This is a genomic window from Rhodococcus sp. NPDC127527, from assembly GCF_042672245.1.
Taxonomy (GTDB): domain Bacteria; phylum Actinomycetota; class Actinomycetes; order Mycobacteriales; family Mycobacteriaceae; genus Rhodococcus_G.
In genome coordinates, this window is record NZ_JBHXVP010000007.1 from 130,594 (window position 1) to 187,024 (window position 56,431).

Sequence of the window (56,431 nt, forward strand, 5' to 3'; positions counted from 1 at the left end):
CTCCGGCACAGAGCTGGCCGCGACAGGCACGGCGTAGGACGAGAAACGCCTCGGGGGGGGGGTGCGCAAACCTGAAACAGCCCCCGAGGGGAGATTGCGGGGTGAGGGGGGGGGGCCCCCCCCCGCCCCCGTTGCTACTGAGACTGTTGCTCCGGCCCGGGACTACTTCAGCCGTCCCGGGCCGGTGTCGATCAGGAGCCGAAAATGCTCTCCAGGCTGCCCTTGCCGCCGGGGCCCGGGTCGGTTGCACCCGGGACGGTCAGCGTCTGCGGCGCGGACGCCGAGTCGACGAAACCTGCCGAGGCGATGAACTCCGCGGTGACACTGAAGGTTCCGGATGCGTCGAAGGTGGTGGGCAGCGTCGCGACGCCGTTGACCACGTTCACCGGGGCACCGAGCGGAGTGTCACCGAGCTTGAACTGGACCCTGCCGTTGGCGTTCGCCGGGTCGACCGTCGCCTTCAGCGTGACGGGGCTGCCCTTGGTGATCGTGCCGACCGGGTCGAGCGTGGTGGTGGTGTGCACGGCCGCAGGCGGGGCCACGGTCACGCTGACCGGGAACAGCGGCGCGACCGAGCCGGCGACGCCGGCGGTGCCGGAGTAGCGGGCGAGGACGCGGTGGGTGCCGGTGGTGGTGAACTTGTACGGTGCGACCGCGACGCCGTCGGTGCCGACGGTGCCGGTGACCTTGTCGCCGCCGTCGACGGTGAACTCGACGGTGCCGCCCTGCACGGCCGGGGAGACCTGTGCGTGCAGGTTGACCTCCTGGTCGACGAACGCGGTGTCGGGGCTGGTCATCGCGACGGTGGTGACGGTGTCGGCGGTGCTGACGTTGATGGTCTTGACCGCCGAGGTGGACCCGACGAAGCCGGTCGTTCCCGAGTACACCGCGGTGATGGCGTGGTCGCCGTCGGTGGTGAAGGTGTGCGTGGTCGAGGCGGTGCCGTTCGCGACGGTCACGGGACCACCGAGCGGGGTGTCACCGTCCTTGAACTGGACGGTGCCGCCCGGTGCGGCGGGGTTGACGTTCGCGGTGAGGGTGACCTCGGCTCCGTTCTTGACTGCACCGGGGGCGACGACGGTGGTGGTGGTCTGCGCGTCGGCCGCGATGATGCGGGTCGTCGACAGCGGGCCGGCACCGGCGTTCAGGGGCGCGGTCTCGCCGTCCCGAGGGGTGCACTGTGTGGGCGCCCACGCGGTGATGACCAGCACCGCCTTCGGCAGGAACGTCAGGAAGTTCGCGTCGTTCCCGAACGTTCCGGCGGCACCGGCCGTGCGCAGCTTGAGGCTGACGTCGCCGGCGCCGCGGGCCCGCAGATGCGCCTTGACCTGGGGCAGCTGGAAGGTGGTGTTGGCCCCGGAGGTGGCCTTTGCGACGATGCCGGCCTCCGAGCTCTTGCTGGAGTTGGGACCGTTTCCGATGGTTTGGTTGTTGCCCGACAGGCGCAGGACGGTGCCGTTCGGGTCGGGGTTGCCGTTCTCGTTGACCCGCAACAGGCTCGGCGCGACACCGCTGAGGCCGACGCTCGTGTTCTGCAGGATGTCCGCACCGAGGTAGTCGGCGTTGTCCGGGACCATCACGTCGATCTTGACGCGCGAGACGTTCTGCACGCTCGCACCCGAGGACGAGTTCGGGAAGCTGATCGGCGGCGGAATGATCGTCACGTCGAACTCGTCGCCGGCGTTGACCGTGTCCGGTGCATCGACCGCGAGCGAGGCTGCCTGCGTCTCGGTCGACGGCGAGGCGACGGCCGACGGGGTGATCTTGCAGGTGTTGTTGAACGTGGTGTTGAACGATGTCGCGTTGGCAGGGACGCCGCCGAGCACGGTGATGCCGACGACTGCTCCGACCGTGACCGGTGTAGCTAACCGGCGAATTCTCTTGTTCTGCACAGGTTCTCCTACGAGTGAACGGAAGTCTGGGTTGCGCGGCCAGGTCCGGGGCGTGATCTCTCAGCCCCGGGACCTGACCGAACGCGGGAGGTGGCTAGGAGCCGAACAGGCTGGACAGCGAACCGGTGTCGACGCTGCCGCCGCCCGGGGTGCCCGGGTTGGTGGCGTCGGTGACACCGATGACGGTCGGGCCCGAGACGGAGTCCGCGAAGCCCGCGCCGCCGGTGAAGACGGCGGTGATGCCGTAGGTGCCCGCGGTGTCGAAGGTGTGCGAGAGGGTCGCGACGCCGTCGACGACGGCCACCGGGCCGCCGATCGCGGTGGTGCCGGCCTTGAACTGGACGGTGCCGTTGGCGCCGGCGGGGGCGACGGTCGCCTTGAAGGTCATCGCCTGGCCGACCTTGGCCGGTCCGGAGACGGCGAGTGCGGTGGTCGTGGCCTCGCGGTTCGGCTCGACCGCCTTCACGGTGACCGAGAACCCGGCGGAGGTGGAGGGGGTGAAGCCGGTGGCGCCGAGGAACTTGGCGGTCACGTTCGCGGTGCCGACGGTGTCGAAGGTGTGCGGCAGGGTCGCGACGCCGTCACCGGTGCCGACGTCGGCGGTGCCGACCACGGTGCCGCCGACGGAGAACTCGACCTTGCCGGCGTCCGGGATCGGCATGACGGTGGCGGCAAGGTTCACCGGGACGCCGACGGTGGCGGTGACCGGCTCGAGCACGGTGGTGGTGGTGTGGAAGTCGGCGTCCTTGACGGTCAGCGTGGTCGCGGGCGACACGGAGTTCTGGTACAGGCCGGTGCCGGTGAAGTGCGCGGTGAAGCTGTGCGTGCTTGCCTCATCGAACTTTCGGGTGATCGAGGCCTGGCCGTTGACGACGGTGACCGGGTCGCCGACGTTGACGTTGCCGTCCTTGAACTGGACCTCGCCGGTCGCGGTGGACGGGGTGACGGTGGTGGTGAGGGTGACATCCTCACCGACGACTGCGGTCGCGGGCGCGGTCAGTGCGGTCTGGGTGTTGACGTTGGCCGGGGTGACCGTGACGGTCTGCGGAGTCGAGACCGACTCGTTTGCCGCCCCCGTCCCCAGGAACTTCGCGGTCACCGAGAACTGGCCCTCCGCGGCCGGGGTCCACGCGAACGTCGCCACTCCCGCGGCGAGGTGGCCCTCGCCGAGCTTGTTTGCACCCTCGTAGAACTCGACGGTGTTGCCGTCAGCGCCGCCGGTCACCGTCGCGCTCAGCGACACCGACTGGCCCTGCTGCACGGAGGCCGGAGCCGCCGCGAGCGTCGTCGTCGTGTTGTTCTTGCCCACCGTGATGGCCGGCCCCTTGCCGGGGTAGGAGCCTGCGCCGAGGCTGCCGTTGTAGTTCAGGCCCGTCGCCAGCGCGACACCCTGCGCACAGTCGGTGCCGACCTTGTACGAAATGTGGAACGTGGGCCAGAAAGCGGGGGGGAGGAAGGGGTTTGTGACGGTGGTGAGGGGATCTCCCACAAGCGTGACCGAGTCCGCGACCGCCGTCACGTTGGACAGCGGGCCGCCGTCATCGATGTGCGCCGAGTCCGGGACATAGGTCAGGCACGCCGGATGCTGGTCCCGGACCATCGTGATCTTCTCGGCGCCCGCGAGGTAGTTCCGCTTGAACTGGGTCGAAACGGTGATGATCTCCCCGCCGGAGGGATTCACATTGCTGATCGTGCGGGTGTAGTTGCTGCTGCCATCGGACCAGCTGACCGAACCCGGTGCCGCACTTGCGGTTCCGGCTCCGACGGTGGCCGCGAATCCGGCGGCCACGGCGAACGCGCTCAGGCCTCCGACCGCGCGAAGGGTACTGCTCTTCGTCATGTTTCCCTCTCTTCGAACGTCCAGGTGCCCGAAGGCGACCGCCCTAGACGAGCGTCCTAGACGGATGTCCAGTTGACCCGATCCGGCCCCAAGGTAGCGCAATCGATCAGTAATTACGGCTGAATTGCTGTAAATGGACGGTGCGTCAACGCTGATTAACTGTACGGTCGTACCAGAAATGGAAATATTGCCGCGAACTGGCGTGTTTTGGGATCGAGACTGTTGGACGGGAACGTTATCGCAAGGCAACGATTCTGACTGTCGCGTCCTGCGTGTGCGTCGAGATAGGCTGCCGGCCCGGATTTTTCTGGAGGTGTCGCGGACAATTAGAGGTCATTGTGTACCGAATCGTCCTTGAATGCCTCTTCCAGGTTTAGTGTGCGTTGATTCGATCCTGAAGCTGACCGGAGTTAATCAACGACCGCACCACGTAATGGTCGAGATTCCGGAAACCCGGGGGCGATGGCACGCAGGTGATCAGCCCTCGTCGACGAAGTCGAGCACCAGTCGATTCACGTAGGACGGTGACCACCGCCGCGAGCGAGGATCTCCGACGCGGACCGGCGCCGACGTGGAAGACGTGGTCCGACGGGATGGACGACGGCACGTAGCCGCGGGTGAACGGCGCGATCACCCGCCCGTCCCGCTCGGCGCGACGGGCGCGTTCCTCGGTTCACACCCGGTATTCGTGGACCTCCGCGCGCACGATCGCCTCCTGCTGGTCCGAATCCGGGCCGGACCCACGGAAATGCTGCAACTGTTCCTCCGTGTCCCAGCACTCGAAGACGTTGATCCGGCCCGGGTCGAGGAGGTCCGCGGACAGTGCGAAGTCCCGGCAACCCTCGGTGCGCCGGGCCAGCGCGACGACCTCGGCGCAGCCGTCGAGATAGGCGGCGCGTCCCGCCGGTTCGATGTGCAGTGCTCCCGCAACGAGAATCATGGCTGGCCTCCGGGTGACGTCGAGTACGTCCAGTAGTTGACCTCCCGGACTGCCGAGAATCATCGGCGGCGAACCGGGTGACGTCACCACCATCCTGTCGCGGCGCCGAGTTGGCGGCCGAGCTCGGGGGCCAGGGTCCGCGCGTAGCTGGCGGTGAGGTGGTTCGTGTCGCGGTAGATGAGTACGTTCCCCTCGACGACTCTGCAGAGGTCGGCGCGGCACACGGCGTCGGAGAGGTCGAGAAGGTGCACCGTCGGTAGTTCAGCGATCTGGACCCTCGCCGGGTCGACCGGGTCGAGCGACCAGGCGCGGTCGACGCCGCACGAGTCGGCGTCACCGCCGTGATAGGCGAGGCAGTCGGCGGCGCGGTAGTCGACGCCGTCCCGCGCCAGCCAGGGCGTGTCGCGAATCCCGACGAACGACATGCCCCGGTCCGCCATTTCGTGCCACAGCGCGAGGTAGGAGTCGGGCAGGTAGTCACCGGGCGCGTCGTCCCGAGGACGAGTCGACGTACTGAACACGAAGTCGGGGGGAGTGGCGGACAGGGCGTCGAGCACGTTGAACGTCCAGTCCTCGCACTCGCCGACCTCGCCGTCGGGCCCCACCGGAAGCCTTGCCGGGCAGCCGACCTTGAGGAAGGTCTCGACGCGGAAATGATGCTCCCGGGCGAGGACGTCGAGCGCGGGAAACCAGTGCTCCGCGTGCGATCCGCCGATCAGGGCGATACTCCGCTCCGCGTCGACCTCGCCGTACGTGCAGGTGAGGGCGTCGACCTGGCCGGGCTGCGACATGCAGCCGTCGAGCGTGGGGGCCGGCAGGTCGGCGTGCGCGACGTAGCGCGAGGGCTGTTCGCTGCGCGCCGACACCGCGGCGCCCGAGGTGAGCGCGCCCGCGCCCGGATAGTCCGCCGGGTCGAGCTCGGTCTGCTGCGCCCACTGCGCGGTCAGGCGGTCGATGTACCCCGCCCAGCTCGCGGCCGCCACCAGGAGGGCCGCCGCGAGCAGCGAGACCGCCGTGACGAGCCCGGGTCGTCGTCGGTCGGCCGCGGAGGGTGGTCGGCGGATCGGCGTCTCGATCAGCCTGGTGGTCAGCTCCGCGAGTACGAGCGATGCGGCGATGACGACGGCACCGCCGACGAGTCCGGCGGTCGGTCGGTGATCGACGACGAGAAAGCCGATGAGTATCGGCCAGTGCCACAGGTACAGCGAGTACGCGATCGCGCCGAGGCGGAGCAGCGGCTTCGACGTCAACAGGCGGGTCACCGGATCCTCGGTGTGTGGTGACGACCCCGCGACGATCAGCGTGAGCGCCGCACCGACCGGGACGAGGGCCCAGGGCCCGGGGAACTGGGATCGTCCGTCGATGAGCAGTCCGCACGCGAGGACGATCGCGAGGGCGGCGACGGCGAGAGCCGACCGCAGGGCCCGCGGAACCCGCAGCCGCGACGCGACGCAGGCGAGCAGTCCGCCGGCGAGCAGCTCCCACAGACGGGCACCGGTGTCGTAGTACAGCCACGTCTGAGGCAGCGAGCTCGTCGCCGCGTAGGTCAGCGACACGGCCGCGAGAATGCCGAGCACGGCCGCGACCGGCATGCGGATCGAACGGCCGCGGGACCGCTGGAACCACGCAATCGCGAACACCACCAGGACGGCCGCGAGATAGAACTGCCCCTGCACCGAGATGGACCACAGGTGTTGCAGCGGACTGACGGCGGGGTCCGCCGCCAGATAGTCGCTCGCGGTGTCCGCCAGATGCCAGTTCTGGAAGAACAGCAACGACGCGACGGTCTGTCTGGCCGTGTCGAACCACCTGGTCGCGGGATGGACCAGCACGGTGAACACCACGGTCGCCCCGAGGACGACGACGAGCGGGGGCAACAGCCTGCGGGCGACGCGCCGCGCGACCGGCAACGGGTCCGGGCGCGGCGTCGATTCGGCGGTCCTCAGCAGAGATCCGACGAAGAAGTAGCCGGACAGCGCGAGGAAGATGTCGACGCCGCCCGACACCCGCCCGAACCACACGTGGTAGGCGACGACGAGGCCGATGGCCAGTCCGCGGAGACCGTCGAGATCGGTGCGGTGGGCCGGTGTGGGATGCGGTGTGGGATGCGGGCGACCGACGAGAGATCGGTCGGTGGTACGGGCTGGCACGCTGTCCTCTCGGAACGGTTACGGACTGGTCGGTTCGCATCGGCGAGCGGACGACCCAGCACGCTACCGGGTGAACACCGGACGAACGTCACGACAACGAATGTGTGCGCCCGGCACGCAGGTCGACGCTCGCGGACCGCCGACGCCGGGGCTCGGGCCGTCGGGCGGATCGGGCTCCTGGCGTCGGCGGAATCTCCGGTGGTCGCTATCGTCGGGCCGCGTGAGCATCGAGTCCAACACCGCCGAGCACTACTCGCCGGACCGCATCTCCGCCATCGACGCCGAACACCTGTGGCATCCGTACGGGGCGTTCCCGGCGTCCACCGAGCCGTTGGTCGTCGAGAGTGCCCGAGGCACCCGCCTCACCCTCGCCGACGGCCGCGAACTCGTCGACGGCATGAGTTCGTGGTGGGCGGCGGTGCACGGCTACCGGCACCCGGTGCTCGACGCCGCGGCAGCCGAACAGCTCGGGAAGATGAGCCACGTCATGTTCGGCGGACTGACCCACGAACCGGCCGCCCGGCTCGCCGAACTTCTGGTCCGGATCACCCCGGCCGGGCTGGACAAGGTGTTTCTCGCCGACTCCGGCTCGGTGTCCGTCGAGGTCGCGGTCAAGATGTGCCTGCAGTACCAGCGGGCGATCGGCCACCCCGAGCGCACCAGACTGCTGACCTGGCGCGGCGGCTACCACGGCGACACCTTCGCCCCGATGAGCGTCTGCGACCCGGACGGCGGCATGCACGCGCTGTGGACCGACGTGCTGACCCGGCAGGTGTTCGCCCCGATCCCGCCGCGCGAGTTCGACCCGGCCTACGTCACCGAGTTCGAACGCGTCCTGCTCGCCCACCGCCACGAACTGGCCGCGATCATCGTGGAACCGATCGTGCAGGGCGCCGGTGGCATGCGCTTCCATGACCCGCGCTACCTGCGCGAGCTGCGGCGTCTGGCCGACGAGCACGACCTGCTTCTGGTCTTCGACGAGATCGCCACCGGATTCGGTCGCACCGGCGAACTGTTCGCCGCCGACCACGCCGGCGTCTCGCCCGACGTGATGTGTGTCGGGAAGGCGCTGACCGGCGGATACCTCACCCTCGCCGCCACCCTGTGCTCGTCGGCGGTGGCCGCCGCGATAAGTGCCGGGGAGGCGGGCGGGATCATGCACGGGCCGACATTCATGGGCAATCCGCTGGCCTGTGCGGTCGCGGTCGCGGCGGTGCAGCTGTTGCTCTCGCGGGACTGGCGGTCGGAGGTGGCGGCCGTGCGCGAGGGGCTCGCGGCCGGGCTGGCGCCGGCCCGGGCGCTGCCCGGTGTGGCGGACGTGCGGGTGTTCGGGGCGATCGGGGTGATCGAGATGGCACGGCCGGTGGACATGCGCACGGCCACCGACGCCGCCGTCGCCGCCGGGGTGTGGCTACGCCCGTTCGGCAGGCTGATCTACGCGATGCCGCCGTTCGTCGCCACGCCGTCGGACGTCGCGGCGATCGCGGCCGGGATGGTCGCGGCCGCGCGTAGTCAGGGAGCGTGCTGAGCGCGGTAGCAGAACCGGCCTACTTGAACACCGTTCAAGTAACCGCGTATCGTGCGGGATCGTGGGACACGATCAGGCACTGAGCTGGCTCGACGACATCGCCGACGCGCGCCGCGCGGCCGGCCTGCGGCGCACCCTGCGCGCGCGCACCCCCGGCTCGGCGCTCGTCGACCTCGCCTCCAACGACTATCTCGGGCTGGTTCGGCACCCCGACGTGCTGGACGCAGCGGCGGCCGCGCTGCGCCGCTGGGGCGGCGGCGCCACCGGTTCGCGGCTGGTCACCGGCACCACCTCCGAGCATGAACTGCTCGAGCGCGAACTCGCCGATTTCGTCGGCGCCGAGTCCGGACTCGTGTTCGCCAGCGGCTACGCCGCCAATCTCGGCGCCGTCACCGCGCTCGCCGGTCGCGACGCGCTGATCGTCTCCGATGCCGGCTGCCACGCCTCGCTCGTCGACGCCTGCCGGCTCTCGCGCTCGCGGGTCGTGGTCACGCCGCACGCGGACGTCGACGCGGTCGCCGCAGCCCTCGCGTCCCGCAGCGAACCCCGGGCCCTCGTGCTGACCGACTCGGTGTTCAGTGCCGACGGCGACCTCGCGCCGCTGCGGGCACTGCACCGGGTGTGCCGCGAGCACGGCGCGCTGCTGCTCGTCGACGAGGCGCACGGCGTCGGGGTCCGCGGCGTCGGTGGCCGGGGGCTGGTGCACGAGGTCGGCCTGGCCGGACAGCCCGACGTCGTGGTCACCGCCACTCTGTCGAAATCCCTTGCCGCGCAAGGTGGAATTGTGCTCGGTGACGAGCGGGTCCGGGCGCACCTGATCGACGCCGCCCGCACGTTCATCTTCGACACCGGGCTCGCGCCCGCCGCGGTCGGTGCGGCGCGGGGCGCGCTCGCGGTGCTGCGTCGCGAACCCGAACGGGCCGCCGCGGTGCTGGGTCGCGCCCACGACCTCGCCCGCATCACCGGCGCAGCCGAGCCGCAGTCCGCGGTGGTGTCGGTGATCCTCGGCGACCCACAGGTCGCCTACGACGCCGCGCAGGCCTGCCGCGAGCGCGGCCTGCACGTCGGGTGCTTCCGCCCGCCGTCCGTGCCCGAAGGCACGTCGCGGCTGCGGCTGACCGCACGGGCGAACCTCACCGACTCCGACATGAGGGTGATCGAGTCGGTGCTCACCGACGTGCTCGCGGCGGCGCACGCGTGAGCATCCTCTGCGTCACCGGCACCTCCACCGACGTCGGCAAGACCGTGACCACGGCTGCGATTGCGGCTCGTGCTCTCGCCGAGGGTCTGTCCGTCGCGGTGTGCAAGCCCGCGCAGACCGGCGTCGCGCCCGACGAGGCGGGGGATCTGGCCGAGGTGCAACGGCTTTCGGGTGTCACCACTGTCGTCGAGCTGGCCCGCTATCCGGAGCCGCTCGCGCCCGACACTGCGGCGCGGCGGGCCGGCCTGCCGTTGCTCGAGCGTGCCGACGTCGTCGCGGCGGTCCGCGGGTTGGACGCCGCCCACGACCTGACCCTGGTCGAGGGCGCCGGGGGACTGCTCGTGCGCCTCGGCGCCGGCGGGTTCACGCTCGCCGATCTGGCCGCCGACCTGCAGGCTCCGGTGGTGCTGGTCGCGGCGGCGGGCCTGGGCACCCTCAACCACAGCGCCCTGACCGTGGCCGCGGCGCGGCAGGCCGGGGTGGAGTGCGTGGGAGCGGTGATCGGGTCGTGGCCGGCAGAGCCGGACCTCGCGATGCGGTGCAACCTGGACGATCTCACGGACGTGACCGGGGTACCGCTGCTGGGGCGAATCCCAGAGGGTGCGGGTCGGCTCGACCGGACCGCCTTCACCGCAGAGGCGCTGGACTGGTTCGAGGCCGCGGTCCCGCGCTGGTTCGAAGCGGCGGCGCCGTCCGTCGAGACGGACCGCTGACGGGCCGGTGCCCGCGATCGTCGGTCGAAAAACCGGCCTCCGTCAGGCAAGAATTACATTATCGGGTTCCATCTAATCGATATTCGGGGCCGGCGCCGGTAAAACCGTTGCGGTCCGCTGATATTCGGTGCGGAGAGTCCATTCGTCGCCCCGGCAGGGACGCCCGTATGATTCGGGCCATGCTCGGCCCGCGTGACGAGGCACGGGTCTTGACCCGAGTGTCCATATTGACGCAGTGATCGAATCGAAATGCGATTGCAACCGAATTGAGGAGTTAGGAAGGATGACGGCTTCCGAAAGCGACGCAATATTCAGGACCCTTTTGGAATCTGCCAAGCGGCTGTCCTTCGATTCACGGAGTCCGCTGGTCTACCAGTCGGAACCCGGCGACGACGAACGTCACGGCATGACGCCGCAGTGGTCACCTCTTTTCGGCACCCCGATGTGGGACGAAATGTCCGAGTCGGAGCGCGTCCGCCTCACCCGAAGCGAAGTGGCCCAATTCCTGGGCGTCGGCATCTGGCTGGAGGTGGGTTTGCAGGTGGCATTGCTGAGGGCAAGCCACAGCGCGAATCCGGCACGACCCGACATCAAATTCCTTTTCAACGAGTGCGCGGACGAGAACCTGCACTCGTTGATGTTCGCCAACGCCGTCGAGAGCATCGGATCGAAGTTCTATCCCCGCGACCGCATGCTGGACTTCTTCGGCTGGGTGTTCCGACACATCGTCTGGGACGAAGTCGCGTACGGAGTCGTCCTCGCCGGCGAAGAGGTCTTCGACGTCATGCAACGCGACTGGATGACCAGCGACGACGTCGCCGCGCCCATTCGTCGTGCCGCCTACATCCACGTCGTCGAAGAGTCCCGGCACATGGCGTTCGCGCGTCGGAAGATCCGTGATCGATTGATCGGAGTCTCCCGCTTCAGGCGATTCATGAGCACCCTGAGCATCGCGGTGGGAACGCACCTCATCGCGAAGAGTCTGATCAATCGTCGGGTGTACGGGGACCTCGGCCTCGACTGGGACGTCGTGAGGTCGAACATCGATCAGAACGAACACCATCGGATGATGTTCCGGAGGGCCGCGGAGCCGTTCATCGAATTCCTGAGCAGAGAAGGTCTGCTGAATTTCGGCGCTCGATGGATCTACCGAAAATCAAATCTTCTCTGAGTAGGAGTCGTCGTGACCCACGTCATCCTGGGGCATTGCTGTAAGGATGCCTCGTGTGTGCGGGTGTGCCCGCAGAACTGCATTCACCCCGCCCCCGGCGAGGACGGCTTCGCCGCCGCCGAGACGCTCTACATCGACCCCGACTCGTGCATCGACTGCACCGCGTGCGTCGAGGCGTGCCCGGCCTCGGCCATCAAACCCGAACATGCGCTGACCTCGACCGAGCACCGATATGCCCACCGCAACAGGGAGTTCTTCGCGCAGGCCCCCACGATGCCGCGGACCCGAGCGCGCACCGTCTTCGAGCCGCCACTGGCCGGCCCGAGCGACAGACTCGAGATCGCCATCGTGGGGTCGGGGCCGGCCGCGATGTACACCGTTCGCGAACTCCTGCAGCGATCGACGTCGATCAGTGTCACCGTCTACGAGCAGTACGACACCATCGGGGGGCTGCTGCACCGGGGCGTGTCCCGCGACCACGTCGGCGTGCGCGAGATGATCCGACTGTTCGACGTGCCCTTCCGCGACGACCGCGTCACGGTCGTTCCCGACACGGAAGTCGGCGTGGACGTATCGATGGACGAACTCCGGTCCAGATTTGACGCCGTGATACTCGCCTGCGGAGCCTCACTGCCGCGCCAAGTCGGCCCCACCACCGCCAGTGGGGGCATCTACCAGGCCATCGACATTCTGGTCGCCGAGAACTGCGGGTCCGGTTTCCACCCGCCCGTGCCTGCCGGACCTGCGTGCGTCGTGATCGGCGCGGGAAACGTCGCCTTCGATGTAGTCCGGTGGGTCGCGAAGACCCGCCACCGAGCTTCCGCGAGCGAACGGGTCAGAGAATTGGTGGTCCTCTCGCGGTCGGCGGCGGACTGCGCGTCGTTCACTCCGTCTGCATTCCACGAGCTTCTCGACCTCGAGCAGGTCGAAGTGTTGATCGACGGCGCGGGTGGCGGGGCCCGCGCGGGCGGGGACGGCTCGCTGCTACGTGAGCTGTCGCACCTGCCTTCCACCGATGTCCGCGGTATGCACGCCCTGCCGACCGACGCCACGGGTTCCCTACGGATCGTCTTGTCGTTCGAACAGGAGGTGGCCGACCTCGCGACGGCCGATCTCGGCACCGTCGCGGTCACCACGACCGCCGGTCGGATCTTCCACACGAACTCCGCGATCTGCGCCACCGGATTCACCACCAAACGGATCGACGGCGTCCCACTCGACAACCGCGGGATCGTGCCCAACCGTCGAGGACAGGTCATATCCCCCGAGACCGGGGAGACGCTCGAGGGACTGTACGTCGTCGGCTGGGCGAAACGCGGCGCGGCCGGTGGTGTCGGCGACAACCGCACCTGCGCGGCCGAAACCGTGACACAACTCGCCACGGACCTGCGTTCGCGGGTGTGACCCGGCGGTCGCGACACGTTCAGTGCGGCACCGGGCATCCGCCCGAATATCCGACCGGGAAGTGTTTGATGCCGTTGAGCCACCCCGACCGCAACCGTTGCGGGTCGCCGAGTCGGGCGATGTCCGGGAGGTGGTCGGCGATGGCGCCGAAGATCAGGTCGATCTCGAGCCGCGCCAGGTTCGCACCCAGGCAGTAGTGCGCCCCCGACCCGCCGAATCCCAGGTGCGGATTGGGGTCCCGGGTGATGTCGAAGGTGGTCGGGTTCTCGAACACGTCCTCGTCGAAGTTCGCCGACGCGTAGAACATCGCGACCCGGTCGCCGGCCCGGATCCGCTGCCCGCCGAGGATCGTGTCGGCGGTGGCGGTGCGCTGGAACGCGGTCACCGGGGTCGCCCAGCGGACGATCTCGTCGGCGGCGGTGGCGGGTCGCTCGCGCTTGAACAGCTCCCACTGGTCGGGGTGGTCGAGGAAGGCGATCATGCCGTGGGTGATGGCATTGCGGGTGGTCTCGTTGCCCGCGACGGCGAGCAGCACCACGAAGAATCCGAACTCCTCCGGGGTGAGGTGATCGCCGTCCACGTCCGCCTGGATCAAAGTGGTCACGATGTCGTCGGCCGGGCAGCGGCGACGCTCGTCCGCCATCCCGTACGCGTAGCCGAGGAGCTGCGAGATCGCGTCGAGGGGGTCGAGGTCGTAGTCGGGGTCGTCGTCGCCGATCATGTCGTTCGACCAGTCGAACAGCTTGCCGCGGTCCTCCTGCGGCACGCCGATGAGTTCGGCGATGGCCTGCAGCGGCAGTTCCGCGGCGACCTGGGTGACGAAGTCGCCGCGCCCGTGTGTGGCCGCGGCGGCAACGATCCGCTCGGCGCGCTCGGTGAGCGCGGCGCGCAGGTTCTCGATCGCGCGGGGCGTGAACCCGCGGGCCACCAGTTTGCGCAGGGTGGTGTGTTCGGGTGCGTCCTTGTTCAGCATGATCAGCCGCTGCATCTCGAACGTCTCGTCGTCGATGTCGTCCCGCAGCCGGACCAGGGCGCCGTTGCGCCAACTCGAGAACAGCGCGCTGTCGCGGGAGACTGCCCGGACGTCGGCATGCCGGGTGACCACCCAGTACCCCTCGTCGCGGAAGCCGCCGACACCGGGCGGCTGAGGATTCCACCACACCGGGCAGCTGCGACGCAGCGCGGCCAGTTCGGCGTGCGGGACCCCGTCGGCGTACACGGCGGGATCGGTGAAGTCGAAGCCCGCCGGCAGGTCCGGACCGGTCGCGACGGTTTCTTCCGGCATGGTCTCGTGTCCCTTCGGATCGCACACGCCTGCACAGCATCTGCCGTACTGTGAGAGCCATCACATCATCTGTGGTTGGAGGTTCGAATGTCCACCAGCGAAATGATGGAGCTGCACCGCACGATCGGTCACCTGCGCCAGTGCGTGGGCTCGTTGCGGACCATGTACGGGGACGCGTCGGCGGTCCGCCGGCTCGCCAACGACGTGGAACGGCTCGGAATCGACGCGAGCGACCTCGACGAGTCGCCACCGCGCCTGGCCCATCCGGTGTCCGCGGCGGAGCGGGTCGCGGTGCCGGAGGGGCCGTACGACCAGTCGCTGTGGCAGGGCGCTGACGACGAAGGCGTCGGCGGTCACCCGCACGAGCGGTGAGCGCGCCGGCGAGATCGACGACCGGGGTCCGTTCGCCCGCCCGCGCCGCCATCGCGGCGCGCACCCTGCGAACGGACCTGTGGTGGCGTCCGCCGCTGCTGACCGCGCTGGGACTGGCGGTCTTCGTGGTGTACGCGACCGTTCGGTCCTTCGTGCGGACCGCGTACTGGGTCGACCAGTACCACTATCTGACGCCGTTCTACTCGCCGTGCGTGAGCGCGTCGTGCGTGCCCGGCTCGACCCACTTCGGGGTGTGGGTGGGCGAGTTGCCGATGTGGATTCCGTTGGCGTTCCTGTCGCTGCCGTTCCTGCTCGGGTTCCGGCTCACCTGTTACTACTACCGCAAGGCCTACTACCGGTCGGTCTGGCTGGCGCCGGCCGCGTGCGCGGTCGCCGAGCCGCACTCCCGGTACACCGGCGAGACGCGGCTGCCGCTGATCGTGCAGAACTCGCACCGGTACTTCTTCTACGTCGCGCTGATCGTGTCGGCGATCAACACCTACGACGCGGTCCTCGCATTCCACGGCAGCACAGGTGGATTCGGTTTCGGCCTGGGCAACGTGATCATCGTCGTCAACGTCGTCCTGCTGTGGGCGTACACCGTCTCGTGCCACTCGTGCCGGCACGTCACCGGCGGGCGGCTCAAGCACTTCTCGGCACATCCGGTGCGCTACCGGTTGTGGACGTGGGTCAGTCGGCTCAACACCCGGCACATGCAGCTGGCCTGGACCACGCTCGGCACGCTGATGATCACGGACTTCTACATAATGCTCGTCGCCAGCGGGACCATCTCGGACCTGCGCTTCTTTCATTGAGCCCGTTCGTCAACTGACGGGGTTTGCCAATCGATCGTGACAGAGGGGAGCGCCGGTGGCCGAGGTGGAGCGGCACGACTACGACGTGGTGGTCATCGGGGCGGGCGGCGCCGGGCTGCGGGCGGTGATCGAGGCTCGTCAGCGCGGCCTGCGCGTCGCGGTCGTGTGCAAGTCGCTGTTCGGCAAGGCGCACACCGTGATGGCCGAGGGCGGCTGCGCGGCCGCGATGGGCAACGCCAACTCCAAGGACTCCTGGCAGGTGCACTTCCAGGACACCATGCGCGGCGGCAAGTTCCTCAACAACTGGCGGATGGCCGAACTGCATGCGCGGGAGGCCCCGGACCGGGTGTGGGAGCTCGAGACCTACGGCGCCCTGTTCGACCGCACCGCCGACGGCCGGATCAGCCAGCGCAACTTCGGTGGGCACACCTACCCTCGGCTCGCGCACGTCGGGGACCGCACCGGGCTCGAACTGATCCGCACCATGCAGCAGAAGATCGTCTCGCTGCAGCAGGAGGACTTCGCCGAGACCGGCGACTACGAGGCGCGGATCAAGGTGTTCGCGGAGTGCACGATCACCGAGTTGATGCGGGCGGACGGCGCGATAGCGGGTGCGTTCGGGTACTGGCGGGAGTCGGGGCGGTTCGTGCTGTTCACCGCGCCGGCCGTCGTGCTGGCCACCGGCGGAATCGGCAAGTCCTACAAGGTGACCTCGAACTCGTGGGAGTACACCGGCGACGGCCACGCGCTGGCACTGAGGGCCGGCGCGAACCTGATCAACATGGAGTTCATCCAGTTCCACCCGACCGGCATGGTGTGGCCGCCGAGCGTGAAGGGGATCCTCGTCACCGAGGGGGTGCGCGGCGACGGCGGCGTGCTGAAGAACTCCGACGGCACCCGGTTCATGTTCGACTACATCCCGCCGGTGTTCAAGGGTCAGTACGCCGAGACCGAGGACGAGGCCGATCGGTGGCTCGAGGACAACGACAGTGCCCGGCGCACCCCCGACCTGTTACCCCGCGACGAGGTGGCCCGCGCGATCAACTCGGAGGTCAAGTCCGGTCGTGGCACCGAGCACGGCGGGGTGTTCCTCGACATCGCCTCCCGGATGCCGGCCGACGAGATCGTCCGGCGGTTGCCGTCGATGCACCACCAGTTTCTCGAACTGGCCGACGTCGACATCACCAAGGAGCAGATGGAGGTCGGGCCGACCTGTCACTACGTGATGGGGGGCATCGAGGTGGACCCGGACACCGGATCGTCCAGCGTCCCCGGACTGTTCGCGGCGGGGGAGTGCTCGGGCGGGATGCACGGCTCCAACCGGCTCGGCGGCAACTCGCTGTCGGACCTGCTGGTGTTCGGGCGCCGCGCCGGGCTCGGCGCCGCCACCTACGTCGAATCCCTGGCCGGCAGACCGGAGGTCGGGCAGGACGACGTCGACGCGGCCGCCGCAATGGCACTCGCTCCGTTCGACCCGCCCCCGGACGGTTCGCCGGCGGAGAACCCGTACACCCTGCACCTGGAGCTGCAGCAGTCGATGCACGACCTGGTCGGCATCATCCGCACCGACGCGGAGATCCGCTCCGCGCTCGGCAAGCTCGAACAGATCCGGCACCGCATCGAGTCGGTCACCGTCGAGGGACACCGGCAGTTCAACCCCGGCTGGCACCTGGCGGTCGACCTGCGCAACATGGTCCTGGTCAGCGAGTGCGTCGCCAAGGCCGCGCTGCTGCGGACCGAGAGTCGCGGCGGGCACACCCGCGACGACCACCCCGCGATGGATTCGTCGTGGCGTGACACGTTGCTGGTCTGCAGCCTCGTCGGCGGCGCGGACGCCGGTGGGCGGGTCGTCCCCGACGTCAGTGTCGCACCCGAGCCGCAGATCCCGATGCGGCCGGATCTGTTCGCGCTCTTCGACTTCGCCGAGGTCGCCAAGTACTTCACGGACGCCGAACTCGCCGAACACCCAGGGAAGGCGGACGACTCGGGGAGGCTGGGGGAGCGATGAGCTACCAGGCGGCATTTCGGGTGTGGCGCGGCGACATCGACGGTGGCGACCTGCGCGACTACACCGTCGAGGTGAACGAGGGTGAGGTGGTCCTCGACATCATCCACCGGCTGCAGGCCACGCAGGCGCCGGACCTGGCGGTGCGGTGGAACTGCAAGGCCGGCAAGTGCGGATCGTGCTCGGCGGAGGTCAACGGCCGGCCCCGGCTGATGTGCATGACCCGGATGTCGTCATTCGCACAGGACGAGGTCGTCACCGTGACCCCGATGCGGGCGTTCCCGGTGATCCGCGACCTGGTGACCGACGTGTCCTTCAACTACGCCAAGGCTCGCGAGATCCAGTCCTTCACGCCGCCACCGGAACTGGCGCCGGGGGAGTACCGGATGGCACAGGTGGACGTGGAGCGCTCGCAGGAGTTCCGCAAGTGCATCGAGTGCTTCCTGTGTCAGAACACCTGCCACGTGGTGCGCGATCACGAGGACAACAAGGAGGCCTTCGCGGGGCCGCGGTTCCTGATGCGGATCGCGGAGCTCGAGATGCATCCCCTCGACGTCGCAGACCGTCGCGACGTCGCCCAGACCGAGCACGGCCTCGGACTGTGCAACATCACCAAGTGCTGCACCGAGGTGTGCCCCGAGGGCATCCACATCACGGACAACGCGCTGATCCCGATGAAGGAACGGGTCGTCGATCGGCGCTACGACCCGGTGGTGTGGTTGGGCAACAAGCTGTTTCGGCGGGGCCGCGGCGGCGCCTGAGGCCCCGGCCGCGCCGTACTCGTTCTCGATTCCTTCTCGGCCCGCGTCCTCTCGTGCGCTCGCGAAGCATTGCCGCTGCAGAATGTAGTAGGTATGCTACAAATCATCGAAGACCGATGATTTGGGAGGGCTCATGACTTCGAGCGGCGGGGTAGTTCTCGACGTCGACTCAGTGCACATGCGTTACGGCGAGACGGAGGTGTTGCGGGGCGTCGGTTTTCAGGCGCGTCGCGGCGAGGTGCTCGTCATGCTCGGCCCCAACGGGGCCGGCAAGACCACCACCATCGAGATCCTGGAGGGTTTCCGCGCGCGGTCGGCCGGGCTGGTCGCCGTCCTGGGCGTCGACCCCGAACACGGCGACGAACAGTGGCGCGCCCGGATCGGCGTCGTCCTGCAGTCCTGGCGCGACCATGCGAAGTGGCGGGTGCGCGAGCTGCTCGCCCACCTCGGCGCGTACTACGGCCCGTACTCCACCGCTCGGATCCAACGCCCATGGGACACCGACGAACTCATCGAACTGGTCGGCCTCACCGAGCAGGCGGACGCCAAGATCTCCACGCTGTCCGGTGGTCAACGGCGCAGGCTGGACGTGGCGATCGGTGTCGTCGGCAGGCCCGAGCTGCTGTTCATGGACGAGCCGACAGCGGGCTTCGACCCGGCGGCGCGGCGCGACTTCCACGACCTCGTGCACCGGCTCGCAGACCTCGAGGACACCACCGTGCTGCTGACCACGCACGACCTCGACGAGGCCGAGGTCTTGGCCGACCGGATCCTGATCCTGGCCGGCGGCCGGATCATCGCCGACGGCTCGCCCGACGAGCTGGCCCGGTCGATCGCAGGCGAGGCCCAGGTGAGCTGGACCGCCGACGGCCAACGTTTCGTCCACACCACCACCGAGTCGACCAGGTTCGTGCACGAGCTGTTCAAGCAGCACGGCGAGAGCATCGGCGACCTCGAAGTGCGCCGCGCCTCGCTGGAAGACACCTACATGACCCTGGTCCGGCGCGCCGAGTCCGGCGACGTGACCGAGCCCGTCCACACCCTCGCGGAGGTCACCCGATGAGCGCCACTGCCACCCGAGCCGGTCTCGCCCGCGGCGGGATCGAACTGCGTCAGCTGTACACCAACGGCCCCGACCTGATCGGCCAGTTCCTCACCCCGGCCATCGCGCTCGGCGTGCTGTTGCTGCTGCGTGGCCGGATGTACGGCGACAGCGGGCTGTCCGTCGCGGAGCTCGCCGTGCCCGGTCTGCTCGGCAGCATCATCGCGTTCAACGGCATGTACGCGCTGCTCAACGTGCTGGTGCTCGACCGCGAGGACGGCACGTTGTTGCGCGCCAAGGCGGTGCCGAAGGGCATGGTCGGCTACGTCGTCGGCAAGGTCGTGGCCACCGCCGGATCGGTGATCGTGCAGGTGCTCGTCGTGCTCGGTGTGGGCATGGTGATCATCGGCGGCTCGTCGCTGTCCGGAGCGGGCGCGGTTGCGACCTTCGTGTGGGTGGTGGCGCTGGGTCTGCTGGCCGTGCTGCCGTTCGGCGCGGTCCTGGGCAGCGTCCTCGACACGCGGTCGGCCTTCCTGCTGACGATGCCGCTGATGGGACTGATCGCCGTCTCGGGCATCTTCTACCCGATCACCGCGCTACCGGGCTGGCTGCAAGCGGTCGGCCAGGCATTCCCGATGTACTGGCTCGGTCTCGGCATGCGCTCGGCGTTGCTGCCCGGCGACGCGGTCGTGATCGAGATCGACCAGTCCTGGCGGCACCTCGAGACCGCAGCGGTGCTGGGAGTTTGGGCGGTCGCGGGCCTGCTGATCGCGCCGGTAGTGTTGCGACGCATGGCACGTCACGAATCGGGATCGACCATGGCCGCGCGGCGGGACAAGGCGATGCAGCGTGCCTTCTGAGGTCATCTACAACCGGATCGCGATGCTCCGCGCCGAGCGGGGCATCTCGCGGCGGGAGCTGGCCGAGGCGCTGGGGGTCCACTATCAGACAGTGGGCTACCTCGAACGCGGCGAATACAGTCCCAGCCTGCACCTCGCCTTGCGGATCGCCGCGTACTTCGAGGTGGCGGTGGAGGTCGTGTTCTCCACCGACCCCTTCCCGAGGCTGGGTTCGGCCGCCGAGACCGCGTGAGCTGCTCGGGCCACGGCGGGAACGGCCGACCCCGTCAGTGCTTGCGGACGACCCGCTCGGCCTCGCCCGGACGCCAGATGGTGATGTCCAGGTGCCCGTCGTCGATCTCCACCGCTGACGCGCCGGTGATGTCGGCGGCGTAGAACGGCCGGAACTCCTTGCCTCGCAGGTCGAATCCGGTTCGTTCGAACAGGTCCTCCGCGAAGCGTCGATGCAGGCCGGGGTCCTGGACGTCGTGGACGGTGCCCCAGAGTTTCGCGTCGCCGTCACCGACGGTGGCGTCCACCGTGGCGGTGTGCAGGCAGAACCGGGGGTCGCGGCGCAGGTCGCGGAACTTGGTGGTGCCGGGCATGCCGACGATCCACAGTTCGCCCTCGAACACCGTCGGCTCGACCGGGCTGATCCGCGGAAACCCGTCCGACCGCAGGGTCGCGAGCAGGCACAGTCGCCCGGTGGCGGCGTGCCGGCGGCCGAACACGGCGGCGACGTGCGGTGCGGCCGTGGTGAACTCCTGCCAGGCGGTCATCGCGGACACCCCCGGTCACGGCCGGCAGCCCGGGTCGAGCGGGATCACGGGGTTGAGCCCGTGCAGGTAGGTGTTCAACTCGTGCGCGCACGCGACGCTCCACCGCGCGTAGGTCAGCGAGTTGACCGCGTACGCGGCGTTGACGTGCTGGTAGTTCCCGTCGGGGTCGATCGGGATGAGCGGCGCCGGGTCGGGCACGTTGTAGATCCGCCACGACACCGTGCTCACGCTGGCGTACCGGGCCGCGAACGCGGCGTCACCGACCTTCGGGGACGCGAACGTCCACGCCTGCGGTTTCAGTGGCGTGTTCGCGGTCAGGTCGAGCACCAGCATGCTCGTCAGGGCCCCGCCGAGGCTGTGGCCGGTCACCACGAGCGGCAGCGCTGGATCGACGGCGGCGGCGATTCCAGCGATCCCGGATGAGGTCCCCGACTGCCCGGGCGTCATCGTCGTCATCGTGTCGTAGATGTCGAAGAAGCCCTCGGCGACCTTGCCGGCATTCGCGACCGGCGCGAAGGGCACCGGATCCCAGTGCAGGTCGTCGAACCATTCGGTCGCGGTGACTGTGCCGCGCAACGCGAGAACCTGCATCGGCGGGGTGCCGCCGACGGCGAGGAAGCCGTAGAACCTGGGCGCCGGCGGTCCAACCAGGAAGTCGCTCATCTGGACCGTCCGTAGCAGCGTGTAGCCGGGTGGCAGCGAGATCGTCGCCGGGTTCAGGTCGTTCGGGTGGGCGCGGAACTGGTCGTATGCGGCGGCGATGAACGGTCCGAGGACCACCGCCGTCGTCGGGTCGAGCGGATTGAGCGCCATGTTCGACTCCTCCTCGTACGGGTGGATCGACGTGCGGAATCAGATCACGTGGGAGCGAACAGATTCCGCACGAACGCGTTGGCCTCGGGTTCCGATGCGAGCATCGTCTCGAGGTGTCCCTTCGGATACACCCGGAAGGTGAACCGCTGCCCGGCCGCGGCCAGGTCCGCGGCCAGCTTCATCGTCAGCGGCGCGGGCACGATCGTGTCGAACAGGCCCTGGCCGAGAAACATCGGGCGGTCGTAGCCGCGGAGCGGGATCGCGAGCATCTCGCGGGCCGCGCCCAGGGCGGGTTCGTCGAGCTGCCGGGAGAACAGCGCGCCTAACGGGGTGTCGCCGAACGCGGCGGCCGCGTCCTCGTAGCAGAGCTGTTCGGCCTGCGCGAGCACCTGCCTGCCCCGAGGGCTCAGGTAGGAGTCGACGTCCACATCCGGTCGCGTCGCGCGCAGGCCGGCGAGCAGGTACGAGATGAACACGGTGGTGCCGGTCAGCGGCAGCGGTGGGAACAGGGGGCCGCCGAGGGGCGCGAGGTTCTCGATGTTCGACGGGACCCCGAGTCCGACAGTGCCCCGGTAGTCGAGTTCCGGGGCGTACGACGTGGCGATCGTCGCGGTGACCATCGCCGCCTGCCCGCCCTGCGACTGACCGAGGCTCACCCACCGGGGTGACAGGGTCGGCTCGACGCTGCGTGCGGCCCGGACCATGTCGACGACAGCGTGCGCCTCCGACCGTCCGTCCAGGTAGGGGTGCACTCCCGGCGTGCCGAGGCCGACGTAGTCCGTCGCGACGATCGCGTAGCCCTGGGCCAGCCAGCGACCCAGGTAGGGGCCGCCGATCTTGCCGGTGACCGTGGGAGCGCAGGCATCTGCGATGCCGACCGTTCCGTGCGCCCAGGAGATCACCGGCCAGCCGCCGGGCGGGGGAGTGCCGGGCGGAGTGAACACCGCTCCGGTGCTGAGCGCGGGCCGATCCTGCGGGCCGAGGGTGCGGTAGGTGAGCGCGGAACCGGTCTCGGCGCCGGGGATCCAGGACGTGCGGGGCAGCGGGCGCGCCGAGATCACGGTGCCCGGGACCGCCGCGTCGGCCGGTGTCGCGACGGCCGGTACGGCCAGCGTCAGGGTCGCCGCGGCCAGCACCGCGGCGACGCCGGCACGCAGCGACGCGACCATCACCCCATTGTGTCCGCCCCCGTACGGCCGCGGGCGGATTTCGGTCAGTCGGCGAACTGCGTCCGCAACTCGTTCTTGCGGGTCTTGCCCGTCGCGGTCTTGGGCAGCGCGTCCACGACGACGACGCGCTTGGGCACCTGGAAGCCGGCGAGGTGGGCCTTGGCGTGGGCGATGATCCTCGCCTCGAACTCGTCGTCGACGGCCTCGGCGTCGACGGGGACGACCACAGCGCACACCGCCTCGCCCCAGCGCTCGTCCGGCATGCCCACGATCGAGCACTCGGCCACGCCCGGAGCGCCGGTGACGACCCGTTCGACGTCGACGGAGGAGACGTTCTCACCGCCGGACTTGATGATGTCCTTGAGCCGGTCGGTGAACCAGACCACCCGCTCGTCGTCCAGGTGCCCGATGTCGCCGCTGTGGAACCAGCCGTGCGCGAACGACACCCGGTTTGCCTCCGGGTTGTTCCAGTATCCGCTGGCCACGTGCGGGCCCCGGTAGACGATCTCACCGGATGCGCCTTCCTGGACGAGCTTTCCGGCGGGGTCCATGATTCCGGTTTCGACCGTGGCCGTCGCGGGGCCCCAGGAGTCGGGCTTGGTGTGCCGGTGCTCGCTCCACTGCAGCACGGTCGCCGGCACCACCTCCGTCTGCCCGGACCCGAGGATGACCGCGGCGTTGGGGAACAGGTCGTCGACGCGGTCGAGCAGTTCGCCCGGCATCGGTGCCATCGCGTACACGGCGCGGCGCACCGTCGGCAGGCCGCCCGCCTCGCCGCGTGCGGCGACCAGGGCCCGGTACATGATCGGCAGCATCATCAGATGGGTGGCCGAGTGCTTCTCGATGTCGGCGATGATCGCGACCGGATCGAACTGGGCGTGCAGCACCACGGTTCCGCCGGTGAACAGCACCGGCAGGACGAGGGTGTTCAGTGCGGTGGTGTGGAACAGGGGTAGCACGTTCACCAGTGTCGACGGATCGGCGCCCCAGCTGTGGCCGATCTGCAGGGCGTTGGTCATGCCGGCGATCAGCACCGAGACGTGGCTGACCAGAACGCCTTTCGGCCGCGAGGTGGTGCCGGATGTGTACAGGCACTGGACCGTGTCGCGATCTTCGACGATCACCTCGGGGCGGTCGACGGAGCCGCGCGAGACGAACTCGTCCCAGCTGCAGCTCCCGGCCGGAGCGTCCGTGGCGTCTCCGACGACGACGATCGTGAGATCGGGGTGCTCGCCCGCGAGGAACGGGGTCAACAGCGGCAACGCCACTCGGTCGGCGACGATCGTCGAGACACCGGCATCACGCAGGATCCAGGCGATGTCGTCGGGGGACAGGGCGATGTTGACGGGCAGGGCCACCAGTGCGGACTTTGCGCAGGCGAAGTAGGTCGCCACGAACTCGGACGAGTTGCGCATCAGCATGGCCACCGGTTGCTGGCGGTCGAGCCCGGTGCCGAGCAGGGCATTCGCGAGTGCCGACGAGGTGGCGTCGAGGTCGCGGTAGGAGATCGCCCGGTCGCCGTCGGTGATCGCCGTGCGTGCGCCGAACATCTGGGCGGAACGGGTGAGGGCATCGCCGACCGCCGCGCGGGTGGCGAGGTTGACGTCCAGTGGAGCAATGCCGGTGAGATCGGGCTGCATGGGACTCCTGAAAGTGGTGACCGTCACATATGTCGGGCGACGGTAGCAGCGCCGAGAAAAACAAGCAAGCATGCTTGCTTGTTCGGTTGAGGTTCGCATACAGTGGCGCCATCTTCCTGGCGACCGATCGGAAATGCCTGATGGACAAAGGAATTGGCAATGTGCCGACGATCGGCCACGTCGAGATGGATGCGCGCTCGGACCGCGTCGCCACGGGGTAGCGGCGTCCGGGTGGCTAGTCCTGGATGGCCGCGTGCAGCCGGCTGCGCACGCCGTCCACGAACAGGCTCAGTCCGTAGTCGAAACGTGCTGTGCCGCTGGTGATGTCGTAGAGCGGTGACGCGTCCTCGGTCAGTGCGCCGTGCGAGTCCATCTGCATGCGGGACTGTTCGTCCATCGTCTGGCCGAGGATGTAGTACAGCAGGGTGTCGGCCGCGAGTTCGGATTCGCCGCCGGGCAGGCCGGCGGCGACGCAGGCGCCGGCGAGGGTGTCCCGGGCGTCGTTGGTGGCCAGGCGAGCCGAATAGGACGCGGCGGCCAGCTCGGCGCCGTCGCGGTGCGCGAGCAGGGCGTCGCGGATCCGGTGCGCGAACGCCGCCAGCCGGGCGTCCCAGTCGTGGGCGTCGAGCGGCGCGGAGACCCGGTCGAGCATCTGGTCGGTGATGGCGGCGAGCAGGGTCTGCTTGTTCGGGAAGTGCCAGTACAGCGCGCCGGGCTGCACGCCGAGCGAGGTGGCCAGGCGCCGCATGGTCAGGTCGCCGAGGCCGTACTCGTCGAGGATGGCGATCGCTCCGCCCAGGACGTCACCGCGTCGCAGTTGCACTGACTTGCTCTCCTCGGGTTCGGATCGGATCGCTGGTTGACACCATTTCACCACGACCCTAACCTGAACGCCGTTCAACTTGTACGGTGTTCAAGTCTGTGCTGTTCATGTCCGCGATGTTCATGTCGTGGCACCCGCCCCCGAGGAGTTCGCAGTGACCCAGGCCCCCGTCCGCCCCGACATTCTCGCGCTCGCGCGGGAGCAGGTCCTCGAGCGCGGTGAGGGTCTGACGCAGGAGCAGACCTTGCAGGTGCTGCAGCTGCCCGACGAGAGCCTCGAGGAGCTGCTCGGCCTGGCCCACGACGTGCGCATGAAGTGGTGCGGACCGGAGGTCGAGGTCGAGGGCATCATCTCCCTCAAGACCGGTGGCTGCCCCGAGGACTGCCACTTCTGCTCGCAGTCCGGTCTGTTCGCCTCCCCGGTGCGCGCCGCCTGGCTCGACATCCCGAGCCTGGTCGAGGCCGCCAAGCAGACCGCGAAGTCCGGCGCCACCGAGTTCTGCATCGTGGCCGCCGTCCGCGGACCGGACGAGAAGCTGATGGCGCAGGTCGCGGCAGGTGTCGAGGCCATCCGCAACGAGGTCGACATCCAGGTCGCGTGCTCGCTGGGCATGCTCAACCAGGAGCAGGTCGACCAGCTCGCCGCGATGGGCGTGCACCGCTACAACCACAACCTCGAGACCTCCAAGTCGCACTTCCCGAACGTGGTCACCACGCACACCTGGGAGGAGCGCTGGGACACCCTGCGGATGGTCCGCGAGGCCGGCATGGAGGTCTGCTGCGGCGGCATCCTCGGCATGGGCGAGAGCCTCGAGCAGCGTGCCGAGTTCGCCGCCAACCTCGCGGAGCTCGAGCCCGACGAGGTGCCGCTGAACTTCCTCAACCCCCGCCCGGGCACGCCGTTCGGCGACCTCGAGGTACTGCCGGCCGCCGACGCGCTGCGCGCGGTGGCCGCGTTCCGGCTCGCGCTGCCGCGCACCATCCTGCGGTTCGCCGGCGGCCGCGAGATCACCCTCGGCGATCTCGGTGCCAAGCAGGGCATCCTCGGCGGCATCAATGCCGTCATCGTCGGCAACTACCTCACCACCCTCGGCCGTCCCGCCGAGGCGGACCTCGACCTGCTCGGTGAGCTGCAGATGCCGATCAAGGCACTCAACGACACCATCTAGGGTTGAGCAGGTGACGATGCCGCAAGAGCTGAGCACTCCCGAGGTCGTCGACTTCCCGGAGCGCTACAACCCCTTCACCGGCCGCCGCGTGGTTCCGGGCGTCGACGACGCCGTTCCGGCCGCCGCGCAGCTCGGGCTGGAACCGCCGCGCTTCTGCGAGGAGTGCGGTCGACGGATGATCGTGCAGGTCAGCCCCGACGGCTGGTGGGCGAAGTGTTCCCGGCACGGTGTGATCGACTCCGCCGTCCTCGGCCAGCGTTGACCGTGCGGGCGCGGTTCGCCGGGCGGAGGGTCGACCGGTGCGAGATCAGGGCATCCGCACGGATCGTCGTCGCGGTGGTCGTGGCCAGCGCGATCGGCGGCATCGGCTGGGGCGTACTCGTGCCCGCACAGCACTTCCTGGTGCTCTCCGGCGGTCGCGCGGCGTCGCTGACCTCCGAGAGCAACCACCAGTTCGACGCGGTCGCACTGTTCCTGTGCCTCGGGCTGATCCTCGGCGTGCTCTCGGCCGTCGCCGCCTGGCTGTGGCGTTCGGTGCGCGGTGCCGTGGTCCTGACCGGGCTGCTGATCGGGTCGGCGGTCGGGGCGGCGGCCGCGGCCGTGGTCGGCCTCGGTGTGGCCCGGCTCCGGTTCCCCGAGGTCACCGACGTGGCGGTCGGGCAGATCGTGCCGGCGACGCCGACTATCGGCACCCCGATGGCGCTGATCCTGCAGCCATTCGCAGCGGCCGTGGTGTACCTGCTGATGGCGTCGCTGAATCCGCGCGACGACCTCGGCGTCACGGCCCCGCCAGCCGCCGAAGGTGCACCGGCCGACGCACCTGGTCCGACGCCGCGATAGACCGCACACTCGCCCGAAGGTGTCGCCCGATCGTCGGCGCGTCCTTCGACCGAATGACTTCGGCGTGTCGCAACACGCGGAGGTGTCGCACCGATAGGCATGCTGTCGGACGCCGGATCACCGATCCGGGCAAATGCGACATGCCTGAGGGGGGTCCTCGGCGGTGAGGAGTGCAGTGATGTCGGAACGAGACTCGGGCCGAGACGTCGTGGTGGTGCGAACTGCCACGACGACGCAGATCGAGCGATGGGACGCGTTCGTCGTGGCGGCCTCCGACGGCGGCGACGTGTGGCGGGGGCTGGACAACGCGAAGGCGAAGGAGTCCATCGGATACTCGATCCGGTACCTGATGGTCGGTGACGACGCGGTCACCGTCCACGTCAAGGACGTCCCGGTCCTCGGGGAGATGTGGATCCTGCCCGGCGGCCCGTCCGGGAAGACGCTCGACGAGGTGCTTCCCAAGGTGCGGGCGTTGGCGGCGTACGCCGCGGAGCACGGCGCGTTCGTGTTGCGCATCGATCCACGGGTGCAGGCAGGCGCGGGCGTCGAGGAGCGCCTGTGCGCCGAGGGATATCGCCCGGCGGGCATGTTCACGCCCAACAAGCACACCGTGGTCCTGGACCTGACCGGTACGGAGGACGAGATCCTCGCCGGGTTCAGCAAGAACGCGCGCCGCGCCATCAAGCGGGCCGCCCGAGACGGGGTGGAGATCGAGCGGGTGCCGGCCACCGACGCGAACTGCGACACGATGTACGACCTGCTGTCCGCGACCGGGAACGGCAGGTTCGGCGTCCGCAGCCGCGAGTACTGCCGGTCCGCCTACCAGGGGTACGCCGACCGCGGGAACGGGCAGATGTTCTTCGCGCGTCTCGGCGGAGAGATCGTGGCGGGGTCCTTCGAGATCCGGTTGGGCACGAAGTCGCTCGGTTTGCACGGCGGCTCGATCCGGAAGAAGCCGGGCGACGCGACGACGAACGGGCTGGGCTCGCACGGCACCGGCCATGCGTTGCAGTGGGACGTCCTTCGGTGGGCCATGGAGTCCGGTGCGGTGGAGTACGACATGTGCGGTACCCCGCCGTCCGCCGAGGCGGACGATCCGGACAACTACTTCTACGGCATCGGCAAGTTCAAGCGCAGTTTCCGCGACGAGATCATCGACTACGTGGGCGCGTACGACGTTCCGCTGAACTCGTGGAAGAGCACGGTGTGGGCCGGCGGCCTCGAACGCGAGTGCAAGCGCTTCTCGATGCTGGTGCGCGGCAAGCACTTCCTGTAGCGGTGCCGGTCAGGTCGGCGGGCGCAGCGCGGCGAACTCGTCAGTGACCCGCAGTCGCGACTCGGCGAACCGGTACAGCGCGGGCGGACGGCCGCCCGTCTTGCCGGACGGCGCCGTCGTGCCGGTCGCGGTGAGCACGCCTCGGCGGCCGAGGACGCGCTGCAGGTTGGTCGCATCGACCTGGTATCCCAGTGCCGCGCAATAGATTTCGCGCAGCGTGGACATGGCGAACTCGTCGGGGGCGAGGGCGAACGCGATGTTGGTGTACGAGAGCTTCGCCGCCAGTCGGGCGCGGGCGTGTTCGACGACGACCCCGTGGTCGAAGGCCGTCGGCGGCAGCGCGGAGACCGGGTGCCAGGCGGTGTCCGTCGGCAGGACCGGGTCGGCGTCGAGGGGGACCAGTCCGAGGAAGGTCGAGGCGATCAGCCGCACCCCGGGCACGCGGTGGGGTTCGCTGAACACCGACAACTGTTCGAGGTGTGCGACCTCGCGCACGTCCACCTTCTCGGCCAGCTGGCGTCGCGCCGAGGTGGTGAGGTCCTCGTCCTCGCGCAGGATTCCGCCGGGCAGGGCCCACGTGCCGCGCTGCGGATCGAGCGCGCGTTGCCACAGCAGTACGCAGAGCTCCTCGCCGCCGTCACCTGCGGGTACGGCGCGAACCTGGAACACCGCGGTGAGCACTTCGTGGAGAGTGTTACGATGGGGCACGTTTTCGATCCTAAGTCGAAAACCCCTCGAACGGAAATCCGGGCCAGCCCGCCCGGCATTTACAGCGAACCTGGGTTCGCGGTGAAGGAGAACGGCCATGACATCAACGTTGTGGGCAGGTGCAGGTCAGATCACCGACGGTCCCGGTGGCTACACCGGCATCGAGGCCGGCCCGGAATGGGCTGCCGAGGTGCGACGGCTGGCGAAGGAGCGCGGCGCGACGCTGCTGGCGCACAACTACCAGCTGCCTGCCATCCAGGACGTCGCCGACCACGTCGGCGACTCGCTGGCGCTGTCCCGGATCGCCGCCGAGGCCCCCGAGGACACCATCGTCTTCTGCGGTGTGCACTTCATGGCCGAGACCGCCAAGATCCTCAGCCCGACCAAGACCGTGCTGATCCCGGACGAGCGGGCCGGCTGCTCGCTCGCGGACTCGATCACCGCCGACGACCTGCGTGCCTGGAAGGCTGAGTATCCGGATGCGGTGGTGGTCTCGTACGTGAACACCACGGCCGAGGTGAAGGGCCTGACCGACATCTGCTGCACCTCGTCGAACGCGGTCGACGTGGTCAACTCGATCGACCCCGACCGCGAGGTGCTGTTCCTGCCCGACCAGTTCCTCGGCGCGCACGTCAAGCGGGTCACCGGTCGGCAGAACATGCACATCTGGGCGGGCGAGTGCCACGTGCACGCCGGCATCAACGGTGACGAGCTGGCGGCCCAGGCGAAGTCGCACCCCGACGCCGAGCTGTACGTGCACCCGGAGTGCGGCTGCGCCACCTCGGCGCTCTACCTGGCCGGTGAGGGCATCGTCGACGACGAGAAGGTGAAGATCCTGTCGACGGGCGGCATGCTCGACGCCGCCCGCGCGAGCCGGTCGAAGCAGGTGCTCGTCGCGACCGAGGTCGGGATGCTGCACCAGCTGCGCAAGGCGGCCCCGGAGATCGACTTCCAGGCCGTCAACGACCGGGCGTCGTGCCCGTACATGAAGATGATCACCCCGGCGGCGCTGCTGCGCTGCCTCGTGGAGGGCAAGGACGAGGTGCACGTCGACGAGGCGGTCGCCGAGCGCGCCCGCAAGTCCGTGCAGCGAATGATCGAGATCGGCAACCCGGGCGGCGGCGAGTAATGACCCCCGCCGGCCGGGCGAGCTGGGAGGCGCACGCCGACCTCGTGGTCGTCGGCGGCGGGGTCGCGGGCCTCACCGCGGCCCGCGCCGCCTCCCTGCGCGGCCTGAAGGTGCTCACCGTCAGCAAGGGCGGTCCGACCGACACCGCGACGCAGTACGCGCAGGGCGGCATCGCGGTCGTCGGCGACCTACGCACGGACTCGGTCGAGTCGCACGTGGCGGACACGTGCGCGGCAGGTGCCGGACTGTGCGACGAGGACGCGGTGCGCTCGATCGTGGCGGGTGGCGCCGACGCGGTCGCCGCCCTCACCGACCTCGGGGCGGTCTTCGACCGCGGACGCGACGGCGCGGTCTCCCGCACCCGCGAGGGCGGGCACAGCACCCGCCGGATCATCCATGCGGGCGGCGACGCGACCGGGGCCGAGGTGCAGCGGGCGCTCAACGCCGCGGGTCTACCCGTGCTGTTCGGGGCGGCGGCCACGCGGGTCGTGGCGGACGCGCGCGGGGTGGTCGGACTGCTCGTGCTCTCGGACCAGGGCCTCGGCGTCATCCACACCCCGTCGGTGCTGCTGGCCACCGGTGGGCTCGGCCAGCTGTACTCGTGCAGCACCAACCCGCCCGGTGCAACCGCCGACGGCATCGCGCTGGCGCTGGGTGCGGGCGCGGCCGTCGCGGACATCGAGTTCGTACAGTTCCATCCGACGGTGCTGTTCACCCCCGGCGGTCTCGGCCGTCGACCGTTGATCAGCGAGGCGGTCCGTGGGGAGGGCGCGATCCTGGTGGACGGCAACGGCGACTCGGTCACCGCGGGGGTCCACCCCATGGGCGACCTCGCTCCACGCGACGTGGTCTCGCGGGCCATCGCGTCGCGGTTGCGCGAACTCGGCACCGATCACGTCTACCTGGACGCACGCGGCCTGGCCGGGTTCGCGGCGCGATTCCCCACCATCACAGCGTCCTGTCTGGCCGCCGGGATCGACCCGGCACACCAGCTGATTCCCGTTGCGCCCGCGGCACATTACGCGTGCGGTGGCGTCGTGACCGACGTCCACGGCCGCACCGCGGTGCCGGGACTGCTCGCGGCGGGCGAGGTCGCGCGCACCGGGCTGCACGGCGCCAACCGGCTGGCCTCGAACAGCCTGCTCGAGGGCCTGGTCGTGGGGGAGCGGGCCGGGGCCGCGGCCGCGGATCGTGCCGGACTGCGCGTCGAGGTCACCGAGGTGGCCGCCGCGACGTCGGTGCGCGCCGAGCGCGACCGGGTGCAGGCGCTGATGACCGAGCACGCGTCCGTGGTGCGGGACGGCGACGGATTGTCCACGGCGGCAACCGAACTCGACGAGGCCCCGGTCGCGGGCGCGGCCTCGGTCGCCGAGCTCGAGGACGCCGCGCTGACCGTGACCGCGTCGGCTCTGGTGCTGGCTGCGCGGGCACGGACCGAGAGCCGCGGCTGCCACACCCGCACCGACTTCCCGCAGGCTTCCGAGGCGCAGCGCCGCAGTCTCGCGGTGCGGATGAACGCCGACGGTGCACTCGAACTACCCGAACTCGTAAGAGGAGCATGATGAGCACGCTGGCCGACGGCCTGGACCGCGACGAGATCACCGCGCTGGTGCGGGTGGCGTTGGACGAGGACCTCCGGTACGGACCCGACATCACCTCGGTGGCCACTGTCCCCGACGGCGCCGTGGCAAAGGCCTCGGTGGTCTCCCGCAGCGTGGGCGTGGTCGCCGGCGTCGACGTGGGTCTGCTGGTGCTCGACGAGGTCGTCGGCACCGGCAACTACGAGGTGCTGGGTCGGGTGCTGGACGGCGCGTCCGTGCGGCCCGGTGAGTCCGTCCTGACCGTGACGGCGCCGACCCGCGATCTGCTCACCGCCGAGCGGACCATGCTGAACCTGATGTGCCACCTCTCGGGCATCGCCACGGCCACGGCGCAGTGGGTCGCGGCCGTCGACGGCACCGACTGCAAGATCCGGGACAGCCGCAAGACCCTGCCGGGTCTGCGGTCCCTGCAGAAGTACGCGGTCCGGATGGGCGGCGGCGTCAACCACCGCATGGGCCTCGGCGATGCGGCCCTGATCAAGGACAACCACGTGGCCGCGGCCGGGTCGGTGGTCGCGGCGCTGAACGCGGTGCGGGCGGTCGCCCCGGACATCGAGTGCGAGGTCGAGGTGGACAGCCTCGCGCAGCTCGACGAGGTGCTGGCCGAGAACGTCGAACTGGTGCTGCTCGACAACTTCGCACTCTGGGAGACCCAGTCCGCGGTGCAGCGTCGCAACACGAGGTCGCCGCAGACCAGGCTCGAGTCCTCCGGCGGGCTCACGATCGACGTGGCCGCGGACTACGCGCGGACCGGCGTCGACTATCTGGCGGTGGGCGCGCTGACCCACTCGGTGACGGTGTTGGACCTCGGCCTGGACATGTAGTCGGCTTCGCCGGCCTGCGGGTGAATCTGGTCCCGACAGGGGTGAGAATCACTCACAGGCGCGGAACGCGCCGCACTCAGAGGAGGACTGATGAGCTCACGTCTCAACCCGTACATCAGCTTCACCGACAACGCCCGCGAGGCGATGGAGTTCTACCGCGGTGTCTTCGGCGGCACCCTCACGCTGAGCACCTTCGGCGAGTTCGGCGACGCGGAGGCCCCCGGCGCCGACAACATCATGCACGGCATGCTCGAGACGCCCGCCGGATTCACCCTGATGGGCGCCGACACCCCGCCCGGGATGGAACACAATCCCGGCACCAACATCGCGGTGAGCCTCAGTGGTGACGACGCCGACGAACTGCGTGGCTACTGGGCGAAACTGGTCGACGGCGGCGCCATCGCGGTACCGCTGGAGAAGCAGATGTGGGGCGACGAGTTCGGCATGTGCACGGACAAGTTCGGCATCGGCTGGATGGTCGACATCGGCGCGCGGCAGGGCTGAGCTAGACGGTCGTCGCGGCCCTGTGCACCAGCGACAGGAACGCGGCCGCGGTGAAGAACAGGCCGGAGAACACCCGGCCGGTGACCCGCTGCTGGCGCGGGGAACGCATCACCGTGAGCACCCGCGCGGCCAGGCCCGTGTAGCCGGACATCACGATGACGTCCACGGCGATCATGGTGGCCGCGATGATCGCGTACTGCGGGACCAGCGCCGCACCTGGGTCGAGGAACTGCGGCAGGACGGCGAGCATGAACACCACGGCCTTCGGATTGCTCGCGTTGACCAGGAATCCCCGGGCGACCAGCGCGACCGCGGATCCGCCGGGCTGATCCGTGTCAGCGGTGACCTCGGTGGGGGTGGCCCGCCACTGCCGGACGCCGAGGTAGAGCAGGTACGCGACCCCGAACCACTTGATCACGGTGAACGCGAGCGCCGAGCTCGCGAGCAACGCGCCCACGCCCGCCGCGACGATCACGATCTGCAACAGCAGGCCCAGCTGCAGGCCGACGATGTTCCAGTACCCGCGGCGCAGGCCGTGGTTCAACCCCGCCGACATCGACGCGATGGCACCCGCTCCCGGCGACAGGCTGATCACCCACGCCGCGCCGAGAAACGCCAACCAGACCTGCCATGCCATGGGCCAGAGCCTATTGGTACCGCCGGAACGGGCCCCGGGCGTACCGTGGCTGCATGGCGAATCCCGTCGAATCCGTCGATCTCGGACGCCGCAAGGTGGCCCGGCGCGCCGTGGTCGCCGCCGCCCCGGCTGACCTGTTCGACCAGGTAGCGGACCCGCGGAAGCACGCAGACCTGGACGGATCCGGAACCGTGAAGTCGACCGTGTCCGGCCCGCAGCGGCTAGCTCTCGGCGACAAGTTCTCGGTCGACATGCGGATGTTCGGCCTGCCCTACCGGATCACCAGCGTCGTCACCGCGTTCGAACCGGAGCGGTTGATCGAGTGGCGGCACCCGTTCGGTCACCGGTGGCGGTGGGAGTTCGTCGACGTCACGGGCGCGGCGGACGAGGGGCCACGGACCGAGGTCACCGAGGTGTTCGACTACTCGACCTCGCCGATCGCCAGGGGCCTCGAGCTGGGCCGGTTCCCCGGCAAGAACGCCGACGGGATCACGGCCACCCTGCTCGGTCTGCAGCGTCGGTACCGCTGAGCGCTCAGCTGCCGGCGGACCCGGTCGGTGCTCCCGGGCGCGGCGGGTTCAGACAGCTCTGTGGCGGGTTCACCAGCGAGCACACCGACTGCCGCATCACCGGCTGGTAGTCGGCGGCGACGCCACCCGCGGCGATCACGTCGCGGTAGGTGGCGACGGCGTCGGTGGGCCTGCGGGTGAGTGTCGGGTCGGTGAGCACGTCGACGGTGTAGAGGCCGAACCGGTTCCGGTAGCTGCCCCACTCGTAGTTGTCGGTGATCGACCAGTAGTTGTATCCGATCACGTCGGCGCCGTCGGCCCGTGCCCGCGTCAGCCAGTAGACGTGGTCGCGCAGGTGGTCGGACCGGGTGTAGCCGTCCGCCCGCGGCCTCGCGTTGTCGGTCGGCATGCCGTTCTCGACGATGTAGATCGGCAGTTCGGGGTAGCGCTGGGCGTAGTGCATCACCGCGTGGTAGATGCCGTCCGGTTGCGGTGTGATGTCGTAGAAGGCGTCGCCGACCGCGTTCGCGGCGGTCAGGTTGTCGAGCGAGACGCCGTAGTAGTAGTCCACCCCGATGAAGTCGAGCTTGTCGCGGACCCGGTCGGCGAAGGTGGCGTCCAGCACGCCCTCGACGGCGGGAATGTAGGAGACGTTGCTCGACACCCGGGCGCCGGGATCGAGCCGGTGGACGATGTCGTAGGCGCCGCGGTGCGCGCGCACGAGTCGGTCCATCATCAGCGGGACCCCGACAGCGCCGATACCGCCGAAGGTCAGTTCCTTGAGCGCGAACGCGGTCGGCTCGTTGATGGTGATCCAGTCGGCGCCGACACCGGCGTAGCGGGCGATGACGTGCTGCGCGTTGGCCAGCCAGAGCCCGACGGTCTCGTCGTTGCCCCAGCCCCCGCGGTCGGCGATCCAGCCGGGATAGACGAAGTGGTCGAGGGTGATCATCGGTTTCATGCCGTGGGCGCGGATCTGGCGGACCACGTCGTCGTAGTAGGCGAACTCGGTCTCGTCCCACACGCCGGGGGCGGGCTGCACGCGCGCCCATTCGACGGAGAAGCGGAACACGCCGACGCCCATGGCCGCGGCGTCGGCGATGTCCTCGGCGTAGCGGTGCCGGAAGTCCGGGCCCGAGCCGTAGGGGTCGTGTGTCCTGCCCGCCGCGATGTAGCGCGACCAATTGCTGTCCGGGGGTGGACCTTCGGCCTGGAACCCCGACGTCGCCACACCCCACTCGAAGTCCGGACCGAGCGGGGACGGCGCCCGTGTCGCTTGTGCGGGGGAGGGCGTCACGAGCGCGGCCGCCGCCGTGATCGTGCACAGCGCGGTCACGAGCCGGGCGAGGAGACGAACGGATCGGGCCACGATCGGCAGGGTAGTCGGCCGCCGCGCACGGTATGGCGAAACTCACACGGCGCGCCGCCGAATCAGTTAACTCTTTCGTCGTGGGCCGGTGATCATGGACCTGACACCGTACGAAAGGGCCTCGCCGTGACCGACCCGCTCGCGTTCTTCACCTCCACACCTGACGGGCACCTCGCCCAGGGTTTCGCGATCAGCCGGTGGTCGCCGGACATGGTCAGCGGTGTGGCACTGTGCGGACTCGTCGCCCGTGCCCTCGAAAAGGGGCACGGCGGAGGCGGATTCGTGCCCGCACGGCTCACCGTCGACCTGTTCGCGCCGGCCCGGACCCGGCCGTTGACCACCCGCACCACCGCGGTCCGGGACGGTAACCGCATCCGGGTCGCCGACGCCGAACTCCTGCAGGACGGGGACACGGTCGCACGCGCGACCGCGGTGTTCCTGCGCCCCTCGGAGCAGCCGCCGGGGCGGGTGTGGACTCGCGAGCACCGGCCGTCGCCGCCGCCGGCGCACATCGCCACGGGTGAACCGGCGCCGCCGTTCTTCGGCAGCGACGACCACCCCGACGGCTGGTCCCACTCGATGTTGGAACACCAGGGCGCGAGCCGCAAACGCATGTGGGCGCAGCATCCTTCGGTGGTCGACGGCGAGGCCCCGTCCCCGTTCGTGCGGGCCGCGATGGCGGGCGAACCGACCAGCCTGATGACCAACTGGGGCACCGACGGCATCGGGTTCATCAACGTCGACATGACGCTGGTGCTGGCCCGGCTGCCCGAGGGCGCCGAGATCGGGCTCGAGGCGGACGACCACATCAGCGCCGACGGCGTCGCGGTCGGCACCACCACGATGTACGACCGCCGGGGACCGATCGGCACCTGCGTCGTCAGTGCCCTCGCCAATGCTCGGCGGCAGGTCGACTTCGGCGATCAGGGCGAGTTCGTGCTTCCCGACGGGTCCTGACCTGCCGCACGCTCCGGTGCCGGTCGCCCGGTGACGGGTACCGGAGGGTCGAGGAACGGCCGGATCAGGTCGATCGGCAGCGGGAAGATCACCGTGGAGTTGTGCTCGCCGCCGACCTCCCGGAGCGTCTGCAGGTAGCGCAGTTGGAGGGTGGTCGGGTTCCGGCTGATCACGTCGGCGGCCTCGGCAAGCTTCGCGGATGCCTGGAACTCGCCCTCGGCGTTGATGATCTTCGCGCGTCGCTCGCGTTCGGCCTCGGCCTGGCGGGCGATCGCGCGCTGCATGTTCTCGGGGATCTCGACGTCCTTGATCTCCACGGTGGTGACCTTGACGCCCCACGGTTCGGTCTGCTGGTCGATCACCTTCTGCAGGTCGTCGTTGAGGCGGTCGCGGTCCGCGAGCAGGGTGTCGAGCTCGGCCTTGCCCAGCACCGAGCGCAGGGTGGTCTGGGCGATCTGGGTGGTCGCCGCGAGGAAGTCCTCCACCTCGACCACCGCGCGGTTGGCGTCCAGCACCCGGAAGTAGGCGACCGCGGTCACCCGGGCGGGCACGTTGTCGCGCGTGATGATCTCCTGCACCGGGACGTTCAGCGTCACCGTACGCAGGCCGACGCGGACCATCCGATCGACGGCGGGGATCAACAGCACCAGGCCGGGCCCCTTGACCTCGAGCACCCGACCGAGCCGGAAGACGACCGCACGCTCGTACTCGCGCAGCACTCGCACTGCGGTCCCCGGAACCACCAGCGCGAGGATGACGAGGACGACGACCAGCGCGATCAGAATGGTCACGGCGGCACCTCCCAGGGTTCCGATCGACGGACGGTCAGCGTCAGCCCGTGCACGCCCTCCACGACCACCGACTCGCCGGCGGTGGGTGCGGGGTCGTCGGGGTAGCCGAACTCGATGCGGGCCGACCACAGCCCGCCGTCGGCGCGTACCTGGCCGACGGGACCGGACCAGCTGCTGACGGTCGCGTGGGTGCCCACCAGCGACTGCGGTCCGCCGCGTACCGGCGCCCGGCGCGCGGCGACGACCTTCCGGCTCGCGACCGCGGCGACGCCGAGTCCGATCCCGGCGACCCCGAGCGTCACCGGCACCGCGACCACCTGGCCCGCGCCGCCGGAGAGGAACAGCATCCACACGCCCGCGCCGATCGAGAGCACCGCGATACCGCCGAGCACGCCCGAGGTGGGGGTGTGCGCCTCCACCAGGATGAGCAGCAGGCCCAGCAGCACCGCCACCACGCCGAACGCGGCCATCTCGACTCCCACGATCACGTCGACCCTCAGTTCAACGGTAGGCCCGTCCGTACGCGGCTGCCACCAGCGTCCGGAAAGGCTGTCCAGCGGACGACCGGGCGCGATTCGTTTGTTACAGGCTCGTAAATGTGTTCTGCGTCACGTACCATGATTCGACTGCCCCTGAACTTTCGGCAGTGATGTCTGCAACACCCGCCGGGAGCTCGAGATGGCAACCAATCCATCGCCGTCGAAGCGGACCGTCCGCCGCGTGGCTGCGCCGCGGCCCAAGACAGGGTCCTCGACCAGGAAGGGGTCAGTCGGCGCTCGCGCGCCGCAATTGTCGGTCGCCGTCGAGCCCCAGTTCATCCCCGGTGCCAGTCTGCGGTCCCAGCTCCTCGCCGGCGCGCTGCGCCACACCGTCAAGCCGGTGCTCGGGGCGTGGGGACACTGCCCCAGTCCACTCTGGCCGGCGGGCCTGCTGGACTACGCCGCCCGATTCCTGCCGCCGACCAGGGGCGCGCGCAGTCAGCGGGTGCGTCTGGACGAATGCGACGCCGAGTGGACGCCCGCGGCAGGCGGGGGCGAACGCGCCGTGCTCTACCTGCACGGGGGCGGGTTCCTGACCTGCGGGCTCAACACCCACCGCAGGCTCGCGTCGCGGGTCGCTGCTGCGGTCGGGGCAGGCGTGCTCAGCGTGGACTACCGCATGCTGCCGCGGCATCCCATCGCCGCCGCGGTCGCCGACGGGGTGGCCGGCTACCGGTGGCTGCTCGACCGCGGATACGACCCGAACCGCATCGTGATCGCGGGCGACTCGGCGGGCGGGTACCTCACCTTCATGACGGCGCTCGCCGCCGCCGAGCTGGGGCTCCCGAGGCCGGCGGCCCTGGTCGCGCTCTCGCCGCTGACCGATCTGGACCCGGCAGGCAAGCTCGCCAGTCCCGGCGCCGACCACTGCCCGCTGATTCCCCGGTCGGTGATCGTCGCGCTGGCCGAGATCGCGGATCGGGTGGATCGTCGGGCAGTGGGCGACCTGATCGGGCGGCCGCGTAGTCCGGTCGACAGCGTCCTGACCGGGCTGCCGCCGGTGCTGATCCAGGTCGGGTCCACCGAGATGCTCTACCCGGACGCGGAACTGATGGCCCAACGGCTCGGCGCCGCGGGCGTGCCGGTGACGCTCGAGGTGTGGGACCGGCAGGTGCACGTGTTCCACGCCGCCGCCGACCTGGTGCCCGAGGCCGGTCGCGCGATCGCCCGGATCGGTGAGTTCGTCCGCGCCGCCACCGGCGACCCGGTGGTGTCCGAGCCCGGGCCGAAGGCGGCCCTCGAGCCCGCGGAGGCCTGACAGGTCTCGTCGTGGTCGGCTCGGATGGCAGCGAACCGGTTGCCGCACTGGGAAAGTCGCGATGGACCCGCCGGGCGGGCGCGCTGCTCGCCGGCGCCGCGCCTGCGCTCGCCTTCCCCCCGCCGAACCTCGGGTGGCTCGCCTGGGTGCTGCTCGTCCCGGTCCTGCTGCTGTTGGCGAGTGCGGAGACGGCCGGGCAGGCGGCGCTGCTCGGTTGGCTCGCAGGCGTCGGGTTCCTCGCCGCCACCCAGTACTGGCTGGTGCCGAATCTGCTCTACTTCTTCCCGCTCGCGGTCGGACTGCTCGCCCTGCTGTGGGCCGGGTGGGGAGCCCTTGCGTGGATCCTGTTGCGGGGCAACGTCACCGCTGGCAGGGCCGCCGTCGCGGTGCTCGGCGTGCCCGCCGGTTGGGTCGTGGTCGAGGCGGTCCGCTCCTGGCAGTGGCTCGGTGGTCCCTGGTCGCTGCTCGCGGCGACCCAGTGGCGGCATCCGAGCATGCTCGGCCTCGCCGCGGTGGGCGGTGCGTGGCTCGTTGGTGTCGCGATCGTCGCGGCGAACACCGGCGTCGCAGTGCTGGTGCTGGCGCGGGGGAGGGCGCGGGGGATCGGGGCGACCGCGGTGGTGGTCGCGCTCGTCTCGGGACCCCTCTGGTACTCGAGCTCTCCGCCGCCGCCGCCGTCGGCCGTGGCCGGGGTGCGGGTGGCGCTGATCCAACCGGGAATCGGGCACGGCGACGTGCTCTCCCGGGAAGAGGAGTTGACCCGGGCGGTCGCGGGTCGGGTCGGGCTCGTGGCGTGGGGCGAGAGCAGTGTCGACGAGGATCTGGGCGAGCACCCCGAGGTCCTCGCCCGGCTCGCCGCGCTGTCGGGATCCGTCGGCGCCGATGTGCTGGTGAGCGTCGACGCGCGCAGCGGCGACACCGGCGCGATCTCGAAGACCGCGACCCTGATCGACCCGCACGGGATCGTCGCGACCTACCGCAAGACCCGGCTCGTCCCGTTCGGCGAGTACGTCCCGTTCCGGGACCGACTCGGCTGGCTGAGCCGGATCACCGCCGCGGCGGGGGAGAACCGGGTTCCCGGCCACCACCTCGTGCTCATGTCGGCGGCGGGAATCCGTTTCGGACCGTTGATCTCGTTCGAACTGACGTTCCCGGACCTGGCGTGCCGGCTCGCCGACGACGGTGCGGCGCTGCTGGTCTACCAGACCTCGACCGCCACCTTCCAGGACAGCGCGGGTCCGGCGCAGCTGACGAGCATGGGCGCGGTCCGGGCCGCCGAGACCGGCAGGCCCGTCGCGGTCGCCGCGCTGAGCGGGGTCTCGGCCGCCTACGATGCCCGCGGCCGCCTGCTCGGATGGCTGCCGGCCTCGCAGTCGGGGTCGTTGGTCGTCGACGTGACGCCGACGTCGGGCCGGACGCCCTACGCCCGGTTCGGCGACTGGGTGCCGGTCGCGTGCGTGACAACGCTCGTCTTGTGGGCGGCGGGCGCGGCCGTCAGAAGCAGAGCGACCCGAAGAGGCAGTCCTGGCCGCGCTGGGTCGGTGGGTTGACCTGGTGCTGGGTCTGGAAGGTGTCCGATCCGGTCGAGGGGCTGTCGTCCTCGCTGCCGCTGTACGCGGCCCAGACCCTGTGGTAGCCGTCGGGCAACGTGACCACCCATACGGCCTCTCCGCCGGAGACTCGCATCGGTGCCGAGGTGGCCTCGGTAGCGCCGGTGTCGACGTTGACGGCCGTGAACTGCACCGTGCCGCGCAGTGGTGCGGGTGTCACCATCGCGGTCGCCTGGATCGTCGCGCCGTTCGCGTCGGGTGCCCCGCCGACGCTCCTGGTGTACACCTGCGTCGTAGTGGTCGTCTTGGCCATCCCCGACGCCTGGGTCACCAGCGCTGGCCCGGATTCGATGCGGGGAGCCGCCGTCGCGGTGATCGGTGTCAGGAACACCGCTGCTGCCGCGACCGCGGCGATGGCGGTCCAGACGGCCCGCGTCTGTCGGCTCATCGCGGTGCCTACCTCAGCAGGGTCGAGAGGATCTGTCCGAGAGCGCCGATCGGGTCATCGAGGGTGATCCCGGTCTGGTTCTGGCCGGACAGCCCGGACATGCCGCCGTTTCCGCCGTTGCCCATGCCGCCCCCCTGGTTGCAGCTGTTCGCGTTGCGCAGCGGCGCGCTCATCGGCTCGCATTGCCCGCCGGTCACGGTGATCACCTGCGCATTCTTCGGGAGGTACTGTCCGTTCGTGCCGATGTCGCACGCGACCTTGGCGACATATTTGCCGTCGGCCAGGCCGGTGACGTCCACGGTCAAGGTGTAGAACGTCTCACCGTTGTTCTCCGGGCCGGACGCGGATGCGGACTTGTACACCGTCGAGCCCTGGGTCAGCTGCAGGTGACAGACGTCGTTTGCGGCGACACCCTGCACCTTGGCGGTGACGACGGACCCCGTCGTGGTGTACGTGACCGTCACTTCTGCGGATGCGGTTCCCGCTGCCCACAAGACGACCATCACCACGGCGATCAAGCTGATGACGGCATGAATGAGTGTGCGCATGATACCTTCGCCAGATTCCCTATGGGTGAGATCGGTACGGTGAAAATTCTCCTCCGCGCCGCGGAGGCTGTACAGCGATCGCCGATCAGCCAGGGATCGCCAGCGGCGCGGCCAGCGTCGGCCAGGAGTCCTTGAGGTCGTCGCGCCAGTAGCCCCAGGAATGGGTCCCGGTGTCGCGGAAGTTGACCCGCGCGGGGATCCCGAGCCGGGACAGTCGGTCCGCCAGGATGTGAGTGCAGTAGTTCGTGGCCGCTTCGATCACGCCGCCGACCACGAGCTGATTCTCCAGGCCGGACACGCCCGGCAGTGCGTACGGGCCGTCGAGCTGATCGTGCGAACCGGGCAGGCCGGTTCCGGTGGAGATGTACAGCGCGACCCCGCGCAGTTGGTCGGCGTGTAGGTAGGGGTCGTTCGCCGCCCACATGGGGTCGTCCGGCGGACCGTACATGTTGTCGGTGTTGCCGCCGCCCCAGGTTTCGACGGACAGCCGGACCGCGCGCATGCCGATCGGGTCGCTCGTCTGGGCGCACCCGCTGAAGGACGCCGCGCTTCGGTAGAGGCCGGGCGCGGCTATGGGCAGCGCGAGGGCGGCGGTCGCCGAGGTCGAGAGTCCGGCGATCGCGTTCCTACCGCTGGTTCCGAGTCCTGCGTCGACAAGGGGTGGGAGCTCCTGAGTAAGGAAGGTCTTCCACTTGTTCACCCCGAGCACCGGATCGGGTCGCTGCCAGTCCGTGTAGTAGCTCCACGCGCCGCCGATCGGCGTGACCACGTTGACGTTCTTGTCGGCCAGGAACGTGAGTACGTCGGTCCTGGCCGCCCAGGTGTCCCCGTCCTGGCCGCCACCGCCGCCGTTGAGCAGGTACAGCACCGGACGCGGGCGGCTGGTGTCGGCCGGTCGTTGCACCTGAACCGGGACCGTCCGGTTCATCGAACCCGAATGCACGAAGAGCACCAGGGACCGGGTGTCATCGACAGTCACCCGCTCGACGTACGAGCCGTTCGCGGATGTCGCATCGGCCAGCAATCGTCCGCTGGCGATGACCGGGTCGGCGTGGACGGGATGCGTGCACGCGAACGGCAGCACGACTGCCGCGGCAACTGCCAGGGCGAATCGTGCGGCGCGGGGGCCGCGCCGGGTGATATCGCGTACCACCCCGTCAGCGTAGGCACACGAGAGCCTGCGACAGAAGGCCTGCGGTGTCCCTCGGCAAGGCAGGGCGGTCCGCTGTCCGATATCGGACCCGACATCCGCAGTCGGTGAATAGAGTCGACGCAATTGGGCCGATGCACACCGCAAGGGTCCGCTACGGAGTTCGCCATGACGAATCCGATCCCCATCGGGCGCCGTCCGGGTCGCCGCACCGGCTGGTTCGTCGGCCTGACGTGCCTGGCACTGGTGGCCGCGTGCTCGTCGTCCGTCGATTCCGCCGGACCGCCGCCTCCGTCCACGCCGGCCGACGACGGCCGGGGCGGCATCCCGCCCGGGTACCCGCTCGACGTCGACGTGGTGGCTCCGCTGGTCGTCACGACCGTCGGGCCGGATCCGATCCCCGTCACCGGGACCGACGGCAAGGTTCACGTGGCCTACGAGATCGCGGTCCTCAACTCCTCGCCACGCCCGGCCACCGTCACGCGGGTCGACACCCTGGTCGGCGGACCGGACGGGGCCGTGGTGGCGAGTCTGGCGAAGGAGGAGGTGCTGGCGCGGTCGATCCTGTTCCAGAACTACGCCTCGGCGCCGTTCACCGAGATCCCGGTGGGGCGTACGGCGCTGCTGGTGCTCGACGACGTGTACGAGACCCGCGCCGACGTCCCGGCCGCGGTGACCCATCGCCTGACCGCCGTGTTCGGCGCTGCCTCCGCTCCGGACGCGGCCATCGCCGCCAAGTATCCGGACACCGTCACCCAGATCGGTGGGGCCGTCACCACGAGCACCAGAGCGCCGGTGGTCATCGGGCCGCCGCTCGCCGGTGACGACTGGGTGGCGGGCAACGGGTGCTGCGTGGTCACCTCGCACCGCGGGGCGATGATGGCGGTCGGCGGCAGGATCAACGGCAGCGAGCGCTATGCCGTCGACTGGCTGCGCATGGACCCGGACGCCACCCCGCTGACGACGGTCCGTGGTGATCGATCGAACAACGCGGACTACCTGGCCTACGACGCGCCGCTGCTCGCGGTGGCCGACGGGACGGTCGTGGCGGTGGTGTCCGACCGGCAGGAAGAGCCCCCGGGGCACGTGCCGGCCGACATCGCCCTCGATCAACTGGGCGGCAACTACGTCATCATCGACATCGGCGACGGCAACTACGCGTTCTACGCCCACATGATCCCGAAGTCGGCGTCGGTGGGGGTCGGCGACCGGGTCGCCCGCGGACAGGTGATCGGTCGACTCGGCAACTCGGGCAACACCTCCGAGGCCCACCTGCATTTTCACGTGACCCGCGCACCGGTGCCGTTGTCCGGTGACAACGTGCCCTACGAAATCGATCGCTTCACGTTCGTCGGCTCGACCGCCACCGACAGCCTGGTGCGGGGGCCGAACGCCGGCGAACGAACGGACCAGCTTCCGCTCGACGGCGACCTCGTCAACTTCCCGCCGTTGCCCTGAGCGCGCGTCGGGACGAGGGCGCGGCGCCACCTGTGACCGGCCGCGGACGCGCCGCACGGGCGGTTGGCGAAAATGGCTAGCAACTATCCTGGATAATCGATGCAAACCCATCCTTTCGAAGGGACCCTCATGCCTGCCCGCACCGAGCTCGCCCGCGTGGATCTGCGCGGTCGAACACCCACCCTCGCCGAACTCCGGTCGGCTCTGCCCCGAGGTGGAGTGGACGTGGACGCGGTGCTGCATCAGGTGCGCCCGATGGTCGAGGCGGTCCGGGACCGTGGCGCCGAGGCGGCGCTCGAGTACGGCGAGAAATTCGACGGCGTCCGGCCCGACACGGTGCGGGTGCCCGCCGCCGAGCTGGCGCGCGCCCTCGACGAGCTCGACCCGGCGGTCCGCACGGCGCTCGAGGTCGCGATCGAACGCACCCGCAAGGTGCACGCCGACCAGCGGCGCACCGACACCGTCACCGAGGTCGTGCCCGGCGGCACCGTCACCGAGCGCTGGGTGCCGGTCGAGCGGGTCGGGCTGTACGTGCCCGGCGGCAACGCCGTCTACCCCTCGTCCGTCGTGATGAACGTGGTGCCCGCGCAGACCGCGGGCGTCGGCTCGCTGGTCGTCGCGTCCCCGCCGCAGGCCGCGTTCGGTGGTCTGCCGCACCCGACCATCCTCGCGGCCGCGCAGCTGCTCGGTGTCGACGAGGTGTGGGCGGTCGGCGGCGGCCAGGGCGTGGCCCTGCTCGCCTACGGCGGCACCGACACCGACGGCGCGGAACTGGCGCCCGTGGACCTGATCACCGGCCCGGGCAACATCTACGTCACCGCGGCCAAGCGGCTGTGCCGTGGGCTGGTCGGCATCGACGCCGAGGCCGGCCCCACCGAGATCGCGATCCTCGCCGACCACACCGCAGACCCCGTGCACGTCGCCGCCGATCTGATCAGTCAGGCCGAGCACGACGTGATGGCGGCCTCCGTGCTGGTCACCACCAGCGTGGAGCTCGCGGACGCGGTGGACGAGGCCCTCACCGCTCAGCTCGAGCTGACCAAGCACCGCGAGCGGGTCGCGACGGCGCTGGCGGGCAGCCAGTCCGGGACGGTGCTCGTCTCGTCCGTGGAGGACGGCCTGCGTGTGGTCAACGCGTACGCCGCCGAGCACCTCGAGATCCAGACCGAGGACGCGGCCGAGGTCGCCTCACGGGTCCGCAGCGCGGGCGCGATCTTCGTCGGGGCCTGGTCGCCGGTCAGCCTCGGCGACTACTGCGCCGGCTCGAACCACGTCCTGCCCACCGCGGGATGTGCCCGGCACTCGTCCGGACTGAGCGTGCAGACCTTCCTGCGCGGCATCCACGTCGTCGACTACTCGGAGGCGGCGCTGAAGGACGTCTCGGGACACGTCATCACCCTGGCGAACGCCGAGGACCTGCCCGCGCACGGGGAGGCCGTGCGGCTGCGCTTCGAGGCCTTGCGGTGAGCGCCGTGCCCGGCGCGGCGGTGACGGTCGACGACCTGCCGCTGCGGGAGAACCTGCGCGGCAAGTCGGCCTACGGCGCCCCGCAGTTGACCGTTCCGGTGCAGCTCAACACCAACGAGAACCCGCACCCGCCGACCCAGGCGCTGGTCGACGACGTCGCCGAGTCGGTTCGTGAGGCGGCGCGCGAGCTGCACCGTTACCCGGACCGCGACGCCGTCGCGCTGCGCACCGACCTCGCGGCGTACCTGACCCGCCAGACCGGGGTGCCGGTCACCGTCGACAACGTGTGGGCGGCCAACGGCTCCAACGAGATCCTGCAGCAGCTGCTGCAGGCCTTCGCCGGACCCGGCCGCACCGCAATGGGTTTCGTCCCGTCGTACTCGATGCACCCGATCATCTCCGACGGCACCGACACCACCTGGCTGCCGGTGCTGCGCGGCGCCGACTTCGCCCTCGACGTGGACACGGCCGTCGCCGCGATCGCCGACCGGCGGCCCGACGTCGTGTTCATCACCAGCCCCAACAATCCGACCGGGCACAGCATCCCGGTCGCGTCGCTGCGCCGGATCCTCGACGCGGCACCGGGCGTGGTGATCGTCGACGAGGCATACGCCGAGTTCTCCGACGCACCGAGCGCGCTGACCCTGATCGACGAGTACCCGACCAAGCTGGTGGTCTCGCGGACCATGAGCAAGGCGTTCGCGTTCGCCGGTGGCCGGCTCGGCTACCTCGCCGCCGCACCGGCGTTCGTCGAGGCGCTGCTGCTGGTGCGGTTGCCGTACCACCTCTCGGTGGTCACCCAGGCCGCCGCGCGGGCCGCGCTGCGGCACGCCGACGAGACGCTCGGCAGCGTGCACGCCCTCGCGGCGGAGCGGGTGCGGGTGTCGAAGGCGCTGGCGGACACCGGGTTCCACGTCATCCCGTCGGACGCGAACTTCATCCTGTTCGGTGAGTTCGCCGACAGCGCCCGCGCCTGGCAGGCCTACCTGGATCGCGGGGTGCTGATCCGCGACGTGGGCATTCCCGGATTCCTGCGCGCCACCGTCGGACTCGCCTCCGAGAACGACGCCTTCATCGCGGCCAGCGACGCCATCGCGGCCGCCGAACTGACCACGGCGACGCGGAACGCTGAGCCATCGAACTCGGAAGGGAACCGATGACCGACCGCATTGCGAAGGTCGAGCGCACCACCAAGGAATCGTCGATCTCCGTCGAGCTCAACCTCGACGGCACCGGCATCGTCGACGTCTCCACCGGCATCCCGTTCTTCGACCACATGCTCACCGCGCTCGGCGCGCACGCCAGCTTCGACCTGACGGTCAAGGCCGAGGGCGACATCGAGATCGAGGCACACCACACCGTCGAGGACACCTCGATCGTGCTGGGTCAGGCCCTCGGTCAGGCGCTCGGGGACAAGAAGGGCATCCGCCGCTTCGGCGACGCCTACATCCCGATGGACGAGTCGCTCGTGCACGCCGCCGTCGACGTCTCCGGCCGGCCCTACTGCGTGCACACCGGCGAGCCGGAACACATGCTGCACACCGTGATCGGCGGGTACCCCGGTGTCCCGTACGCGACGGTGATCAACCGGCACGTGTTCGAGTCCATCGCCTCGAATGCGCGCATCGCCTTGCACGTGCGGGTGCTGTACGGACGCGATCAGCACCACATCACCGAGGGCGAGTTCAAGGCCGTCGCCCGGGCGTTGCGCGAGGCCGTCGAGCCGGACCCGAGGGTGAGCGGTGTGCCGTCGACCAAGGGTGCGCTGTGAGCGGAGCCTGCGGAGCGAATCCGGGTGCTGTGAGCGGAGCCTGCGGAGCGAATCCGGGTGCTGTGAGCGGAGCCCGCGGAGCGAATCCAGGAGCACGTGAGCGGAGCCGGCGGAGCGAATCCAGGAGCACTGTGATCGATGTCTGACTTCCTGATCTACGGGCTGTTCCTGCTGGCCGGATTCGCGATCGGCGGCGCCTACTCGCTGTGGAAGGTCAACAAGTTCGCCGCCGGCGTGCTGGTCGCATTGGCGATCATCGCGGCTGCCGCGGGCGTGCTCCGGCTCGTGTGATGCCCAGCCTGCTGCGCACGCGCGGCATGCCGGTGGCGATGACGATGGGCTTCACCGCCTTCGGTGGCTGGTCGCTGCTGCTGCCGGTGGTGCCGCTGGCGATCTCCGAGGCCGGTGGGTCCGCCGCGTTGGCCGGCGCCGCGACGGCGGTGTTCATGGCGACCACGGTCGCCACCCAGTTCGTCACGCCGCGACTGCTTCGCTCGTGGGGGTACCGCACCGTTCTCGCCGTCGGCTGCCTGCTGCTCGGTGCGCCGGCGTTCGCGTTCCTGGTGTCCACCGCGGCCGGACCCGCGCTCGCCGTGTCGGCCGTCCGGGGTGTCGGCTTCGGGCTGCTGACGGTGGCGGGCAGTGCGCTGGTCGCGGAACTCGCGCCGAAGGAGTTGCTCGGTCGGGCCACCGGTGCCCAGGGCATCGCGATCGCCACCGGTCAGATGATCGCGCTGCCTGTGGGTTTGGCGCTCTTCGGCCGCGGGCACGAGGATCTGGTCTTCGTGCTCGGTGCGTTGGTGCCGTTGCTCGCGATCGTCGCCGTCGTGGCGTTGCCGTCGATCCGGCACGCGGCCGGTCCGGACGGTCCGCGAGGTCGGCTTCCGGTGCGGCTGTTGCTCGTTCCGTGCCTGGCGATGCTGATGGCAGCGTCCGTGTACGGCGGGGCGTCGAGCCTGCTGCCCATCGCGGTCGAGGACCGCGCGGCGGTGGCCGGCGTCGCCCTCGCGTTCGTCAGCGGTGCGATCCTCGTCGGCCGCTACGGTGCGGGTCTGCTGGTCGACCGGATCGGGGTCGGCCGAATCATGGCCCCCGCGTTGGCTTGCTGCGCGGCCGGCGCGGCCATGTATGCGGCCGCCGTCGCGGGCGACGGAAGCGTGGCGCTGTTGCTGGCCGGATCGATCCTCTTCGGTGCCGGCTTCGGCGCGGTCCAGAACGAGGCGCTGGTGACGCTGTTCACCTCGGCGGGCCCGGCGCGCCTCGGTGCCGCCAGCGCGGCGTGGAACATCAGCTACGACGCGGGCACCGGAATCGGGGCGCTCGCACTGGGAGTGGTCGCAGGCGTCGCCGGGTACCCGGCGGTGTTCGTGGTCGGTGCGGTCGGGGTCGCGGCGGTGGTTCCCCTCGCGCTGGGCTGGAGGATTCCGGCCGCGTCGCGGCGGGCCGATAGAGTTCAGTCATGACCTCCGTTGCTCTGCTCGATTACGGCTCAGGGAACCTGCACTCGGCGATGCGGGCGCTCGCACGCGTCGGAGCCGACGTCGAGGTGACCGCCGATCCCAAGGCGGCGCTGGCCGCGGACGGTCTGGTCGTGCCCGGTGTCGGCGCGTTCGCCGCCTGCATGCAGGGCCTGCGGTCGGTGCGCGGGGAGCGGATCATCGGCCAGCGACTCGCAGGCGGCCGCCCGGTGCTCGGCATCTGTGTCGGCATGCAGATCATGTTCGAGCGGGGCGTCGAGCACGGGGTGGAGGCCGACGGCTGCGGCGAATGGCCCGGCACCGTAGAGAAGCTGCAGGCGGAGGTCCTGCCGCACATGGGCTGGAACACGCTGCAGGCGCCCGAGGACAGCGTGCTGTTCGCGGGACTCGACCGGGACACCCGGTACTACTTCGTGCACTCCTACGGCGTGCAGAAGTGGGAACTGGCGGAGTCGGAGCTGATCGCGCCGCCGAAGCTGACCTGGGCGGACCACGGTGGTCCCTTCCTCGCCGCGATCGAGAACGGCCCCCTGTCGGCGACCCAGTTCCACCCCGAGAAGTCGGGCGACGCGGGTGCCGCGCTGCTCGAGAACTGGGTTCGCAGCCTGTGACCGCGCCGCGGCGCGGATTCTCCTACGGCCGCCTGGCCCTGTACTCGCTCGGCGCGGCGGCCGCGGTGCTGGTCGTCGCGGCGGCCGCGGTGGCCGCACTGCGTCCGTCGCCGGTGGTCGGGCTGGTCATCGTGCTCGTCGGGGTGGCCGGGGCGATCGCCGCGATGGGAGCGGTCTCCACCCGGATGACCCGGCGGGCGTTCGACGATGCGGACGCGGGTCCCGAGCCCGCCCGCGAGCCCGACCCGGACACCGGCCCGGAGCACTGACCCACTAGGGTTGGCGCAGTGAGCCTGGTCCTTTTGCCTGCTGTAGATGTCGCCAACGGTGAAGCTGTTCGCCTCGTTCAGGGGGAGGCAGGGAGCGAGACCAACTACGGATCGCCCCGCGACGCGGCCCTCGCGTGGCAGAACGCCGGCGCCGAGTGGGTGCACCTGGTCGACCTCGACGCCGCGTTCGGGCGTGGATCCAACCACGAGATGCTGGCCGGCGTCATCGGCGAGCTCGACGTCAAGGTCGAGCTGTCCGGCGGCATCCGCGACGACGCCTCGCTCGAGGCCGCGCTCGCGACCGGCTGCGCCCGAGTCAACCTCGGCACCGCCGCCATCGAGAACCCCGAGTGGTGCGCCAGCGCCATTGCCCGTTTCGGCGACAAGATCGCCGTCGGACTGGACGTGCGCAACGTCGACGGCCGTTACCAGCTGCGCGGTCGCGGCTGGGTCACCGAGGGCGGCGACCTCTTCGAGACCCTCGCACGCCTCGACCGCGACGGGTGCGCGCGTTACGTCGTCACCGACGTCAGCAAGGACGGCACCCTCACCGGGCCCAATCTCGAACTGCTGAGCCAGGTCTGCGCCGCCACGGACGCGCCGGTCGTCGCGTCCGGCGGCATCTCCAGCCTCGACGACCTGGTGGCGATCGCCGGCCTGGTCGACCAGGGCGTCGAGGGGTCGATCATCGGCAAGGCGCTGTACGCGGGTCGCTTCACCCTGCCCGAGGCCCTCACCGCGGTCGCGGGCTAGGTCCCGCGATGAGCCCGCCCCGCGACCCGCGTGAATTGCTCTCGATCGCGGGCGGCGTCCTCGACGGGGCGGTGGAACGCTTCCTCGCCGGGGTCGGCGCGCCGAGTGCGGTGGTCAAGGGGCCCAGGGACTTCGCCACCGAGGTGGACCTCGAGCTCGAACGTCGGATCACCGGCGAACTCGAACAGCTCACCGGGATCCCGGTGCACGGCGAGGAGTTCGGCGGTCCCGACCTGGCCGACGGCACCGTGTGGGTGCTCGACCCGGTGGACGGCACCCTGAACTACTCGTCGGGTCTGCCGACCGCGGGCATCCTGTTGGCACTGCTGGACGAGGGCAGGCCGGTCCTCGGACTGACCTGGCTGCCGATGATGGACCGCCGCTACGCGGCGAGCGTCGACGGGCCGTTGCTCTGCAACGGGGAGGAACTGCCCCGGCTCCGCCGCCAGCAGCTGTCGGACGCGATGGTCGGGTTCGGGGCCTTCAACGTGGACGGCCGCGGCCCCATCCCCGGCACCTACCGGGTGCGGGCGCTGGCCGAGGTGAGCCGGGTCTGCCGGCGGTTGCGGATGCACGGCTCGACGGGCGCGGACCTCGCGTTCACCGCTGCGGGCGCGCTGGGGGCGTCGGTGGTCTTCGGTTATCACCCCTGGGACAACGCGCCGGGGGTGGCGCTGGTCCGGGCGGCGGGCGGCGTGGTCACCGACCTGGCCGGGCGGGACTGGCACATCGGCTCGAAGTCGGTGCTGGCGGCGGCGCCGGGCGTGCACGGCGAGGTGTTGAATATTCTGGAGGCTCTTGGTGATCCGGGTGACTACCTGGATCCGGCGGTAGGAAGGTAAGACGACATGACGTTGGCAGTTCGGGTCATCCCGTGCCTGGACGTGGACGCGGGGCGCGTCGTGAAGGGCGTCAACTTCGAGAATCTTCGTGACGCAGGCGATCCCGTGGAACTGGCGGCGGTCTACGACGCGCAGGGCGCCGACGAACTGACCTTCCTCGACGTCACGGCGTCCACCTCCGAACGCGGCACCATGCTCGACGTGGTCACCCGCACCGCCGAGCAGGTGTTCATCCCGCTGACGGTCGGGGGCGGGGTCCGCACCGAGCAGGACGTGGACCGGCTGCTGCGCGCCGGCGCCGACAAGGTCAGCGTCAACACCGCGGCGATCGCCCGCCCCGAGTTGTTGCGGGAGCTCAGCGAGCGGTTCGGCTCGCAGTGCATCGTCCTGTCGGTGGACGCGCGCACGGTGCCCGAGGGCGAGGCGCCGACCCCGTCCGGCTGGGAGGTCACCACCCACGGTGGTCGCCGTGGCACCGGCATCGACGCGATCGAGTGGGCGCAGCGCGGCGCCGAGCTCGGGGTGGGGGAGATCCTGCTCAACTCGATGGACGCCGACGGCACCAAGGCCGGGTTCGACCTGCCGATGATCCGGGCCGTGCGCGCGACCGTGCACGTGCCGGTGATCGCCAGCGGCGGCGCCGGCGCGGTCGGGGACTTCGCTCCCGCCGTCCAGGCCGGTGCGGACGCGGTGCTCGCGGCGAGCGTCTTCCACTTCGGCGACCTGACGATCCCCCAGGTCAAGGACGCAATGCGCGCGGAAGGGATCACCGTCCGCTGACGTAGGCCCGCGGGTCGCGCCAGAGCGCTGTCACGGACGCGACCACGGACTCCGGATCGACGAGCAGCGGGGCGATGTGTCCGCCGCCGCGCACCGGCAGGCTGCGCGCGGAGGGCATGACGGCGGCGGCCGCCTCGGCTTGGGCAGGCGACCACATGGAGTCGCCGGTGGCGGCGAGCATCACCGTCGGAACCCCGATCCCGGGCAGGGTGTCGGTCAGGTCGGGGCGATCGAGCATGACCGAGTGCATCGCCTGCAGCATTGCGGTGCGGTCCGCTCGGCGGAACGCGTCCATCACGCTCGCCGACGAGTCGGGATGCTCGGCGGGGCACTCGGCGCCGAGCAGGGCCTTGGCCAACGCACGGGTGACCGGTGGCACGGGTCCGGCCAGCCGGTAGAGGGTGACCAGCGGTACGACGCGCGCCCACCTCTCCGTCGGGGTCAGCGCGTGGACCGGCGTGCCGATGGCTGCCAGTGAACGGCAGCGGGCCGGATGGAGCGCGGCGAATCTCAGGCCGACGTGGCCGCCCCAGGCGTTTCCGACCCAGTCGACCGGGTCGGCGATTCCGAGGTCGTCGAGGACACCGGCCGCCGCGTCGGCACACGCGTCGAGGTCGAACCGGGCGGGTGCGGCGCCGCTGCCGCCGTGGCACGGCCCGTCGACGAGGATCAGCGTGCGCTGTGCCGCCAGCGAGTCGACGACCGCGTGCCACGACTGCGAGTCGACGAACAGGCTGTGCCACAGGACCGCGGGCGGGCCGGTTCCCACGCGGCCGACGGACAGTCGTCCGAGCGTGGTGGGGATGTTCACGGAGCTGATCGTCATGGCCCCTCCCGGAGACGGAGATGCGTGATGGAGATGCTTCGGAACCGGGAACTTCGGTATCCGAGTATTCTCCGGTGAGCGTGCACGTCAACAGGTAACGGACTGCCTGCCACGTGCTCCCTGAGCGTCGACCCCGAACGCGCCACGGTATAACGGTCACATGAGTCTTGATCCCGCAATCTCGGCCCGGCTCAAGCGCAACGAGGCCGGCCTGTTCAGCGCAGTCGCCCAGGAACGGTCCACCGGCGACGTGCTGATGGTCGCGTGGATGGATGACGAAGCACTCGCCCGCACGCTGGAAACCCGTAAGGGGACGTACTTTTCGCGTTCGCGTCAGCAGTACTGGGTCAAGGGGGAGACCTCCGGGCACACCCAGTACGTGCACGAGGTCCGCCTCGACTGCGACGGCGACTCGGTGCTGCTCATCGTCGACCAGGAGGGCGCTGCCTGCCACACCGGCACACACACCTGCTTCGACTCCGACATCCTGCTCGCTCGCCCCTGACCCGACTCCCGCCACCCACCTTTCTTCGGATCACAGACCGCGATCGATCAGGTCCAGGATCTCCTCGCTGGTCGCGGCGTGGATCTTGTCGACCGCGTCGGCATGCGCACCGCCGGCGGCACCGACGTCGGCCAACAGGCTCTCCAACCGCCGCGCGATCGCCGACCGCGCCTCGAGATCGTCGCCGAGCTCGGCGACGGTCGCGCGTAGCCGGTCGACGTCGGCACAGGCAACCGACATCGGGTCGGGCACGAGTTCCGCGCGCAGGAACTCGGCGACGGCACGCGGGCTCGGGTGATCGAACACCATCGTCGGCGGCAACCGCAGCCCGGTGGCGGCACCGAGATGGTTACGGAGCGCAACGGCTGCCAGCGAGTCGAAGCCGAGTTCCTTGAACGCCTGGTCGGGGTCGACCGAGTCCGAAGCGTCGTAGCCGAGTACTGCGGCGGCTCCGCCCCGCACCAGATCGAGCATCAGGTGCCGCTGTTCCGGAATCGACCGGTCGGCAAGGCGCTGCGCCCATTCCGACGGCCCGGACCCGTCCGATCCGGTCCCGACCGAGTCGGGCCTCGCGGCGCGCGGGCGCGATTCCCGGACCAGGCCCCGCAACGAGGCGGGAACGTACGGCGCGGACACGCCGGAGTGGGCGAAGCGAGCGGCCGCCACGGTCGGTACACCGGCAGTCAACGCGCTGTCCAAGAGGGCCAGGCCGTCGGCTGCGGGCATCGGGACCATTCCGCTGCGGCGCGCCCGTGCGCGATCGATCGCACCGAGGTTGTCGGTCATGGCGCTCGGCGGCGCCCACATGCCCCACGCGATGGAGAGCGCGGGCCGTCCCAGGGCGTGGCGGTGATGGGCGAGGGCGTCGAGATACATGTTCGCGGCCGCGTAGTTCGCCTGCCCGGGTGCGCCGAGGATGCCGGCGAGCGACGAGAACAGGACGAAGGCCCGTCCGTCGCATGACGCGGTCAGCCGGTGCAGGTGCCAGGCCGCGTCGACCTTCGGCCGCAGCACCGCGTCGAGTCGGTCGGGGGTGAGCGACGCCAGCGTGCCGTCGTCGATCACGCCGGCCGCGTGGATCACCGCGGTCAGCGGGTGCTCCTGCGGTATCCCGGCCAACAGTGCGGCGAGGGCCGGCTCGTCCGAGGTGTCGCAGGCGACGACGCTCACCTCGGCTCCCATGCCGCTCAGTTCGCGGCGCAGTCGGTCGCATCCCTCGGCGTCGGGTCCGCGCCTGCTGGTCAGCAACATGTGCCGTGCCCCGTGCTTCGACACCAGATGACGAGCCACCAACGACCCGACGGTGCCGGTGCCGCCGGTGACGAGAACCGTGCCGCCGGGATCGAAGGGCGAACCCTCGGGCCCGGCGGCACGGATCCGCCGCAGCCGAGGGGCCAGCAGGGTGCCGTTCCTGGCCGCCAATTGCGGCTCCCCGCTCGCCACCGCCGACGTGAGCACCGCGTCGGCGTCCGACGCGTCGTCGAGGTCGACCAGCACGAACCGGTCCGGGTTCTCGTTCTGCGCGGAACCGACGAGGCCCCACACGGCCGCTGCCGCGAGGTCGGCGGCCGCGTGCCGGTCCTGGCCGTCGTCGGTGACCATCGCGTTGCGGGTCACGATCACCAGCCGGCTGTCGGCGACGATGTCGTCGTCCAACCAGTCCTGCAGCAGTCGCAGTACCCGAGCGCACAGTTCGTGGGTCGCGTCCGGACCGTGCTCGTCGCCGGTGCCGCATCCGGCGAGCACCGTCCACGGGACCCGGTCGCCGTCGTCGGGCACGGACTCCATCGCGGCTCGCAGCGCCGCCAGGTCGGGATGACCGGGGAAGGTCGAACAATCGGCCGGCCACTCGGAGCCGAGGACGACCGTCGCTTCCGGTGTCGGCCCCGTCGAGGGGCCCTCGACCGGAATCCAGGCCAGCCGGTGCAGCGGCGGGGCCGCCCTGCCGCCTGCCCCGTCGACCGCCCTGGGCACCACCCGCAGCGCATCGACGGTCAGTACCGGCTCACCCGCGGGGTCGACGAGGGCAACGCGGTACCGGCCGTCCTCGCCGGGAACGAACCGGGCCGTCACCGCCTCCGCGCCGACGGCGTGCAGACGGATCCCGGACCAGGTCAGGGGCCAGCCGTCCCACTCGAGGACGGGCTCGAGCGCCGCCCGCAACAGCTCCGGATGGATGCCGAAGCCGCTGGTGTCCGTGCCGTCGTCGAGGCGCACCGCGTCCTCGGCATCGCCCGGGACCTGGTGCAGCACAACGGCGGCGGAGCCGACCACGTCGTCGATCGTCGCCGAAGCGTTCCGGACCCAGGCATCGGAGCCGTCGGACCCGCCCGGGCTCGACGAGATGACGACGGTGCGACCGTCGTCGGTGTCGGCGGGCGTGACGAGCACCCGAATCGATGTCGGTTCCGACGACGAGAGGACCAGTGGGTGGTGCAGGGTGAGTTCGGCGATGTGGTCGAGACCGGCGTGGTGGGCGGCGTGCAGGGCGAGCTCGACGAGCACGGCTGGCGACAGCGTCTTCGCGTCGCCGGTCGACGGCTCGTCGTCGGCAGGCGGCCCGACGAGCCAGGGATCGCGGCGCAGTGACAGCTGCCCGGTGAACAGGGTCGCGCCGTCGTCGAGCGTCACCGCGGCACCCAGCAGCGGATGATCGGCCGGCGTCAGACCCAGCTCGGTCGGA

56 protein-coding genes (1 of these 56 cut by a window edge) are annotated in these 56,431 nt (G+C 70.2%); 36 read left to right on the forward strand and 20 right to left on the reverse strand.

Going from position 1 to position 56,431, the window contains the following annotated elements:
- Positions 1-191: 191 nt before the first annotated feature.
- The 4 genes from ACFVH2_RS14110 to ACFVH2_RS14125 all read right to left on the reverse strand — a co-directional run bounded on the left by ACFVH2_RS14110 (position 192) and on the right by ACFVH2_RS14125 (position 6,822).
- The gene (locus ACFVH2_RS14110) at positions 192-1,892 is read right to left on the reverse strand and encodes an Ig-like domain-containing protein (protein WP_378424986.1); all 1,701 of its coding nucleotides are present in this window, start codon (positions 1,890-1,892) and stop codon (positions 192-194) included.
- A 94-nt stretch (positions 1,893-1,986) separates the two neighbouring features.
- Positions 1,987-3,732 (reverse strand): Ig-like domain-containing protein, encoded by a 1,746-nt coding sequence (locus ACFVH2_RS14115; RefSeq protein WP_378424984.1) that lies wholly within the window; start codon positions 3,730-3,732, stop codon positions 1,987-1,989.
- 673 nt (positions 3,733-4,405) lie between these two features.
- Positions 4,406-4,672 (reverse strand): putative quinol monooxygenase, encoded by a 267-nt coding sequence (locus ACFVH2_RS14120; RefSeq protein ID WP_378424982.1) that lies wholly within the window; start codon positions 4,670-4,672, stop codon positions 4,406-4,408.
- Between the two features lie 83 nt (positions 4,673-4,755).
- Positions 4,756-6,822: an acyltransferase family protein gene (locus tag ACFVH2_RS14125; RefSeq protein ID WP_378424980.1), complete on the reverse strand. Its 2,067-nt coding sequence runs from the start codon at positions 6,820-6,822 to the stop codon at positions 4,756-4,758.
- A gap of 220 nt (positions 6,823-7,042) precedes the next feature.
- On the opposite strand from ACFVH2_RS14125, the gene ACFVH2_RS14130 reads away from it, so the two are divergent.
- The 5 genes from ACFVH2_RS14130 (at position 7,043) to ACFVH2_RS14150 (ending at position 12,839) form a co-directional block, all read left to right on the forward strand.
- On the forward strand, positions 7,043-8,350 hold the full coding sequence (locus ACFVH2_RS14130) for an adenosylmethionine--8-amino-7-oxononanoate transaminase (protein WP_378424978.1): 1,308 nt from the start codon (positions 7,043-7,045) through the stop codon (positions 8,348-8,350).
- A 61-nt stretch (positions 8,351-8,411) separates the two neighbouring features.
- Entirely contained in the window at positions 8,412-9,551 is a 1,140-nt protein-coding gene (locus ACFVH2_RS14135; protein WP_378424976.1) for an 8-amino-7-oxononanoate synthase, read from the forward strand.
- Positions 9,548-10,264, forward strand: a complete 717-nt coding sequence (gene bioD, locus ACFVH2_RS14140) for a dethiobiotin synthase (RefSeq protein ID WP_378424974.1) — start codon at positions 9,548-9,550, stop codon at positions 10,262-10,264. Before ACFVH2_RS14135 ends, bioD begins: the two co-directional genes overlap by 4 nt.
- Before the next feature lie 283 nt (positions 10,265-10,547).
- Positions 10,548-11,435 (forward strand): diiron oxygenase, encoded by an 888-nt coding sequence (locus ACFVH2_RS14145; RefSeq protein ID WP_378424972.1) that lies wholly within the window; start codon positions 10,548-10,550, stop codon positions 11,433-11,435.
- A 12-nt stretch (positions 11,436-11,447) separates the two neighbouring features.
- Positions 11,448-12,839 (forward strand): FAD-dependent oxidoreductase, encoded by a 1,392-nt coding sequence (locus ACFVH2_RS14150; RefSeq protein WP_378424970.1) that lies wholly within the window; start codon positions 11,448-11,450, stop codon positions 12,837-12,839.
- Positions 12,840-12,858: 19 nt separating this feature from the next.
- On the opposite strand, the gene ACFVH2_RS14155 is transcribed toward ACFVH2_RS14150, so the two are convergent.
- Positions 12,859-14,124: a cytochrome P450 gene (locus ACFVH2_RS14155; protein WP_378424968.1), complete on the reverse strand. Its 1,266-nt coding sequence runs from the start codon at positions 14,122-14,124 to the stop codon at positions 12,859-12,861.
- Positions 14,125-14,211: 87 nt separating this feature from the next.
- On the opposite strand from ACFVH2_RS14155, the gene ACFVH2_RS14160 reads away from it, so the two are divergent.
- The 7 genes from ACFVH2_RS14160 (at position 14,212) to ACFVH2_RS14190 (ending at position 20,211) form a co-directional block, all read left to right on the forward strand.
- Entirely contained in the window at positions 14,212-14,496 is a 285-nt protein-coding gene (locus ACFVH2_RS14160; RefSeq protein WP_378424966.1) for a hypothetical protein, read from the forward strand.
- A complete protein-coding gene (locus ACFVH2_RS14165) occupies positions 14,493-15,311 on the forward strand; it encodes a hypothetical protein (RefSeq protein WP_378424965.1) in 819 nt (272 codons plus the stop codon). The genes ACFVH2_RS14160 and ACFVH2_RS14165 overlap by 4 nt, the downstream gene beginning before the upstream one ends.
- Positions 15,312-15,366: 55 nt before the next feature.
- Positions 15,367-17,319 carry a fumarate reductase/succinate dehydrogenase flavoprotein subunit gene (locus tag ACFVH2_RS14170; RefSeq protein ID WP_378424963.1) on the forward strand — a complete coding sequence of 651 codons (1,953 nt, stop codon included), beginning with the start codon at positions 15,367-15,369 and terminating at the stop codon, positions 17,317-17,319.
- A complete protein-coding gene (locus tag ACFVH2_RS14175; protein ID WP_378424961.1) occupies positions 17,316-18,077 on the forward strand; it encodes a succinate dehydrogenase/fumarate reductase iron-sulfur subunit in 762 nt (253 codons plus the stop codon). The genes ACFVH2_RS14170 and ACFVH2_RS14175 overlap by 4 nt, the downstream gene beginning before the upstream one ends.
- Positions 18,078-18,210: 133 nt before the next feature.
- Positions 18,211-19,140: an ABC transporter ATP-binding protein gene (locus tag ACFVH2_RS14180; RefSeq protein WP_378424959.1), complete on the forward strand. Its 930-nt coding sequence runs from the start codon at positions 18,211-18,213 to the stop codon at positions 19,138-19,140.
- On the forward strand, positions 19,137-19,979 hold the full coding sequence (locus ACFVH2_RS14185; RefSeq protein ID WP_378424958.1) for an ABC transporter permease: 843 nt from the start codon (positions 19,137-19,139) through the stop codon (positions 19,977-19,979). Before ACFVH2_RS14180 ends, ACFVH2_RS14185 begins: the two co-directional genes overlap by 4 nt.
- A complete protein-coding gene (locus ACFVH2_RS14190) occupies positions 19,969-20,211 on the forward strand; it encodes a helix-turn-helix transcriptional regulator (RefSeq protein ID WP_378424956.1) in 243 nt (80 codons plus the stop codon). Before ACFVH2_RS14185 ends, ACFVH2_RS14190 begins: the two co-directional genes overlap by 11 nt.
- A gap of 34 nt (positions 20,212-20,245) precedes the next feature.
- Here ACFVH2_RS14190 and ACFVH2_RS14195 read toward each other — a convergent pair whose 3' ends face one another.
- The 5 genes from ACFVH2_RS14195 to ACFVH2_RS14215 all read right to left on the reverse strand — a co-directional run bounded on the left by ACFVH2_RS14195 (position 20,246) and on the right by ACFVH2_RS14215 (position 25,182).
- Complete coding sequence (locus ACFVH2_RS14195; RefSeq protein ID WP_378424954.1) at positions 20,246-20,737, reverse strand: pyridoxamine 5'-phosphate oxidase family protein; 492 nt, start codon at positions 20,735-20,737, stop codon at positions 20,246-20,248.
- Between the two features lie 15 nt (positions 20,738-20,752).
- Entirely contained in the window at positions 20,753-21,550 is a 798-nt protein-coding gene (locus ACFVH2_RS14200; protein ID WP_378424952.1) for a lipase family protein, read from the reverse strand.
- Positions 21,551-21,594: 44 nt separating this feature from the next.
- On the reverse strand, positions 21,595-22,719 hold the full coding sequence (locus ACFVH2_RS14205) for a lipase family protein (protein WP_378424950.1): 1,125 nt from the start codon (positions 22,717-22,719) through the stop codon (positions 21,595-21,597).
- A 44-nt stretch (positions 22,720-22,763) separates the two neighbouring features.
- On the reverse strand, positions 22,764-24,359 hold the full coding sequence (locus tag ACFVH2_RS14210) for a class I adenylate-forming enzyme family protein (protein ID WP_378424948.1): 1,596 nt from the start codon (positions 24,357-24,359) through the stop codon (positions 22,764-22,766).
- Between the two features lie 235 nt (positions 24,360-24,594).
- Positions 24,595-25,182, reverse strand: coding sequence for a TetR/AcrR family transcriptional regulator C-terminal domain-containing protein (locus tag ACFVH2_RS14215; protein ID WP_378424946.1), 588 nt, complete (start codon positions 25,180-25,182; stop codon positions 24,595-24,597).
- 154 nt (positions 25,183-25,336) lie between these two features.
- Here ACFVH2_RS14215 and bioB point away from each other — a divergent pair, with 154 nt between their 5' ends.
- The 4 genes from bioB (at position 25,337) to ACFVH2_RS14235 (ending at position 28,466) form a co-directional block, all read left to right on the forward strand.
- Positions 25,337-26,350: a biotin synthase BioB gene (gene bioB, locus ACFVH2_RS14220; RefSeq protein ID WP_378424944.1), complete on the forward strand. Its 1,014-nt coding sequence runs from the start codon at positions 25,337-25,339 to the stop codon at positions 26,348-26,350.
- A 16-nt stretch (positions 26,351-26,366) separates the two neighbouring features.
- The gene (locus tag ACFVH2_RS14225; RefSeq protein ID WP_378425008.1) at positions 26,367-26,612 is read left to right on the forward strand and encodes a hypothetical protein; all 246 of its coding nucleotides are present in this window, start codon (positions 26,367-26,369) and stop codon (positions 26,610-26,612) included.
- Between the two features lie 74 nt (positions 26,613-26,686).
- A complete protein-coding gene (locus tag ACFVH2_RS14230; RefSeq protein WP_378424942.1) occupies positions 26,687-27,190 on the forward strand; it encodes a DUF2567 domain-containing protein in 504 nt (167 codons plus the stop codon).
- A 178-nt stretch (positions 27,191-27,368) separates the two neighbouring features.
- Positions 27,369-28,466 (forward strand): lipid II:glycine glycyltransferase FemX, encoded by a 1,098-nt coding sequence (locus tag ACFVH2_RS14235; protein ID WP_378424940.1) that lies wholly within the window; start codon positions 27,369-27,371, stop codon positions 28,464-28,466.
- A 9-nt stretch (positions 28,467-28,475) separates the two neighbouring features.
- Here the strand turns inward: ACFVH2_RS14235 and ACFVH2_RS14240 are convergent, their stop codons facing one another.
- A complete protein-coding gene (locus ACFVH2_RS14240) occupies positions 28,476-29,174 on the reverse strand; it encodes an NUDIX domain-containing protein (protein WP_378424938.1) in 699 nt (232 codons plus the stop codon).
- A 97-nt stretch (positions 29,175-29,271) separates the two neighbouring features.
- Between ACFVH2_RS14240 and nadA the strand changes: the two genes are divergently transcribed.
- From nadA to ACFVH2_RS14260, 4 genes are all read left to right on the forward strand, one after another.
- Positions 29,272-30,303: a quinolinate synthase NadA gene (gene nadA, locus ACFVH2_RS14245; RefSeq protein WP_378424936.1), complete on the forward strand. Its 1,032-nt coding sequence runs from the start codon at positions 29,272-29,274 to the stop codon at positions 30,301-30,303.
- A complete protein-coding gene (locus tag ACFVH2_RS14250; RefSeq protein WP_378424934.1) occupies positions 30,303-31,865 on the forward strand; it encodes an L-aspartate oxidase in 1,563 nt (520 codons plus the stop codon). The genes nadA and ACFVH2_RS14250 overlap by 1 nt, the downstream gene beginning before the upstream one ends.
- The gene (gene nadC, locus ACFVH2_RS14255; RefSeq protein ID WP_378424932.1) at positions 31,862-32,728 is read left to right on the forward strand and encodes a carboxylating nicotinate-nucleotide diphosphorylase; all 867 of its coding nucleotides are present in this window, start codon (positions 31,862-31,864) and stop codon (positions 32,726-32,728) included. Before ACFVH2_RS14250 ends, nadC begins: the two co-directional genes overlap by 4 nt.
- A 90-nt stretch (positions 32,729-32,818) precedes the next feature.
- Positions 32,819-33,232: a VOC family protein gene (locus ACFVH2_RS14260; protein WP_378424930.1), complete on the forward strand. Its 414-nt coding sequence runs from the start codon at positions 32,819-32,821 to the stop codon at positions 33,230-33,232.
- Position 33,233: 1 nt separating this feature from the next.
- On the opposite strand, the gene ACFVH2_RS14265 is transcribed toward ACFVH2_RS14260, so the two are convergent.
- On the reverse strand, positions 33,234-33,869 hold the full coding sequence (locus ACFVH2_RS14265; protein ID WP_378424928.1) for a LysE family transporter: 636 nt from the start codon (positions 33,867-33,869) through the stop codon (positions 33,234-33,236).
- A 53-nt stretch (positions 33,870-33,922) separates the two neighbouring features.
- Between ACFVH2_RS14265 and ACFVH2_RS14270 the strand changes: the two genes are divergently transcribed.
- Entirely contained in the window at positions 33,923-34,399 is a 477-nt protein-coding gene (locus ACFVH2_RS14270) for an SRPBCC family protein (protein ID WP_378424926.1), read from the forward strand.
- A 4-nt stretch (positions 34,400-34,403) separates the two neighbouring features.
- Here ACFVH2_RS14270 and ACFVH2_RS14275 read toward each other — a convergent pair whose 3' ends face one another.
- Complete coding sequence (locus tag ACFVH2_RS14275) at positions 34,404-35,696, reverse strand: family 1 glycosylhydrolase (protein WP_378425006.1); 1,293 nt, start codon at positions 35,694-35,696, stop codon at positions 34,404-34,406.
- Between the two features lie 177 nt (positions 35,697-35,873).
- Here ACFVH2_RS14275 and ACFVH2_RS14280 point away from each other — a divergent pair, with 177 nt between their 5' ends.
- Entirely contained in the window at positions 35,874-36,704 is an 831-nt protein-coding gene (locus ACFVH2_RS14280) for an acyl-CoA thioesterase domain-containing protein (protein WP_378424924.1), read from the forward strand.
- Here the strand turns inward: ACFVH2_RS14280 and ACFVH2_RS14285 are convergent.
- On the reverse strand, positions 36,671-37,495 hold the full coding sequence (locus tag ACFVH2_RS14285; protein WP_378424922.1) for a slipin family protein: 825 nt from the start codon (positions 37,493-37,495) through the stop codon (positions 36,671-36,673). The two genes, ACFVH2_RS14280 and ACFVH2_RS14285, sit on opposite strands and share 34 nt — an antisense overlap.
- A complete protein-coding gene (locus ACFVH2_RS14290) occupies positions 37,492-37,965 on the reverse strand; it encodes an NfeD family protein (RefSeq protein ID WP_378425004.1) in 474 nt (157 codons plus the stop codon). The genes ACFVH2_RS14285 and ACFVH2_RS14290 overlap by 4 nt, the downstream gene beginning before the upstream one ends.
- Positions 37,966-38,173: 208 nt before the next feature.
- Here ACFVH2_RS14290 and ACFVH2_RS14295 point away from each other — a divergent pair, with 208 nt between their 5' ends.
- Positions 38,174-39,292: an alpha/beta hydrolase gene (locus ACFVH2_RS14295; protein ID WP_378424921.1), complete on the forward strand. Its 1,119-nt coding sequence runs from the start codon at positions 38,174-38,176 to the stop codon at positions 39,290-39,292.
- An 11-nt stretch (positions 39,293-39,303) separates the two neighbouring features.
- A complete protein-coding gene (lnt, locus tag ACFVH2_RS14300; protein WP_378424920.1) occupies positions 39,304-40,842 on the forward strand; it encodes an apolipoprotein N-acyltransferase in 1,539 nt (512 codons plus the stop codon).
- Here lnt and ACFVH2_RS14305 read toward each other — a convergent pair.
- The 3 genes from ACFVH2_RS14305 to ACFVH2_RS14315 form a co-directional block, all read right to left on the reverse strand.
- Positions 40,787-41,290 (reverse strand): Ig-like domain-containing protein, encoded by a 504-nt coding sequence (locus ACFVH2_RS14305; RefSeq protein WP_378424918.1) that lies wholly within the window; start codon positions 41,288-41,290, stop codon positions 40,787-40,789. The genes lnt and ACFVH2_RS14305 overlap by 56 nt on opposite strands.
- An 8-nt stretch (positions 41,291-41,298) precedes the next feature.
- Positions 41,299-41,838 (reverse strand): hypothetical protein, encoded by a 540-nt coding sequence (locus ACFVH2_RS14310; RefSeq protein WP_378424916.1) that lies wholly within the window; start codon positions 41,836-41,838, stop codon positions 41,299-41,301.
- 85 nt (positions 41,839-41,923) lie between these two features.
- A complete protein-coding gene (locus ACFVH2_RS14315) occupies positions 41,924-42,991 on the reverse strand; it encodes an alpha/beta hydrolase (RefSeq protein WP_378424914.1) in 1,068 nt (355 codons plus the stop codon).
- A gap of 165 nt (positions 42,992-43,156) precedes the next feature.
- Here ACFVH2_RS14315 and ACFVH2_RS14320 point away from each other — a divergent pair, with 165 nt between their 5' ends.
- From ACFVH2_RS14320 to hisF, 11 genes are all read left to right on the forward strand, one after another.
- On the forward strand, positions 43,157-44,446 hold the full coding sequence (locus ACFVH2_RS14320) for a M23 family metallopeptidase (RefSeq protein ID WP_378424913.1): 1,290 nt from the start codon (positions 43,157-43,159) through the stop codon (positions 44,444-44,446).
- A gap of 129 nt (positions 44,447-44,575) precedes the next feature.
- Positions 44,576-45,913, forward strand: coding sequence for a histidinol dehydrogenase (hisD, locus tag ACFVH2_RS14325; protein WP_378424911.1), 1,338 nt, complete (start codon positions 44,576-44,578; stop codon positions 45,911-45,913).
- Positions 45,910-47,073: a histidinol-phosphate transaminase gene (locus tag ACFVH2_RS14330; protein ID WP_378424909.1), complete on the forward strand. Its 1,164-nt coding sequence runs from the start codon at positions 45,910-45,912 to the stop codon at positions 47,071-47,073. Before hisD ends, ACFVH2_RS14330 begins: the two co-directional genes overlap by 4 nt.
- Positions 47,070-47,684 (forward strand): imidazoleglycerol-phosphate dehydratase HisB, encoded by a 615-nt coding sequence (hisB, locus tag ACFVH2_RS14335; RefSeq protein WP_378424907.1) that lies wholly within the window; start codon positions 47,070-47,072, stop codon positions 47,682-47,684. Before ACFVH2_RS14330 ends, hisB begins: the two co-directional genes overlap by 4 nt.
- 138 nt (positions 47,685-47,822) lie before the next feature.
- Entirely contained in the window at positions 47,823-47,975 is a 153-nt protein-coding gene (locus ACFVH2_RS14340; protein ID WP_378424905.1) for a hypothetical protein, read from the forward strand.
- Positions 47,975-49,147 carry an MFS transporter gene (locus ACFVH2_RS14345; RefSeq protein ID WP_378424903.1) on the forward strand — a complete coding sequence of 391 codons (1,173 nt, stop codon included), beginning with the start codon at positions 47,975-47,977 and terminating at the stop codon, positions 49,145-49,147. The genes ACFVH2_RS14340 and ACFVH2_RS14345 overlap by 1 nt, the downstream gene beginning before the upstream one ends.
- Positions 49,144-49,773 (forward strand): imidazole glycerol phosphate synthase subunit HisH, encoded by a 630-nt coding sequence (gene hisH, locus ACFVH2_RS14350; RefSeq protein WP_378424900.1) that lies wholly within the window; start codon positions 49,144-49,146, stop codon positions 49,771-49,773. Before ACFVH2_RS14345 ends, hisH begins: the two co-directional genes overlap by 4 nt.
- Positions 49,770-50,042 carry a hypothetical protein gene (locus tag ACFVH2_RS14355; RefSeq protein WP_378424898.1) on the forward strand — a complete coding sequence of 91 codons (273 nt, stop codon included), beginning with the start codon at positions 49,770-49,772 and terminating at the stop codon, positions 50,040-50,042. The genes hisH and ACFVH2_RS14355 overlap by 4 nt, the downstream gene beginning before the upstream one ends.
- 18 nt (positions 50,043-50,060) lie before the next feature.
- Positions 50,061-50,795, forward strand: a complete 735-nt coding sequence (gene priA / locus ACFVH2_RS14360) for a bifunctional 1-(5-phosphoribosyl)-5-((5-phosphoribosylamino)methylideneamino)imidazole-4-carboxamide isomerase/phosphoribosylanthranilate isomerase PriA (RefSeq protein WP_378424896.1) — start codon at positions 50,061-50,063, stop codon at positions 50,793-50,795.
- Positions 50,796-50,803: 8 nt separating this feature from the next.
- Positions 50,804-51,637, forward strand: coding sequence for an inositol monophosphatase family protein (locus tag ACFVH2_RS14365; RefSeq protein ID WP_378424894.1), 834 nt, complete (start codon positions 50,804-50,806; stop codon positions 51,635-51,637).
- Positions 51,638-51,643: 6 nt separating this feature from the next.
- Entirely contained in the window at positions 51,644-52,417 is a 774-nt protein-coding gene (gene hisF / locus ACFVH2_RS14370) for an imidazole glycerol phosphate synthase subunit HisF (RefSeq protein ID WP_378424892.1), read from the forward strand.
- On the opposite strand, the gene ACFVH2_RS14375 is transcribed toward hisF, so the two are convergent.
- The gene (locus ACFVH2_RS14375; protein WP_378424890.1) at positions 52,404-53,243 is read right to left on the reverse strand and encodes an alpha/beta fold hydrolase; all 840 of its coding nucleotides are present in this window, start codon (positions 53,241-53,243) and stop codon (positions 52,404-52,406) included. The two genes, hisF and ACFVH2_RS14375, sit on opposite strands and share 14 nt — an antisense overlap.
- A gap of 160 nt (positions 53,244-53,403) precedes the next feature.
- Between ACFVH2_RS14375 and hisI the strand changes: the two genes are divergently transcribed.
- On the forward strand, positions 53,404-53,748 hold the full coding sequence (gene hisI / locus ACFVH2_RS14380; RefSeq protein ID WP_378424888.1) for a phosphoribosyl-AMP cyclohydrolase: 345 nt from the start codon (positions 53,404-53,406) through the stop codon (positions 53,746-53,748).
- Between the two features lie 30 nt (positions 53,749-53,778).
- On the opposite strand, the gene ACFVH2_RS14385 is transcribed toward hisI, so the two are convergent.
- Positions 53,779-56,431, reverse strand: the 3' end of a protein-coding gene (locus ACFVH2_RS14385; RefSeq protein WP_378424886.1) for an SDR family NAD(P)-dependent oxidoreductase. It continues 7,934 nt past the right edge of the window; the window shows 2,653 of its 10,587 coding nt (coding positions 7,935-10,587); its start codon lies beyond the right edge, outside the window; the stop codon is at positions 53,779-53,781.

Excerpts from the sequence above, each read along its gene's own strand:
- ACFVH2_RS14115 (WP_378424984.1), bottom strand. The coding sequence starts at position 3,732 with ATGACGAAGAGCAGTACCCTTCGCGCGGTCGGAGGCCTGAGCGCGTTC.
- ACFVH2_RS14120 (WP_378424982.1), bottom strand. The coding sequence starts at position 4,672 with ATGATTCTCGTTGCGGGAGCACTGCACATCGAACCGGCGGGACGCGCC.
- ACFVH2_RS14145 (WP_378424972.1), top strand. The coding sequence starts at position 10,548 with ATGACGGCTTCCGAAAGCGACGCAATATTCAGGACCCTTTTGGAATCT.
- ACFVH2_RS14155 (WP_378424968.1), bottom strand. The coding sequence starts at position 14,124 with ATGCCGGAAGAAACCGTCGCGACCGGTCCGGACCTGCCGGCGGGCTTC.
- ACFVH2_RS14160 (WP_378424966.1), top strand. The coding sequence starts at position 14,212 with ATGTCCACCAGCGAAATGATGGAGCTGCACCGCACGATCGGTCACCTG.
- ACFVH2_RS14175 (WP_378424961.1), top strand. The coding sequence starts at position 17,316 with ATGAGCTACCAGGCGGCATTTCGGGTGTGGCGCGGCGACATCGACGGT.
- ACFVH2_RS14180 (WP_378424959.1), top strand. The coding sequence starts at position 18,211 with ATGACTTCGAGCGGCGGGGTAGTTCTCGACGTCGACTCAGTGCACATG.
- ACFVH2_RS14185 (WP_378424958.1), top strand. The coding sequence starts at position 19,137 with ATGAGCGCCACTGCCACCCGAGCCGGTCTCGCCCGCGGCGGGATCGAA.
- ACFVH2_RS14195 (WP_378424954.1), bottom strand. The coding sequence starts at position 20,737 with ATGACCGCCTGGCAGGAGTTCACCACGGCCGCACCGCACGTCGCCGCC.
- ACFVH2_RS14200 (WP_378424952.1), bottom strand. The coding sequence starts at position 21,550 with ATGGCGCTCAATCCGCTCGACCCGACGACGGCGGTGGTCCTCGGACCG.
- ACFVH2_RS14205 (WP_378424950.1), bottom strand. The coding sequence starts at position 22,719 with ATGGTCGCGTCGCTGCGTGCCGGCGTCGCCGCGGTGCTGGCCGCGGCG.
- ACFVH2_RS14210 (WP_378424948.1), bottom strand. The coding sequence starts at position 24,359 with ATGCAGCCCGATCTCACCGGCATTGCTCCACTGGACGTCAACCTCGCC.
- ACFVH2_RS14225 (WP_378425008.1), top strand. The coding sequence starts at position 26,367 with ATGCCGCAAGAGCTGAGCACTCCCGAGGTCGTCGACTTCCCGGAGCGC.
- ACFVH2_RS14235 (WP_378424940.1), top strand. The coding sequence starts at position 27,369 with ATGTCGGAACGAGACTCGGGCCGAGACGTCGTGGTGGTGCGAACTGCC.
- nadA (WP_378424936.1), top strand. The coding sequence starts at position 29,272 with ATGACATCAACGTTGTGGGCAGGTGCAGGTCAGATCACCGACGGTCCC.
- ACFVH2_RS14250 (WP_378424934.1), top strand. The coding sequence starts at position 30,303 with ATGACCCCCGCCGGCCGGGCGAGCTGGGAGGCGCACGCCGACCTCGTG.
- nadC (WP_378424932.1), top strand. The coding sequence starts at position 31,862 with ATGATGAGCACGCTGGCCGACGGCCTGGACCGCGACGAGATCACCGCG.
- ACFVH2_RS14260 (WP_378424930.1), top strand. The coding sequence starts at position 32,819 with ATGAGCTCACGTCTCAACCCGTACATCAGCTTCACCGACAACGCCCGC.
- ACFVH2_RS14265 (WP_378424928.1), bottom strand. The coding sequence starts at position 33,869 with ATGGCATGGCAGGTCTGGTTGGCGTTTCTCGGCGCGGCGTGGGTGATC.
- ACFVH2_RS14270 (WP_378424926.1), top strand. The coding sequence starts at position 33,923 with ATGGCGAATCCCGTCGAATCCGTCGATCTCGGACGCCGCAAGGTGGCC.
- ACFVH2_RS14290 (WP_378425004.1), bottom strand. The coding sequence starts at position 37,965 with ATGGCCGCGTTCGGCGTGGTGGCGGTGCTGCTGGGCCTGCTGCTCATC.
- ACFVH2_RS14295 (WP_378424921.1), top strand. The coding sequence starts at position 38,174 with ATGGCAACCAATCCATCGCCGTCGAAGCGGACCGTCCGCCGCGTGGCT.
- ACFVH2_RS14305 (WP_378424918.1), bottom strand. The coding sequence starts at position 41,290 with ATGAGCCGACAGACGCGGGCCGTCTGGACCGCCATCGCCGCGGTCGCG.
- ACFVH2_RS14310 (WP_378424916.1), bottom strand. The coding sequence starts at position 41,838 with ATGCGCACACTCATTCATGCCGTCATCAGCTTGATCGCCGTGGTGATG.
- ACFVH2_RS14320 (WP_378424913.1), top strand. The coding sequence starts at position 43,157 with ATGACGAATCCGATCCCCATCGGGCGCCGTCCGGGTCGCCGCACCGGC.
- hisD (WP_378424911.1), top strand. The coding sequence starts at position 44,576 with ATGCCTGCCCGCACCGAGCTCGCCCGCGTGGATCTGCGCGGTCGAACA.
- hisB (WP_378424907.1), top strand. The coding sequence starts at position 47,070 with ATGACCGACCGCATTGCGAAGGTCGAGCGCACCACCAAGGAATCGTCG.
- ACFVH2_RS14340 (WP_378424905.1), top strand. The coding sequence starts at position 47,823 with ATGTCTGACTTCCTGATCTACGGGCTGTTCCTGCTGGCCGGATTCGCG.
- ACFVH2_RS14345 (WP_378424903.1), top strand. The coding sequence starts at position 47,975 with ATGCCCAGCCTGCTGCGCACGCGCGGCATGCCGGTGGCGATGACGATG.
- hisH (WP_378424900.1), top strand. The coding sequence starts at position 49,144 with ATGACCTCCGTTGCTCTGCTCGATTACGGCTCAGGGAACCTGCACTCG.
- ACFVH2_RS14365 (WP_378424894.1), top strand. The coding sequence starts at position 50,804 with ATGAGCCCGCCCCGCGACCCGCGTGAATTGCTCTCGATCGCGGGCGGC.
- hisF (WP_378424892.1), top strand. The coding sequence starts at position 51,644 with ATGACGTTGGCAGTTCGGGTCATCCCGTGCCTGGACGTGGACGCGGGG.
- ACFVH2_RS14375 (WP_378424890.1), bottom strand. The coding sequence starts at position 53,243 with ATGACGATCAGCTCCGTGAACATCCCCACCACGCTCGGACGACTGTCC.
- hisI (WP_378424888.1), top strand. The coding sequence starts at position 53,404 with ATGAGTCTTGATCCCGCAATCTCGGCCCGGCTCAAGCGCAACGAGGCC.